This window comes from Rhodanobacter sp. MP1X3, assembly GCF_014207165.1.
Classification (GTDB): Bacteria; Pseudomonadota; Gammaproteobacteria; order Xanthomonadales; family Rhodanobacteraceae; genus Rhodanobacter.
In genome coordinates, this window is the sequence record NZ_JACHCO010000004.1 from 115,343 (window position 1) to 173,013 (window position 57,671).

Annotated in this window: 47 protein-coding genes (1 of these 47 cut by a window edge); 16 read left to right on the forward strand and 31 right to left on the reverse strand. The window is 60.1% G+C overall.

The window, feature by feature from the left end; all coding sequences use genetic code 11:
* Window positions 1–68, reverse strand: the beginning of a protein-coding gene (folD, locus tag HDE79_RS12010; RefSeq protein ID WP_184602222.1) for a bifunctional methylenetetrahydrofolate dehydrogenase/methenyltetrahydrofolate cyclohydrolase FolD. Its footprint begins 790 nt before the window's first position; the window shows 68 of its 858 coding nt (coding positions 1–68); it begins with the start codon at window positions 66–68; its stop codon lies off the left edge, out of view.
* A 70-nt stretch (window positions 69–138) separates the two neighbouring features.
* Between folD and HDE79_RS12015 the strand changes: the two genes are divergently transcribed.
* Window positions 139–741 carry a GNAT family protein gene (locus tag HDE79_RS12015; RefSeq protein WP_184602223.1) on the forward strand — a complete coding sequence of 201 codons (603 nt, stop codon included), beginning with the start codon at window positions 139–141 and terminating at the stop codon, window positions 739–741.
* Here HDE79_RS12015 and moeB read toward each other — a convergent pair.
* The 8 genes from moeB to ndk form a co-directional block, all read right to left on the reverse strand.
* Window positions 702–1,871, reverse strand: a complete 1,170-nt coding sequence (gene moeB, locus HDE79_RS12020; RefSeq protein WP_184602224.1) for a molybdopterin-synthase adenylyltransferase MoeB — start codon at window positions 1,869–1,871, stop codon at window positions 702–704. The genes HDE79_RS12015 and moeB overlap by 40 nt on opposite strands.
* A 314-nt stretch (window positions 1,872–2,185) precedes the next feature.
* Window positions 2,186–3,589, reverse strand: coding sequence for a ribosome biogenesis GTPase Der (gene der / locus HDE79_RS12025; protein WP_184602225.1), 1,404 nt, complete (start codon window positions 3,587–3,589; stop codon window positions 2,186–2,188).
* Between the two features lie 22 nt (window positions 3,590–3,611).
* On the reverse strand, window positions 3,612–4,826 hold the full coding sequence (bamB, locus tag HDE79_RS12030; protein ID WP_255488395.1) for an outer membrane protein assembly factor BamB: 1,215 nt from the start codon (window positions 4,824–4,826) through the stop codon (window positions 3,612–3,614).
* Window positions 4,823–5,473, reverse strand: a complete 651-nt coding sequence (locus tag HDE79_RS12035; RefSeq protein ID WP_184602226.1) for a tetratricopeptide repeat protein — start codon at window positions 5,471–5,473, stop codon at window positions 4,823–4,825. Before HDE79_RS12035 ends, bamB begins: the two co-directional genes overlap by 4 nt.
* Window positions 5,474–5,624: 151 nt before the next feature.
* A complete protein-coding gene (locus HDE79_RS12040; RefSeq protein ID WP_343205956.1) occupies window positions 5,625–6,632 on the reverse strand; it encodes a RodZ domain-containing protein in 1,008 nt (335 codons plus the stop codon).
* A 5-nt stretch (window positions 6,633–6,637) separates the two neighbouring features.
* On the reverse strand, window positions 6,638–7,426 hold the full coding sequence (pilW, locus tag HDE79_RS12045) for a type IV pilus biogenesis/stability protein PilW (protein ID WP_184602228.1): 789 nt from the start codon (window positions 7,424–7,426) through the stop codon (window positions 6,638–6,640).
* On the reverse strand, window positions 7,416–8,534 hold the full coding sequence (rlmN, locus tag HDE79_RS12050; RefSeq protein WP_343205957.1) for a 23S rRNA (adenine(2503)-C(2))-methyltransferase RlmN: 1,119 nt from the start codon (window positions 8,532–8,534) through the stop codon (window positions 7,416–7,418). The genes pilW and rlmN overlap by 11 nt, the downstream gene beginning before the upstream one ends.
* A 35-nt stretch (window positions 8,535–8,569) precedes the next feature.
* Complete coding sequence (ndk, locus tag HDE79_RS12055) at window positions 8,570–8,995, reverse strand: nucleoside-diphosphate kinase (protein ID WP_184602537.1); 426 nt, start codon at window positions 8,993–8,995, stop codon at window positions 8,570–8,572.
* 223 nt (window positions 8,996–9,218) lie between these two features.
* On the opposite strand from ndk, the gene HDE79_RS12060 reads away from it, so the two are divergent.
* The 3 genes from HDE79_RS12060 to HDE79_RS12070 all read left to right on the forward strand — a co-directional run bounded on the left by HDE79_RS12060 (window position 9,219) and on the right by HDE79_RS12070 (window position 13,611).
* Window positions 9,219–9,845, forward strand: coding sequence for a TetR/AcrR family transcriptional regulator (locus HDE79_RS12060; protein WP_184602230.1), 627 nt, complete (start codon window positions 9,219–9,221; stop codon window positions 9,843–9,845).
* A gap of 106 nt (window positions 9,846–9,951) precedes the next feature.
* Window positions 9,952–12,339, forward strand: a complete 2,388-nt coding sequence (locus tag HDE79_RS12065; RefSeq protein ID WP_184602231.1) for a 3-hydroxyacyl-CoA dehydrogenase/enoyl-CoA hydratase family protein — start codon at window positions 9,952–9,954, stop codon at window positions 12,337–12,339.
* A gap of 63 nt (window positions 12,340–12,402) precedes the next feature.
* Window positions 12,403–13,611, forward strand: a complete 1,209-nt coding sequence (locus tag HDE79_RS12070) for an acetyl-CoA C-acyltransferase (protein ID WP_184602232.1) — start codon at window positions 12,403–12,405, stop codon at window positions 13,609–13,611.
* Window positions 13,612–13,707: 96 nt separating this feature from the next.
* On the opposite strand, the gene panE is transcribed toward HDE79_RS12070, so the two are convergent.
* From panE to HDE79_RS12095, 5 genes are all read right to left on the reverse strand, one after another.
* Window positions 13,708–14,637, reverse strand: coding sequence for a 2-dehydropantoate 2-reductase (panE, locus tag HDE79_RS12075; protein WP_184602233.1), 930 nt, complete (start codon window positions 14,635–14,637; stop codon window positions 13,708–13,710).
* A 17-nt stretch (window positions 14,638–14,654) separates the two neighbouring features.
* Window positions 14,655–15,323 carry an HAD-IA family hydrolase gene (locus HDE79_RS12080; RefSeq protein WP_184602234.1) on the reverse strand — a complete coding sequence of 223 codons (669 nt, stop codon included), beginning with the start codon at window positions 15,321–15,323 and terminating at the stop codon, window positions 14,655–14,657.
* Window positions 15,324–15,698: 375 nt separating this feature from the next.
* On the reverse strand, window positions 15,699–17,117 hold the full coding sequence (locus HDE79_RS12085; protein ID WP_255488396.1) for a cytochrome c: 1,419 nt from the start codon (window positions 17,115–17,117) through the stop codon (window positions 15,699–15,701).
* Between the two features lie 2 nt (window positions 17,118–17,119).
* The gene (locus HDE79_RS12090) at window positions 17,120–18,757 is read right to left on the reverse strand and encodes a GMC family oxidoreductase (protein WP_184602235.1); all 1,638 of its coding nucleotides are present in this window, start codon (window positions 18,755–18,757) and stop codon (window positions 17,120–17,122) included.
* Between the two features lie 30 nt (window positions 18,758–18,787).
* Window positions 18,788–19,336, reverse strand: a complete 549-nt coding sequence (locus tag HDE79_RS12095; RefSeq protein WP_184602236.1) for a sugar dehydrogenase complex small subunit — start codon at window positions 19,334–19,336, stop codon at window positions 18,788–18,790.
* Between the two features lie 463 nt (window positions 19,337–19,799).
* Between HDE79_RS12095 and HDE79_RS12100 the strand changes: the two genes are divergently transcribed.
* Together HDE79_RS12100 and HDE79_RS12105 are read left to right on the forward strand one after the other, a co-directional pair.
* The gene (locus tag HDE79_RS12100; RefSeq protein ID WP_343205965.1) at window positions 19,800–21,230 is read left to right on the forward strand and encodes a DHA2 family efflux MFS transporter permease subunit; all 1,431 of its coding nucleotides are present in this window, start codon (window positions 19,800–19,802) and stop codon (window positions 21,228–21,230) included.
* Window positions 21,231–21,332: 102 nt separating this feature from the next.
* Complete coding sequence (locus HDE79_RS12105; RefSeq protein ID WP_343205958.1) at window positions 21,333–22,208, forward strand: formate/nitrite transporter family protein; 876 nt, start codon at window positions 21,333–21,335, stop codon at window positions 22,206–22,208.
* Between the two features lie 9 nt (window positions 22,209–22,217).
* Here HDE79_RS12105 and HDE79_RS12110 read toward each other — a convergent pair whose 3' ends face one another.
* On the reverse strand, window positions 22,218–23,477 hold the full coding sequence (locus tag HDE79_RS12110; protein ID WP_184602239.1) for an NAD(P)/FAD-dependent oxidoreductase: 1,260 nt from the start codon (window positions 23,475–23,477) through the stop codon (window positions 22,218–22,220).
* Between the two features lie 143 nt (window positions 23,478–23,620).
* Here HDE79_RS12110 and HDE79_RS12115 point away from each other — a divergent pair, with 143 nt between their 5' ends.
* Entirely contained in the window at window positions 23,621–25,333 is a 1,713-nt protein-coding gene (locus HDE79_RS12115; RefSeq protein WP_184602240.1) for an SDR family oxidoreductase, read from the forward strand.
* A gap of 41 nt (window positions 25,334–25,374) precedes the next feature.
* Here HDE79_RS12115 and HDE79_RS12120 read toward each other — a convergent pair whose 3' ends face one another.
* Window positions 25,375–26,205 (reverse strand): ATP-binding cassette domain-containing protein, encoded by an 831-nt coding sequence (locus HDE79_RS12120; protein ID WP_184602241.1) that lies wholly within the window; start codon window positions 26,203–26,205, stop codon window positions 25,375–25,377.
* 80 nt (window positions 26,206–26,285) lie between these two features.
* Window positions 26,286–26,609: a hypothetical protein gene (locus HDE79_RS12125; protein ID WP_184602242.1), complete on the reverse strand. Its 324-nt coding sequence runs from the start codon at window positions 26,607–26,609 to the stop codon at window positions 26,286–26,288.
* A 177-nt stretch (window positions 26,610–26,786) separates the two neighbouring features.
* Here HDE79_RS12125 and HDE79_RS12130 point away from each other — a divergent pair, with 177 nt between their 5' ends.
* From HDE79_RS12130 to HDE79_RS12160, 7 genes are all read left to right on the forward strand, one after another.
* Entirely contained in the window at window positions 26,787–28,154 is a 1,368-nt protein-coding gene (locus tag HDE79_RS12130; RefSeq protein ID WP_184602243.1) for a sorbosone dehydrogenase family protein, read from the forward strand.
* A gap of 183 nt (window positions 28,155–28,337) precedes the next feature.
* Window positions 28,338–29,210, forward strand: a complete 873-nt coding sequence (locus tag HDE79_RS12135; RefSeq protein ID WP_184602244.1) for an aldo/keto reductase — start codon at window positions 28,338–28,340, stop codon at window positions 29,208–29,210.
* 94 nt (window positions 29,211–29,304) lie between these two features.
* Window positions 29,305–30,330 carry an NAD(P)H-quinone oxidoreductase gene (locus HDE79_RS12140; RefSeq protein WP_255488397.1) on the forward strand — a complete coding sequence of 342 codons (1,026 nt, stop codon included), beginning with the start codon at window positions 29,305–29,307 and terminating at the stop codon, window positions 30,328–30,330.
* 136 nt (window positions 30,331–30,466) lie between these two features.
* Window positions 30,467–30,847, forward strand: a complete 381-nt coding sequence (locus HDE79_RS12145) for a DUF2946 domain-containing protein (protein ID WP_184602245.1) — start codon at window positions 30,467–30,469, stop codon at window positions 30,845–30,847.
* 67 nt (window positions 30,848–30,914) lie between these two features.
* On the forward strand, window positions 30,915–32,102 hold the full coding sequence (locus tag HDE79_RS12150) for a transporter (RefSeq protein WP_255488398.1): 1,188 nt from the start codon (window positions 30,915–30,917) through the stop codon (window positions 32,100–32,102).
* Between the two features lie 50 nt (window positions 32,103–32,152).
* A complete protein-coding gene (locus tag HDE79_RS12155; protein ID WP_184602246.1) occupies window positions 32,153–32,728 on the forward strand; it encodes a TlpA disulfide reductase family protein in 576 nt (191 codons plus the stop codon).
* 165 nt (window positions 32,729–32,893) lie between these two features.
* Complete coding sequence (locus HDE79_RS12160; RefSeq protein WP_184602247.1) at window positions 32,894–33,595, forward strand: pirin family protein; 702 nt, start codon at window positions 32,894–32,896, stop codon at window positions 33,593–33,595.
* A gap of 30 nt (window positions 33,596–33,625) precedes the next feature.
* Here HDE79_RS12160 and HDE79_RS12165 read toward each other — a convergent pair whose 3' ends face one another.
* Together HDE79_RS12165 and HDE79_RS12170 are read right to left on the reverse strand one after the other, a co-directional pair.
* Complete coding sequence (locus HDE79_RS12165; RefSeq protein ID WP_184602248.1) at window positions 33,626–36,013, reverse strand: EAL domain-containing protein; 2,388 nt, start codon at window positions 36,011–36,013, stop codon at window positions 33,626–33,628.
* Window positions 36,014–36,053: 40 nt separating this feature from the next.
* Window positions 36,054–36,353, reverse strand: coding sequence for a hypothetical protein (locus HDE79_RS12170; RefSeq protein WP_184602249.1), 300 nt, complete (start codon window positions 36,351–36,353; stop codon window positions 36,054–36,056).
* A gap of 136 nt (window positions 36,354–36,489) precedes the next feature.
* Between HDE79_RS12170 and HDE79_RS12175 the strand changes: the two genes are divergently transcribed.
* A complete protein-coding gene (locus HDE79_RS12175; RefSeq protein ID WP_184602250.1) occupies window positions 36,490–37,428 on the forward strand; it encodes an MBL fold metallo-hydrolase in 939 nt (312 codons plus the stop codon).
* A gap of 16 nt (window positions 37,429–37,444) precedes the next feature.
* On the opposite strand, the gene HDE79_RS12180 is transcribed toward HDE79_RS12175, so the two are convergent.
* Window positions 37,445–38,071, reverse strand: a complete 627-nt coding sequence (locus tag HDE79_RS12180) for a TetR/AcrR family transcriptional regulator (protein ID WP_184602251.1) — start codon at window positions 38,069–38,071, stop codon at window positions 37,445–37,447.
* A gap of 70 nt (window positions 38,072–38,141) precedes the next feature.
* On the opposite strand from HDE79_RS12180, the gene HDE79_RS12185 reads away from it, so the two are divergent.
* Complete coding sequence (locus tag HDE79_RS12185; RefSeq protein WP_184602252.1) at window positions 38,142–39,422, forward strand: MFS transporter; 1,281 nt, start codon at window positions 38,142–38,144, stop codon at window positions 39,420–39,422.
* 1 nt (window position 39,423) lies between these two features.
* On the opposite strand, the gene HDE79_RS12190 is transcribed toward HDE79_RS12185, so the two are convergent.
* From HDE79_RS12190 to rpsA, 11 genes are all read right to left on the reverse strand, one after another.
* On the reverse strand, window positions 39,424–39,780 hold the full coding sequence (locus tag HDE79_RS12190; protein ID WP_343205959.1) for a tRNA-binding protein: 357 nt from the start codon (window positions 39,778–39,780) through the stop codon (window positions 39,424–39,426).
* A gap of 10 nt (window positions 39,781–39,790) precedes the next feature.
* Entirely contained in the window at window positions 39,791–41,077 is a 1,287-nt protein-coding gene (locus HDE79_RS12195) for an FAD-binding oxidoreductase (RefSeq protein WP_184602253.1), read from the reverse strand.
* A gap of 64 nt (window positions 41,078–41,141) precedes the next feature.
* Complete coding sequence (gene pbpC / locus HDE79_RS12200) at window positions 41,142–43,541, reverse strand: penicillin-binding protein 1C (RefSeq protein ID WP_184602254.1); 2,400 nt, start codon at window positions 43,539–43,541, stop codon at window positions 41,142–41,144.
* A gap of 85 nt (window positions 43,542–43,626) precedes the next feature.
* Window positions 43,627–49,743 carry an MG2 domain-containing protein gene (locus tag HDE79_RS12205; RefSeq protein ID WP_184602255.1) on the reverse strand — a complete coding sequence of 2,039 codons (6,117 nt, stop codon included), beginning with the start codon at window positions 49,741–49,743 and terminating at the stop codon, window positions 43,627–43,629.
* A gap of 299 nt (window positions 49,744–50,042) precedes the next feature.
* On the reverse strand, window positions 50,043–50,927 hold the full coding sequence (galU, locus tag HDE79_RS12210; protein ID WP_184602256.1) for a UTP--glucose-1-phosphate uridylyltransferase GalU: 885 nt from the start codon (window positions 50,925–50,927) through the stop codon (window positions 50,043–50,045).
* Entirely contained in the window at window positions 50,924–52,822 is a 1,899-nt protein-coding gene (locus tag HDE79_RS12215) for a nucleoside-diphosphate sugar epimerase/dehydratase (protein ID WP_184602257.1), read from the reverse strand. Before HDE79_RS12215 ends, galU begins: the two co-directional genes overlap by 4 nt.
* Window positions 52,809–53,834: a glycosyltransferase family 4 protein gene (locus HDE79_RS12220; RefSeq protein ID WP_184602542.1), complete on the reverse strand. Its 1,026-nt coding sequence runs from the start codon at window positions 53,832–53,834 to the stop codon at window positions 52,809–52,811. The genes HDE79_RS12215 and HDE79_RS12220 overlap by 14 nt, the downstream gene beginning before the upstream one ends.
* Window positions 53,835–53,841: 7 nt before the next feature.
* Complete coding sequence (lapB, locus tag HDE79_RS12225; RefSeq protein WP_184602258.1) at window positions 53,842–55,014, reverse strand: lipopolysaccharide assembly protein LapB; 1,173 nt, start codon at window positions 55,012–55,014, stop codon at window positions 53,842–53,844.
* The gene (locus HDE79_RS12230) at window positions 55,011–55,271 is read right to left on the reverse strand and encodes a lipopolysaccharide assembly protein LapA domain-containing protein (protein ID WP_184602259.1); all 261 of its coding nucleotides are present in this window, start codon (window positions 55,269–55,271) and stop codon (window positions 55,011–55,013) included. Before HDE79_RS12230 ends, lapB begins: the two co-directional genes overlap by 4 nt.
* A gap of 166 nt (window positions 55,272–55,437) precedes the next feature.
* Window positions 55,438–55,737, reverse strand: coding sequence for an integration host factor subunit beta (locus tag HDE79_RS12235; RefSeq protein ID WP_184602260.1), 300 nt, complete (start codon window positions 55,735–55,737; stop codon window positions 55,438–55,440).
* A 75-nt stretch (window positions 55,738–55,812) separates the two neighbouring features.
* Window positions 55,813–57,489, reverse strand: a complete 1,677-nt coding sequence (gene rpsA, locus HDE79_RS12240; protein ID WP_184602261.1) for a 30S ribosomal protein S1 — start codon at window positions 57,487–57,489, stop codon at window positions 55,813–55,815.
* Window positions 57,490–57,671 lie beyond the last annotated feature (182 nt).

Consider the following 57,671-nt stretch of genomic DNA (forward strand, 5'->3'; position numbering starts at 1 on the left):
ACGCGCCGACCCACACGCTCCAGCAGTTCCTGCGCGATGCGTTTGCCGTCGAGGATGCGTGCGCTCATGATTTTGCCTACCTACAAAGAAAGGCATTATCCCGGCTGACAGACACGCATACAAACAGAGGATGCCACGATGCCCACCGAACCAGCGTTGCCAGCACCGGAACTTGTCGAAGAATCTTTGCGATTGCGCCCATGGCAGACGCAGGATGCTGCAGACCTGTTCGACGCCGTGCGCTCGTCCGTGGTCAGCGTCGGGCGATGGCTGCCCTGGTGCCATGCCGATTACAGCCTGGACGATGCAAACGCATGGATAAGCCATTGCCGGGACGGTTGGTCGCAAGGAGAACACTTTGCGTTCTCGATTGTCGACCGGACGACCGGTGAGCTTCTCGGCGGGGCCGGACTCAATCAGCGCAACCGTCTGCATTGCAGTGCCAATCTCGGCTATTGGGTGCGCCAGTCGCGTCATGGTGAAGGCATTGCTGCTCGCGCTGCGGCGTTGGCGGCACGTTTTGGCTTTGAACAACTGGGACTCATCCGCATCGAGATCATTGTCCTGCCTGACAACCATCCGAGCCGACGTGTTGCCGAAAAAACGGGCGCGCAATTCGAAGCTATCGCACGCCAGCGGTTGTGGGCAAATGGACGCGCCAATGACGCAGCGGTATACGGCCTGATTCCGACTGATCTGTCTCAACCTGCTACGGCACAGAACCGGACAATATCCTCGTAGCCATTGAATACGGATGCCGCCCCGCATCCAGGGCAATTCGGATCGCGTGCCAACCGGATCTCGCGAAAGCGCATGTCCAAGGCGTCAAAATTCAGCAAGCGGCCTACCAGTGGTTCGCCTATCCCGAGCAGCAACTTCAGCACCTCGGTAGCCTGCAACAACCCTACGACGCCAGGCAGCACACCCAGCACGCCAGCCTCACTGCAATTGGGTGCATCGGCCGCCAGCGGTGGTTCGGGAAACAGACAGCGATAGCAGGGAGAATCCTCGCGGCGAGGATCGAACACACTTACCTGTCCGCTGAAACGTTCAACAGCTCCATAAACCATCGGCAGCTTCAGCTGCAGGGAGGCAGCGGCAAGCAGATAACGGGCTGAGAAATTGTCCGCACCGTCAATCAGCACATCATGACCAGCCAGCAGTCGCTCGACGTTATCCGCCTGCAGACGTTCGTTGTGGATCACGATGCGCACGCGTGGATTGAGCGCCTGCAGCGCGATACGTGCCGACTCGGTTTTCGCCATGCCGACACGCGCATCGGCGTGAATGATCTGGCGGTGCAGATTGGAACGCTCCACTACATCGTCATCGATCAGGGTCAGCTGACCCACACCAGCCGCTGCCAGATACAGTGCCGCTGGCGAACCCAGGCCACCGGCACCGAGAAGCACCACTTTTGCACTGCCCAGCGTCGCCTGGCCCGCTTCGCCGATCTGCGCAAGTCTCAGTTGGCGGGCGTAACGCTGGATGGCGTCGACATCCAGTCTTGGCTGAGAAATCGGCAGCCCCTCGGTTTTCCAGCGACCGAAGCCGCCAGCCACTGAGCTCACCTGGCGGTAACCCATCCGGACCAGCGATTCAGCCGCAAGCAGAGAACGCTGACCACTGCCACACAACAAGGCGATCGGTCGATCGCGATCGGTTTCTGCTTGCTCAATGCGCAATTCGAGAAATCCGCGCGAAAGGCCCAGCGCGTTGGCAGGCGTGCCGGAGGCACGCTCGGCATCCTCGCGCACGTCGATCAGCAGGCCGCCTTGGGCTTGCGCGGCTAGCGCCTGAGCCGGCGTAACTTCCGGGATGCGTTCGCGCAGCGCGCCAAGCCAGGAGACTCGATTAAGTGGTTCGCTCATGCCATCAGTCTACGAGAAGCCGACCGGCATGTGCTGACAGCTAGGAGCCTGTTTACGGTCTCCACGTAGCCCGCGTTGTGCCGTGGCGGCTGTCCGGTGGTGGTGCGTGACGCAGCCGCCTAACTGGCGGTCTCAGATCAAGCCGCGCACTTGCCGCCGGGCGGCCGCCACGACTCAACCCTTCGGGCCGGGTCGGTTTGCCCCCATGCGGGCGTCATCACTCGGTCGTGTACTGACGTACACTCCCTCCTTCTTCCTTGGCCTGCGCGCAAACCGCTCCCGGCGCGGGCCACGCGGAGATCGTAAACAGGCTCTTAGCGCGTGCGCTTGATCAGATCGCTGACGCGGCGGCGCGCTTTCTGCTGCTGCTCTTTGGTCAGCACTTTCTTGCGACCCGCATACGGGTTTTCGCCTTCACGGAAGGCAATGCGCACAGGCGTGCCTTCCAGTTTGAAGCGCTTGCGGAAGAAGTTCTCGAGATAGCGCTGATACGCCGGCGCGATATGTTTGGTGCGAGTACCGTGGATCACGATGGTCGGCGGATTGGTGCCACCCGGATGGGCAAAGCGCAGCTTTGGCGCGTGACCGTTAACCAGTGGCGGTTGGTAGCTCTCGTAGGCTTTTTCCAGCGTCTTGGTGAGCTCGGAAGAACCCAGTTCCTTGGTCGCCGAAAAATGTGCCCGCACGACGGCGCGCATCAACTCGCGCAGACCCGAACCGTGCAGTGCCGAGATATGCACCTGCTTGGCCCAGTCCACGAATACCAGCCGACGATCGAGTGCACGCATGCATTCGTCGCGCTGGTACTTGTCCATGTCATCCCATTTGTTCACGGCGATCACGATGGCCCTGCCCTCGTCCATCGCATAACCAATCAGGGTGAGATCCTGATCGGCGAGATTTTCGCGGGCGTCGATCATCACCACCACGACCTGGGCAGCGGCGATCGACTGCAGCGTCTTGATGACGCTGAATTTCTCCAGCGCTTCCTCGACCCGCGCCTTGCGGCGGATACCGGCGGTATCGATCAGCGTGTAGCGCTTGCCGTCACGCTCGAGCGGCACGCGGATCGGATCGCGCGTGGTGCCGGCAACGTCGGAAACGATCAAACGATCCTCGCCCAACAGCCGGTTGATCAGCGTGGATTTTCCGGCATTGGGACGTCCAACGATGGCGACGCGAATGCTGCCGCTCTCGCCATCGCCCTCGACCGAGCTTTCCTCGTCGACTGGCAGCAGCGGCAGCACCAGCTCGATCAGATCATCGGTGCCGCGATTGTGCGCGGCAGACAACGGCACGGTGTATGTGATGCCGAAACCGGCGAACTCGGCCAGCGCATTCTGTTCGTCCAGACCATCGGTCTTGTTGACTGCGGCAATGATCTTCTTGCCGGTGCGGCGCAGTTCGTTGAGGATCACGTGATCCTGCGGCAGCAGACCGTCACGTGCGTCGACCACGAATACGAGCACGTTGGCTTCTTCGATCGCCAGGCGCACCTGCTTGGCGGTCAATACATCCATCGCCTCATCGACGCCGGACAGGCCTCCGGTATCGACCACGACAAACGGGCGTTCGCCACTGCGGCAGACGCCATAGTGGCGATCACGGGTGACGCCTGGCATATCAGCCACCAAGGCATCACGGCTGCGCGTCAATACATTGAAGAGGGTCGATTTACCGACATTGGGACGACCAACTAGTGCGACGACGGGCAGCATGGCGAGTACATGGTCTCCGCGATCAGTGCGCGGACAGACGATAAGCGCCGATATGGCCCTTCACATCTTCAACGTAAACGATGTCGCCAACCACCAGCGGCTGTGCACGGATGGCCTTTTTCTTGGACAGACGCTCGCGGGCGGCCAGGGCACCATCACTGCTCTGTAGCCAGTGGATATAGCCTTCCATATCGCCAACGACAACGTAGTCACCCTGAACGGCGGGGCCGGTCAGCCAGCGGTACTTTAGCGCGTCGTTCTTCCAGATATCGGTGCCACCCGTCTTGTCGAAGGCCCAGACCTGCGAATCCTCGTTGACGCCGTAGAGCGAATTGCCGCCAAGCGCCAACGAGACGAAGGTCGAGAACGGATGGGTCCAGGTCGGACGACCGCTGGGGCCATCCACCGCCACCAGATTGCCGTGATAGGCCGCAGCATAAAGGACCGAGCCATCGAGCAGGATTGAACCATCCGCATCATTGAGACGATCGATTTCGGTGCGGCCTTCACCGCTAGCGAGCTTCTGCTCCCACAGCTTCGAACCATTGTCCAGACGTAGTGCCGCCAGGCGCCCATCGTCGCTACCATAGAAAATCACGCCATTGGCGGCGAGCATGGAGCCGTTACCGCGCAGGCTAAGCAGAGGGACCGTATCCTGGTCGAAGACCCAGCGGCGCTTACCGGTAGCCGTTTCCAAGCCGTAGATACGGCCATCCTCGGTGCGCACTACGACGAGATCGCCGACGATCACCGGCGAAGCCAGCACTTCGGAGGACAGCTCGGCTTCCCAGCGTGGGTTGCCATCTTTGGCATTGACGGCATAGACGTGGCCGTCCAGCGTACCGACGACAAGCAGATCACCATCGACGGCTGGGCCACCGGCATACAGCGCATCTTTACGCTTCTTGTCGCCCCAGCCGAACCAGCCCTTGGTCCGCGTACTTTTTGTCCACAGGGTCTTGCCACTGGCTGCATCGATCGCCGCGAGCTTGCCGTCGGTACTGTCGGCATAGAGCACGCCATCGACGACCGACGGACGCAGAAGCGCACCACTCTGATTAGCACCGTTACCTACGCGGGTTTCCCACACGCGGGTCACCTGCACGGTCGGTTTGAAATCCTTGGCCAACGGTGTCGGCGGCTGGACGTTTTCCTTCTTGAACGAGTGGCAGCCGGCGAGGCCCACCAACGAGGTCAACGAGATCAGCAAGACGCGTTTCATCATTTCAGCTTTCATGCACCCTGCTTCCCGGCCACGGCCAAATCATCGAGTTTCATCTGCAGCGCACCACGTTGTGGTGCCTGCTCTTTCAGCGCCGACAGCGCGGCCTGATAAGCCTTTCGTGCATCGTCTGCACGCCCAAGCTTGACCAGCACATCGCCGCGGAGTTCCTGAGCCAGGCCCTGATAGGTATTGGCCGGAATCGCATCGAGTGTCGCTAGCGCCGCTGTACCGTTGTCGCGGGCCAGTTCAACCTGCGCCTTGCGCAGTTGCGTGAGCGATTTCAGCGCCGGGTCGGTCGCGTGGGTTGCAGCCCAGTCCAGCGACGCTTCGGCCTTGTCCAGCTGCTTGGCCTGTACCTGCTGCTTGGCCCGATCGGTGGCCGCAAAGACAGCGTACGGCGACTTTTCGTAGTCTTTCATCAGCTGATCGGTGATCACACTCGCAGCCTCCGGCTTGTTGGCAGCCAGCGAGACCTGGGCGAGCTTGTACAACTGGGCAGCATTGCTCTCGTTGCGTGCCTGGTGGTTGCGCCACTGCTGCCAGCCAAAGATGCCAACGAGACCAATGGCGATGCCGACGACAATCGAAAGGCCATTCTCGCGCAGCCACTTTTGAACGAGTTCGCTTTGTTCGTATTTGTCGTATTCGTCAAATGCCATGAATCATCCTTCAAAAATCACTCGTTCGCAGGCCTTTACCACGCCGCCACGCGAGAGATGAAAGCAAAAGCCACCCGTGTCCGCCATGCAGCGAACAATCAGTGCACAAGCATAACCGAAAAGGGCCGCTCAGAGCGGCCTGGAGCGTTGATCAGAGGCTGGCCGCGGAGGCCTTGCCGTCCTGAACCTGCACGCGGAAGTGCGCCACATTGGCATGACGGAAATCGTCCAGACCAACGGGCTGACCATCGATGCTGATCTGTGCACCGCTGGAATTGCCGATGCGGACATCCAGCGGCTGATCGCTGTGATAGGTCTTGCTGCTGCCCGCAGGAAGCAGGCCGTACTCGAGCCGCTTGCCATCCTTGTCAATCACTTCGACCCAGCTGGCAGCGTCGACGGTGACGCTCAGGCTGTGACTACCCGTTCCGGTATCCACCGCTACCGGCGCAACAGGCTTTGCCGTCTGAAGATTGCCGCCGTCCATGCTCGGAAACGGCGCCATCGATGCCATCAACGGCTGATCCTGCGGTGCCGAGGTCGTTACTACCGGCGGCGGCGCTGGAATCTGCGCCACGACGGTGCTCTTAGTCGAGCCATTGGCCGAAGCCACAGCGCTGGTCGCCGTGGCCGGAGCATCCTGTTGTGCCACTGGCGCTGCATCGAGCGGCGCCAGATGCGTCACGCTGCGATCCATCGTCCCGCGTACACCCAGCCAGATCATCGGAACCACGATTACCGCCGTCAACACCACGTAAGTGGCTGCGGTGGCATAACGGTCCAACAGAAAGCGCGAATGCGAAATACCGCCCGTGGCCACCAATGGCGGCTCGATCTGCTTGATGCGATCGAGTTCAACCTGAGTCGAGGCGTCGTTGATGCCGAGGAACTGGCTGTACTTGCTGATGTAGCTGCCAAGGTAGATCTTCGAATCGATCCCCTCGTGCATGTCGTGCTCAAGCTCGCGCAACACGCGCACCGGAAGCCGCAGCGTGCTCGCACAAATCTCGATAGTCAGCCCACGCGCCTCGCGTGCAGCCTTCAATCGAGCGCCAAAACTGATGGCCTGCGTCTTCGCTGAAGTCGCGTCCATATCAAGCAAATTGATCCCGAAAAGATCGGGCGTGCTCTTGCCGGGTTCGGTCGGATCAGGCTGCATGGAAGTCATTGGCTGACAGTTGTATTGAGGGCGCGTGCCTGTTCCGAATCCGGGAACTGGTTTTGCAGCCGAGTGCTATAGGTAAGGGCACCATCCCGGTTCCCCAGACGAGATTCGATATCGTAGCCAAGCTTTAATGCCGCCGCAGTCGGCGCCCCTAGTGCATCGAAGCGCTGAATGAAAGCCCGCGCACGGAATGCATCGTTATTCAGATAGAGCGCTTTGGCAAGCTGAAATAATGCATCCGCGTTATTCGCGTTACGCGCGAGGGCGTCACGAAAGCTGGCTTCAGCGGGAACAACCTGATGATCTCGCAGCTGGCAGATCCCTTCATTTGTCAGTGCGATATCGGGCGTCTGATAGAACGGATCGGCCACAGCCTTCTGAAAATAGCCATTGGCTTCTGCGTAGCGGCCAGTCGAGCAGAGGAACAATCCGAGATTGTTGTTCGGATCACCCTTGGTGGGTTCCAGCGCAACCGCCTTGCGATAGTGCACTTCGGCTTCGGGCAAGTTATTTATGCGCTCATAAACCACCGCAATGACGGTATGCGCCGGCGCGTAGTTGGGATCGAACTGCAGCGCGGTCGTCAATTTGGCCAGTGCCGTCTGCACATCACCGTTGGCCAGGTAGCGCTGGCCAAGCTCGGTATGGACACGCGCCGCTTCCACTGCCTGGTCGGCCTTGCTGGTCTGCGGGAGGTTCTTGCCGATGGGATTGCTGTCGGTATGCGTGGTGACACAACTGGCCAGCGGCAGCAACAGGCCTAATATCAGTACGCGATCAATGCGCATGTAAGGCTTCCTCGTCCTGCTTCTTGCGGATATCGGCGCTGCGTCGTGTGCGATCGGTGACCTGCCCCGCCAATTGGCCGCAGGCGGCATCAATATCGTCGCCGCGGGTACGGCGCAGCATGGTCAGCACGCCAGCGTTGAGCAACAGCGTCTGGAAATCCCGAATATCGTTCGCACTGGAGCGCTCGAAACGGGTGCCCGGGAAAGGATTGAACGGAATCAGGTTGACCTTGCATGTCGGCAGCTTGCGCATCAGCTTGATCAGCTGACGGGCGTGTTCGGGCTGGTCGTTGACGCCCTTCATCAAGGTGTATTCAAACGTGATCGACGTACGCGGCTTGCGCGCCACCCAGCGTTGGCAGGCAGCTATCAGATCGGCAATCGGGTAACGCTTGTTGAGCGGCACCAGCTCGGTGCGCAGTTCATCATTGGCAGCGTGCAGCGAGACGGCCAGCGAGACGTCGATCGCATCGGACAGCTGATCGATCTGCGGGACCATCCCGGCGGTGGAAAGCGTCACGCGCTTGGCCGCCAGACCAAAACCGAGATCGTCACGCATCAGGCTCATCGCCTTGACCACCGCGTCAAAATTGGCCAGCGGCTCGCCCATGCCCATCATCACCACGTTGGTGATACGACGATTCTGATGGGTGATATTGCCAAGATACTTGGCCGCCACCCACACCTGACCGATGATTTCGGCGGTGGACAGATTGCGGTTGAACCCCTGCGCGCCGGTCGAGCAGAACTGGCAGTTCAACGCACAGCCGATCTGCGAGGATACGCATAGCGTGCCGCGTGTTGGCTCGGGGATATAGACCGTCTCCACCGCATTGCCGCTGTCCATACCCAGCAGCCACTTGTGCGTACCGTCGTTGGCAGCCTTGTCCAGCATGGTCCTGGGCGGACCGATGTAGCAGGCCTCGGTGAGCTTGGTGCGCAGCGCCTTGCCCACGTCGGTCATGTTTTCAAAGCTGTCTTCCAGGTCGTGGTAGATCCACTTCATCACCTGCTCGGCGCGATAAGGCTTCTCGCCGATCTGCGTGAAAAAGTCACGCAAACCCTGCCGATCGAAGTCGAGCAGATTGACTTTGGCAGATGGGTTCACGACAACCTGGTTCACAACTTAGTACCTCGGATATCTCAGCGCGAGAGAACGTCCGTCGCGGCGAAGAAATAAGCGATCTCGACCTTCGCCGTATCCGCAGCATCAGAACCGTGCACCGCATTGGCGTCGATAGAGTCGGCGAAATCGGCACGGATCGTCCCTGCGGCGGCTTCCTTCGGATTGGTCGCACCCATCAAGTCGCGATGCTTGAGCACGGCGTTCTCACCTTCCAACGCCTGGATCATCACCGGGCCGGAGATCATGAAGTCAACCAAGGCCTTGAAGAACGGGCGCGCGCTATGCACGGCATAGAAGCCTTCGGCCTCCTGACGCGACAGCTGTTTCATCTTGGCAGCAACCACCTTGAGGCCAGCCTTCTCGAAACGGGCATAGATTTCGCCGATGACGTTCTTGGCGACGGCGTCGGGCTTGATAATGGAAAGGGTGCGCTCAAGCGCCATGCGAATCTGCTCCGGAATGGATTTCAAAAAAGACTGTCATGGCCAACAGGGGCCGACAAAAGGGCTAAACCTGACTTGTATTACGGGTTTAGTACCGGAAAGTTTGACAGATTCTACTCCATACGCAAATCACCTGTCCTTAACAAAATTCAGATGTTTGACGGCTACAAAGCGCTCCGCGTATCCTCAAACGATCGTTTGAACCGATGAGCGTAGCGACGCAATGATTGTCCCAGTGAACAGCTCCAACTCCACCAAGGAACGCATATTGGGCGCTGCTGAATCGCTGTTTGCCCAACGCGGGTTCGATGGCGCCTCGCTGCGGCAGCTCACTTCAGCCGCCGGCGTCAATTTAGCCGCCGTCAATTACCATTTCGGGTCGAAGGAGAAGTTGGTCGAGCAGATCTTTCGCCGGCGGCTTGACGCGCTCAATAACAGCCGCCTGGAAGCCCTGGCTCTGGTCGCTGGCAACGAGAACACGACGATCGAAGACGTGTTGGCCGCCTTCATCCGCCCGGCGCTGGATCTATCGCACGACGAAAGCGGCAGCCTTTTCATGCGTGTTCTGGCGCGGGCGTTTGCCGAGCACGACGACACCTTGCGGCAGTTCCTGTCCGAAAACTACGGCCACGTGATGCGCCAGTTCACCGCCGAATTCGCCCGTCTACTGCCACAACTGAGCAAGCAGGAGCTCTATTGGCGCATCGATCTGGTCAGCGGCGCGCTGACCCACGCCATGTCCGGCTTCGGCATGATCCAGCGCAAAAGCGACGTCAGCGAAACCGTGCACCGCGAGCAGACCGCACAGCACCTTATCCGTTTCGCCGTGGCCGGGATGAGTCATCCCTGAGTCACGACTTGAGCCCACGCTAAATCAGCATTTATTCCGCACCCACAGCCGGCAACGGCTGCGACTTCCACCCCAAAGCTTTGTGTTCGTTCTACTGGAGAAGCTAATGACTGCTGCATCCTTGTCAAAACCACCACTACGCATCCGCAAGGCCGCTGTGCTGGGCGCCGGCGTTATGGGCGCGCAGATCGCCGCGCACCTGACCAATGCCGGCGTCGAAACCGTGCTGTTCGACTTGCCTGCGAAGGACGGCCCGAAGAGCGGTATCGCGCTCAAGGCCATCGCCAACCTGGCCAAGCTGTCACCTGCCCCGCTGGCCGACAAGAATCTGGCCGCCGCGATCATTCCGGCCAACTACGACGAGCATCTGGATCACCTGAAAGATGTCGACCTGGTAATCGAGGCCATCGCCGAGCGGATGGACTGGAAGCTCGACCTCTACAAGAAGATCGCGCCACACGTTTCCGCTACGGCCGTGCTGGCCAGCAATACCTCCGGCCTGTCGATCAACGGCCTGGCCGAAGCGCTGCCGGAAGAGCTGCGCCATCGCTTCACCGGCGTGCATTTCTTCAATCCGCCGCGTTACATGCATCTGGTCGAAGTGATTCCGACCCGCCTGACCGATCCGGCCGTGGTCGACGGTCTCGAAGCCTTTCTTACCACCACGCTGGGCAAGGGCGTGGTGATCGCCAAGGACACGCCGAACTTCATCGGCAACCGCATCGGCGTGTTCTCGATGCTGGCCGCGATGTACCACACCGAGCAGTTCAAACTGGGCTTCGATACCGTCGACGCACTGACCGGCCCCGCGTTGGGCCGTCCGAAAAGTGCGACCTATCGCACTGCTGACGTTGTTGGTCTGGACACCATGGCGCACGTCATCAAGACCATGGCCGATACCCTGCCCGACGATCCGTGGCTGAAATACTTCAAGGCGCCGGCTGTATTGCAGGGCCTGATCGACAAGGGCGCACTGGGCTCGAAGACGGGCGCTGGCTTCTACAAGAAAGCAGGCAAGGACATCGTGGTGATCGATGCCGCCAAGCAGGACTACCGCCCGTCCGAACAAAAACCGTCCGATGAGGTCGCCGCGATCCTCGCGATCAAGGATCCATCGGAGAAGTTCGGCAAACTGCGCGCCTCCAGCGATCCACAGGCACAATTCCTGTGGGCCAGCTTCCGCGACCTGTTCCATTACTCCGCTTTCCACCTGGCCGACATCGCCGACACCGCGCGCGACGTCGACTTCGCCATTCGCTGGGGCTACGGCTGGAAACTCGGCCCGTTCGAGACCTGGCAGGCTGCCGGCTGGCAGCAGGTGGCCGAGTGGATCAACGAGGACATCAAGGCCGGCAAGGCCATGAGCAATGCGCCGCTACCGGCATGGGTAACGGATGGCCGTAAAGGCGTCCATTCGAAAGAAGGCTCGTGGTCGGCCGGCGAGAGCAGCTACAAGCCGCGCTCGCAGCATCCGGTCTACGCGCGCCAGTTGTTCCCCGATCCGATCCTCGGCGAGAAATTCGATCAGGGCGTCACCGTCTGGGAAAACGATGGCGTACGTCTGTGGACGCTCGGCGACGACCAGGTCGGCATCATCTCGTTCAAGACCAAGATGAACACGGTCAACGACCACGTGCTCAATGGTGTGCAGCACGCGATCAAGCTGGCCGAAGAAAAGCTCAAGGCCGTGGTGATCTGGCAGACCGGCGAACCGTTCTCCGCCGGCGCCGATCTCAAGGGCGCGCTCGGCCTGCTGAAGGAAGGCAAGTTCGACGACTTCGACACCATGGTCGCCAACTTCCAGCGCACCAGCATGTCGATCAAGGAATCGCTGGTACCGGTCGTCTCCGCGGTGCGCGGCATGGCATTTGGTGGCGGCTGCGAGTTCCAGATGCATTCGGCCCGCACGGTCGCAGCGCTGGAAAGTTATATCGGTCTGGTCGAAGCCGGCGTCGGTCTGCTGCCGGCTGGCGGCGGCCTGCACGAGCTGGCCGTCCGCGCGGCCAAGGCCAACCCGGACGATCCGTTTGAGTCGCTGAAGAAAGTCTTCGAGACCATCGCCATGGCCAAAGTCTCGGCCAGCGCGCTCGAAGCCAAGCAGCTTGGCCTGCTGCGCGACAGCGACATTGTCGTCTTCAACCCCTACGAGTTGCTTTACGTTGCCAAGAAGGTCGCGCTGTCGCTGGCCGAGAGTGGCTATCGTCCGCCAATGCCGGGCCGTGCGATTCCTGTCGCCGGCGATACCGGCACGGCGACCTTCCAGGCCTCGCTGGCCAATCTGAAGGAAGGCTACTTTGCCTCGCCGCACGATATCGACATCGCTACGCGTATTGCCGACACCCTGTGCGGCGGCAAGATCGAGCGTGGCTCGTTGGTCGACGAGGAGTGGCTGCTGGCGCTGGAGCGCAAGCATTTCGTCGAACTGGCCAAGACCGAAAAGACCCAGGCGCGCATCGCGCACACCATGACCACCGGCAAACCGCTGCGGAATTGACGGAAAGCGAATGGCCAACCTCCAACTCTCTTTCCTTTCCGACATTCCACGAGGATTAGTCTCATGACCAAGCAAGTGCAAGACGCCTACATCGTCGCCGCCACCCGCACTCCGGTGGGCAAGGCGCCGCGCGGCGTATTCCGTAACACCCGTCCCGACGATCTGCTCGCGCACGTCATCCGCGCTGTGATCGCCCAAACTCCGGGCATCGATCCGCACCGTATCGCCGACACCATCATCGGCTGCGCCATGCCCGAAGCCGAGCAAGGCATGAACGTAGCACGCATCGGCGTGCTGCTGGCTGGCCTGCCCGACACCGTGCCCGGCGTCACCGTCAACCGCTTCTGCGCCTCCGGCCTGCAGGCCGTGGCCCAGGCCGCCGACCGCATTCGTCTTGGCGAAGCCGATCTGATGATCGGCGGCGGTACCGAAAGCATGACGATGATTCCGATGATGGGCCACAAGATCGCGATGAATCCGGCCATCTTCGCCAACAGCGAGGATTACGCCATCGCTTTCGGCATGGGCATCACCGCCGAGAAGGTCGCCGAAAAGTGGAAGGTCACCCGTGAGCAGCAAGATGCTTTCGGCGTCGAGAGCCATCGCCGTGCACTCGCTGCGCAGGCCGCCGGCGAATTCAAGGATGAGATCGCACCGTTCCAACTCGATGACCACTACCCCGATCTCATCACCCGCGACATCAAGACGGATAGCCGCCTCATCGACGCCGATGAAGGTCCGCGCGCTGGCACCACCATGGAAGTGCTGAGCAAGCTGCGCACCGTGTTCCGCAATGCCCAGTACGGTGGCACCGTCACCGCCGGCACGTCCTCGCAGATGTCCGATGGTGCCGGCGCTGTCATGCTGGCCAGCGAACAGGCCGTCAAGGACTACAACCTGAAGCCGTTGGCTCGCTTCGTCGGTTTCTCCGTCGCCGGCGTGCCGCCGGAAATCATGGGTATCGGCCCGAAGGAAGCAATTCCCAAGGTGCTCAAGCAGACCGGCCTCACGCTCGACCAAATGGACTGGATCGAGCTCAACGAAGCCTTCGCCGCACAGGCGCTGGCCGTGATCGGCGACCTCGGCCTCGACCCGAGCAAAGTCAATCCGCTCGGTGGTGCCATCGCCCTTGGTCACCCGCTGGGTGCCACCGGTGCGATCCGTATCGCCACGCTCGTGCATGGCTTGCGCCGTCGCAAGCAGAAGTACGGCATGGTCACCATGTGCATCGGTACTGGCATGGGCGCGGCAGGTATTTTCGAAGCGCTCTGATTCGTTGCATCACAGCTGAAATGAAAACGGCGCCGTAGCAATACGGCGCCGTTTTTCTTGTTTCCGCCTGTCTGCACCACCGTTGGCGCATGACGCTTATACCTTGCGCTGCTTCTGATAAGACTGCAGATGACACCAGGCCACCGTCAGCAATGGCGCATCGATAGCGGCCGCCCGTGCACGTTGCAGCATGTCGCCGACGATTTGTTCGCCTTCAATCTGCTGGCCCGATTCCAGATCGCGCAGCATGGAGGCAGTAACGGGTGAGCCATCCTGTGTCAGGTTTTTTAATGCCAGCTCCCGAGCGCTGGCAGGTATCGGCGAACCGGCCGTTGCAGCTACCGCAACGCACTCGGCATATAGCTGCTCCATGAAATCGCGGCCACCGTCAGTCGCCACGATCACGCCGACACTGGCTCGCATCAAGCAGGTGGCGGCCGCCAATGCGGTGAGAAAGCTGTACTTGATCCACAGATCCTGCTCGATGGTAAGCGAATGCTTGTGCTCCACCTTCGCCTGGGCAAAGGCAGCGGCAATCGCCGCACAGCGCTGGCTGCGCGGTTCGCCCGTGCGCTCACCAAAGGTCACCGAGGCGGGCTTGCCGAGATGCAACACCTCGCCGGTGTCCGGCTTGGTGACGCTGATGAAGCAGAGACCACCAAGCACGCGCGCCGCGCCAAAGCGCTGATCCAGCGCCTCATAGTGATGCAGGCCGTTGAGAATCGGCAGCAGCGTGGTGTGCTCGCCCATCGCGGGCGCAATCGCCTCGATCGAACTATCCAGGTCGTAAGCCTTGCAGCTCAGCAGGATCAGATCGAACGGCTCTGCCCTCGGTAGCTGATCAGTCGTAAGGTGCCGGACCACCAGCTGCGCATCGCCCAGCGGACTGCGGATAACCAACCCATGGGCGTCCAGTTGCGCTGCGCGAGCCGGGCGCACCAGGAAGGTTACATCCAGGCCCGCCTGCGCCAACCGGCCGCCGAAATAGCCGCCCGTACCACCCGCGCCAAGAATCAAGATACGCATAGGAGTTCGCCTTTCGCTCAAGCAACAACGCGCAGGCGCACACCATCAGCACCCACGTCGACAAAACGCAGCGCCGACATATCGGGAATCCATTCGACCCCTTCCGGGATTTCGCCCGGATGGCCGGTCGCCAAAGCAATCACCCGCGCACCTGCAGCCTGACCCGCACGGATGCCCGCAACAGCATCCTCGAACACCAGTGTCTGTGCGGGTGCACAGCCCATGCGCCGCGCACCTTCAAGATAACCTGCCGGATGCGGCTTGCCCTCTTTGACGTCGTCGCCACCAACCATCTTCGGCGGCGGCACGATCCCCGTCACCGCCAGCCGCGCTCGCGCCAGTTCCTGATCGGCCGAGGTAATGATGGTCCAGCGATCCTCAGGCAGACTGGCAAGCAATTCGAGCGCCCCCTTGATCGGTACGATGCCATCGGTGCTGTGCAGCTCGATGTCGTACATCGTGCGGATCTCCTGCTCCACGTCGTAACCCGGTGGCGTAAAGCGGCGCACCGAATCAGCCAGTCGCACGCCATGCAGCTGCGGCAACACCCAGTCGAAATCAACGTCGTGCGCATCGCACCAGTCTTTCCACAACGTCTCGACCATCAGGCGCGAATCAATCAGGGTGCCATCCATATCAAACAACAAAGCCTGAGCCAACAGTTCCGTACCAACAGCCAAACGCATGGGGTTTCCTTGAAAACGAAGCAGTCTTGGCCAAGCAGGCACGCTGCATCATAAAAATCTTGGTGAGTCTGCAATCGCGGCTTAGGCGCGTTGACGACATGAGTTCAAAAGTGTCACCTCGCCAAACGACGAGCGCAAGCCCTATCGTGCAGGTATGGTGGCGATGGATTACGGAGGCGGCGCATATTGCACTGCTAATGGCTGTCTGTATCCCAACGGCCTCGCACTTCATGATGGCCATCGGGATGGATTGCCACGGCATGACCGGCATGCAAAGCATGCCGATGAGCTTGTCTGATGCCTGTGGAAGAACCAGCGAGCACAAATTCAACACAGTCGGTAGTTCGTCCACCCTGCCTTCCTAGCTATATATGCTCAGAAGATTTTGAACCGACTCTTGCGCCGGATCAGCAGGATGATGATCAGCATCAGAACAATCGCGCCGCCGATCATGCCCGCGCGAGCCAAGGCGACCAGGTTCGAGGTCGGTCCGCCCTGACGTATCACTTCGACTTGGGTGGGCCTCACCTCCGTACCGGGCTGACCGTAGGTGGAAAGCACGTAGTTCGCCAGCGATGCGATCTGCTCGTTGGACAGCGAATTGAGGTCATCCGGTTTTCCACCAAAGCCCGGCATATATGCCTGTCCCTCAGCCGTTGTCCGGTTCACACCGTTGAGAATCGTGGCAATCAGGTTGTTGGGATTGGAGCTACCAATGACCGAGTTATGGAACAGACTGGGGTAGTAACCATCCTTGCTGCCCTGCGCCTCAGGCGAGTGACAGCTTGCGCAATTCCCCTGGAATAGTTGGGCACCGCTGGCGTTGCCTGCGTTCGTATCGTCGAACTTCATGCCGCGGAAATTTGCTATGTCCGAGCCGGCGTTACCTTGATCGAAGCGCGATGCCTTGTCGCCGCTATCCCGTACCGCCGGAATGCCCTTGATGTAGATCGCAATCGCGTTCAAGTCTGCATCCGAGAGGTACTGGAAGCTGTGCTCCACTGCTTCGCCCATGCTGCCTGCGGCCTGGGCCTTGCCGCGCAGATGGCCCGAGTGCAGATAGTTGGGCAGATCAGTCTGGCTCCAACTGCCGATGCCGCTGATCGGATCGGAGGTGATGTTGGGTGCGTACCAGGCACCGACCAGGCCACCACTGAATTCTTTGTTCTTTTCCTCCTGCATCAGGAAGCCACGAGGGGTATGACAGGTGCTGCAGTGCGCCGGTCCTTCGACCAAGTAACGACCGCGATTCCATTCCACGGATTTCGACGGGTCATTGACCATGGTCTTGCCCGAGAGAAACAGCATGTTCCAGCCCTTCATCGAAAGGCGGATGTTCATCGGGAACGGCAGGTTGGTGGCGGGTGTAGCCTCGTCCACCGGGGCGACACCATGCAAGAAGTAGGCATACAGCGCGTGGATGTCCTGATCGGTCAGCACCGCATACGAGGTATACGGCATGGCCGGATACAGGTTTGCTCCATCACGACGGATCCCCTTGCGAACGGCGTCGGCAAACTGGGCTTCAGTGTAGTTGCCGATACCGTAGCGCGTGGATGGCGAAATATTGCTCGCATAGATGGTTCCGACTGGCGAAACGATGCCGAGCCCGCCCGCAAACGGCTTGCCGCTTTTCATCGTATGACAGGCCGCACAATCCGAGGCGATGGCGATGTATTTGCCTTGGGCGACCAGACTGGCCTGGTTGGTGTCGTCAGCCGCATGACTGGCTACGCTGCCTGCCATGCTCGCGACCATGGCGATACCGAACAGAAAACGATTGATGTAACGCATGGTCAGGCTTGCTTCAATTGACTGACAATCGCATCTGCTGCCTTGAAGGCAAGAGCCGCCATGGTCAGTGTGCTATTGCCACAGCCGCCGGTAGTCATGGCACCGCCGCCAGGCAGGAACAGGTTGCTATGGTCATGGGCACGGCAATCGACATCCACCACGGACTTGCCGGTGTCGCGCCCCATGATCGTCCCTCCCATGATGTGATCGCTTTGAGTGAATCCGGTCGAGACCTGAATATCGGTCGCACCCATCGCCGCACCCAGCCTCTTGCCAATCGGCACCGAATAGGTCTGTGCGGAGCGCCGTACGTAATCGCCCACGTCGTAGTAAATGTTCGGCTTCGGCAGACCCAGCCAATCTCTCTTGTCGGACAGGGTGAGCCGGTTATTGGGATCGGGCAGCAGTTCGTGTTCGATCGCAATTTCAGCGGTGCAAGCGGACAGACGGCGGATCTCCTGATCGAGCGCTTTGCCAACCAAGCCTTTTTCCAGCGCAGCGATACCGCCAAGTCGGCTTCGCGCCATGTTGTTGAAGCGGAAAAGCGCACCACCGTGCCGGTTGCGGAAATCGCCTTGCGATGTTTCGATGATGCTACTGCCTTGCACTGGGCCGACGCCGGTCCATGCCGGCTCAGCAAGCGCAAGCTCAACCACTAGCTTGGGCTGATCCATCATGTTGCGCCCGACCTGGTCGGAACTGTTTGCAACGCCCTTGGGATTGCGCGCGTCCATCGACATCAGCAGTAGTTTTGGCGTTTCAATACCGTTGCAGGCAAGCACAAACACCTTGCCAGAGACGCGATGCGAGACTTTGTTGGAATCGTAGTAATGCACCGCCTGAATTTCGTTCTTGTTTCCAGTTTCCAGCTTGTAAACCACGGCGTTCACGAGAATCTTGCCGCCCTTGGCCTCGATCTTCGGTAGTGCCGTCGCGGCGTCGTACTTCGCCGCGATCGGGCACACCGGGATGCAGTTGTTGTTGCCGCAGCACGGCGGACGCCCGTCATAGGCCGTGCCACTGTTGCGTGCCTGCGCTGCGGGGTGATTGCGCAGACCAATCGAAGCTGCTGCATCGGTGAAACGTTGCTCGCCGGGACCAAACGGCAGTCGACCCATTGGGTAGGGCTTGGAGCGGATTGGTGGCCACTGCAGTTCTGGCTCAGAGGGGCCGCAGACACCCAGCGCGTATTCAGCACGCGTGTAATACGGCTCTAGCGTGTTGTAGTCAAAATCCCAGTCACGGCCAACGCCATAGAGGCTTTTGAGACGCATGTCATCGGGGGTCAAACGCCAGCAGATGCCAGCCCAGTGCCAGGTGGCACCGCCTGCATAGCGGACATAGCCTTGCTGGTAGGCCCGTGCATCAGGGCCTTCAAGCTGCAGGTATTCCTGAGCCTCCGCCGGGGTGGCGGATTCAACATGAGGCGCCCAAGGCTTTGGGGGATAGGCCGCGTTGAAATGGAGTCGCTCTGTGGGCGGCAAGTTGCGATAGTTCTCGACAATTTGCCAGCGTTCAACGCGCGGCCCCGCTTCAAGCATGAGCACGGATAAGCCAGCGTCCAGAGCCTGCTCGGCAACGAGGCAACCAACCACGCCCGTCCCCACGACGATGACGTCAGCTGGAATTATGTCGGTCATAACATGAGTCTCACTTTATGCTTGGATCATTCAGAAATTGGGCATATCGCTGAGCGGCGGTGCGTCGGGGCCCCAGGCATTGGGACCGGAAATCGCATACGTCGGAATCGTCATGACATCAATCGAGGGTTGATACATCAGGGCCTGTTCGTAGGCAAAAACTTCAGCGCCTGGAGCATCCACCAATACGCCCTTGTACCAGGCAGAGATAATCGCCAAGGCGACTTCTTTCAGCGGCCCCGCGGGAATATCCGGAAAGAAGTCCTCAACGACCTTGGCATTCTTCTGGTGCGCGATGGCAATCAGCTCATCGGTGAGCGTGGGCAAGTCCGGATTGGCTTTTTTCATCGCAGCAGCGAGACGCACACCAATTTCGTTATTGAGTTTGTGGTCGATCAGCAAGCCCGACAAGGTCATAAAGCGCTCACCAAAGGGACTTTGCTCCGCCGGAATCGCCAAAAGGGGGGGGGCGGAAAGACCAAGCGCCAGCCCACTTAGCAGGAATCCGCCACCGATGAGAAGTTGCCGGCGAGAAAGAAGGAAACGAGACGGTGCGTCGTCGCGCGAAGAGTGTTCCATACCGTTCAACCCATGTAGTTACCACAGTCATCAGATCATATAATCGGATCGCGTCCAACGTCATGCTCGAATTAGGTATGACCGCCAGTTAGAACGGCTTGCCGGCACTGACGCAGGGCGGGAATGTCAGATTGCCGTGAGCGCTTGCGCTATTTTCCGCTGCAGGCATCCGCGCTCAATTGAACCCCTGGTAGAACCCGCCTGACTTGCGCTTTTCGCAGCATCAAATTCTGCTTGTGACCAGACGAAGCCATCATTGCGCGAACGGGCGCTCGCAGTTTTGCGGTAAGCCATGCTTGTCGTCCCTCCCCAACCGGCGAATAATCCGACGTTGCGATGCACGATCTGGGTGTCGCTTTCTTGAGTGGTCTTGCTGGTTCCCCCTCGGTGCATGCCGTGCCTGCCGGATCGCTCGTTCAAAGGATATGTAGTGGCGAGCCTTCCCCTTGAGGAAACCACCAACGTGCCGAGCCCCCCGGCACCGGTGTTTCCCGATTACCGCGTCACCTCGCTGATCGTCGCCTGCGCCATCTTCATGGAGCAGTTGGATGCCACCGTGCTGGCGACGGCGCTGCCGACAATGGCGCACGACTTTGCCGTGACGGCGCCGGCGATGAGCATCGCGATTACCTCCTACCTGCTGATGCTGGCGATCTTCATCCCAGCCAGCGGCGCGATGGCGGACCGCTTTGGCGCGCGACGCGTTTTCAGCGTGGCGATTGGCGTGTTCGTGGCCGGTTCGATCGTCTGCTCATTGACAACCAGCCTGCCCGCGATGGTCGCGGCGCGCCTGCTGCAGGGTGCGGGTGGCGCGATGATGGCGCCGATCGGACGACTGATCCTGCTGCGCACAGTCGAGCGACGCAACCTGGTGTCGGCGATGTCTTGGACGCTGGTACCGGCGTTTCTCGGACCACTGATCGGGCCGCCGCTGGGTGGCTTCATCGTCAGCTACCTCAGCTGGCGCTGGATTTTTTATATCAACGTGCCAATCGGCCTGCTGGGCTTCTGGCTGGTGCGTCAGTTTGTGCCGGAGATTCCCAGCGAATCCAAGCCGGCGCGCTTTGATTTTCTCGGCTTCGCCCTATGTGGGGTCGGGCTGGGCTGCCTGTTGTTCGGTTTCGAGACGATCGGGCAAAATGCCGATCTTATGCGCGCACTGCTCCTGCTCGTGATCGGCAGCGCCGCATGCGCAGCCTATATATGGCACGCGAAGCGGCGACCCGATCCGCTGATGGATCTGTCGCTGCTGAAGATCGACTCGTTCCGCCTATCGGTAATCTCCGGTTCGTTGATGCGTGTCACGCAGGGCGCGCAGCCTTTCCTGCTGCCATTGATGTTCCAGATCGGCTTCGGCCTGTCGGCGGTGCGCAGCGGCAAGCTGATTCTGGCAACGTCGCTCGGCGCTATCGTGATGCGCAGCGTTACGCCACGCGTGCTGCGGATGGTGGGTTTTCGGCGCGGCATGATGGCCAACGGCATACTCTCCAGCATGGGCTATGCGGTGTGCGCGTTTTTCCGGCCGGGCTGGCCGGACTGGCTGATGTTCGGCCTGTTGTTCTGCTGCGGTGCCTTCATGTCATTCCAGTTTGCGGCCTACAACACGGTGGCCTACGAAGCCGTGCCGACGTCGCGCACCAGCGCAGCCAGCAGCCTGTACACCACCCTGCAGCAGCTGATGCTTTCCGTCGGCGTCTGTAGCGGTGCGCTGATTCTCAAGCTGACCATGGCTGCCGGTGATCACGCCGAACCGCATCTGATGGATTTCTCCATCGCTTTTGTGATCGTCACGCTGATCTCGCTCAGCTCCATGCGCTGGCATGTGGGCTTTGCGCACGACGCCGGCGACGAGTTGAGCGGGTATCGGTCGAAACAGCGACCGTCACTGGGATAAAAGCGCAGCGGTTCCTGGCGCATGGACGCTGCGGACACATCACGCCATCCATCATCACCACTCTGTGGCTCAGTGGACGACGCCAATCAACGGAGTCCTCGCGTGAACGATCAACCTTCCCCCAAACATGACGACAGCAAATCCGATAGCGACCAGCCTGGCTCAAGTGACGGCTTTGTGCTTTCAGGCAATGAGCAGGGCGATGTCGAAGAAAAGCGACCACCGCGTGCCGCAGTGCTGCACGAGATCATCCGGCGCGAGGGCGAGCAGGAGCTGAAACGTGGCGTGGCCGCACTCGGCTGGTCGTCGCTCGCAGCCGGTATGTCGATGGGATTTTCGTTGCTGGCGCGCGGCCTGCTGCACACGCATCTGGGTGATTTTCCCGGTCGGTTTCTGCTGGAGAACTTTGGCTACTGCTTCGGCTACCTGGTGGTAATTCTCGCCCGCCAGCAGCTGTTTACCGAAAACACGATGACCGCCGTGTTGCCGTTGATGACCGAGCCGAGCCTGCGCAAGTTCGGCTCGTTGCTGCGCATGTGGAGCATCGTGCTGGTTGGCAACCTGATTGGCGCGGCGCTGTTCGCCTACGGCATTTTGCATCTGCAACAGTTCGACAGCGAAACGCAGGCCGCCTTCACTGCTATCGGCCAGGAGTTGATGCAGAACTCGCCGCTGCAAATGTTCACCAAGGGCATCCTGGCCGGCTGGCTGATCGCTACGCTGGTGTGGCTACTACCGTCAGTCGAGAAAACCAAGATCGCGATCATCGTGATCGTGACCTATCTCATCGCCATCGGTGGCTTTACCCACATCATCGTGGGCACGATCGAGTCACTTTATCTGGTGTTTGCCGGTGATCTCAGCTTTGCCGACTACGCGCTGCGCTTTGCGCTACCCACGCTGGCAGGCAATATTGTCGGCGGCAGTTTCATCTTTGCGCTGATCAGCCACGCTCAAGTGCGCAGCGGGGGCGATTGACGGAGCGCGTTACTTGCCCAATTCACCACCGACGATGATGCGTGCATTGCGCTGCCAGGTCAGGTACGACCAGGCCCAGCCTATCGTGATCAGTAGCCGGTTGCCGAAGCCGATCAGAAAGAAAATATGTACCACCAGCCATAGCCACCACGCGACGACACCGGACAGATGGATGCCGCGCAAATCGGCTACCGCCTTGCCGCGGCCGATGGTGGCGAAGCTGCCGTAGTCTTTGTAGCGGAAAGCACGCGTGGTGCGGCCGGCCATTCGTTCGCGGATCATTGTCGCCGCGTGGGCCCCCATTTGCTTGGCCGCCGGTGACAGTGCCGGCACAGGCTTTCCATCTTGCTGTAGATGGGCCAGATCACCAATCACGAAAACTTCGGCATGCTGCGGCAACGACAGGTCGGGCGCGACTTGCACGCGACCCGCGCGATCGCACGCCGTATCCAGCTGTCTGCCCAGTGACGATGCGGCCACGCCTGCAGCCCATACCAGCGTGCGCGCCTCGATGCGCTGCTCGCCCATCTGCACATGGTCGTCGCTGACGCTGGTGACGGCCGAATTCAGATGAACGCGCACCTGCATGCGCTCAAGCTGCTGCTGCGCTTTCGCCGAGAGATCCGCCGGCATCGAGCCCAGCACGCGACCGCCCGCCTCCACCAGATGAATCTGCGCCTGGTGTGGATCGGCTACGCGAAATTCGTTGGCTAGCGTGTGATGGGCGATCTCGGCGAGCGTGCCGGCCAGCTCCACGCCGGTCGGGCCGGCGCCGATCACCACAAAGCTGAGCCACGCTGCGCGCTTTATCGGGTCAGGCTCACGCTCGGCGGCTTCGAAGGCGTTGAGGATGTGCCGGCGGATGGCCAGCGCATCGTTCATCGTCTTCATGCCGGGTGCATCGGTGGCCCAGTCGTCGTGACCAAAGTAAGCGTGGCTCGATCCGGTCGCCACAATCAGGTAGTTGTATTCCAGCGCATCGTCCCCCATCGACACGCGCTTTTGCGCCACGTCGATCGCCGTGACCGTTTCCATGCGTACGGTGACATTGGCTTGCTTGCGCAGGATATGGCGCAGCGGCGCGGCAATATCCGGTCCCGACAGCCCCGCCGTCGCCACTTCATAGAGCAGCGGCTGGAACAGGTGATGATTGGTACGATCCACCAGCGTGATCTGCACCGGCGCCGATCGCAGCGCGCGCGCCGCGCTCAATCCCCCGAATCCACCACCGATGATGACCACATGGGGCAAAGGGTGCGTACTGCTCATGGCTACCTCGCGTTGATATGCCTCGACATTAGAACGCGTGAGACATTAATTGTCTGATCAAAGATCGTTCGAATAAAGCATATCGCGTGCAGCCCGCTCACTTGTGCCGATGCCGATGCCGATGGTGTAAATCGGGATAGTGCATGGCCATAAATCCATGCACAGGCAGCGCGGCATCAATACAGGCAAAATACACGGCTGGCGCGGCCAAATCACCTGCCGCCGCCTTCCATTTTCGCTTTACCGATACGGACAACACCTTGACCAACTCCACACCTACCCCGCCCGTACCGGACGATACAGACCCTGCCCTGCTGAAGCGGCTGCACGAAGCGACAGCACTGCTGGAATCGCTGGCGGCCGATCCGCTGCTGCTGGCGCAGTTGCCTGCGCAGGAACGCAGCCGACTGCATCAGGCGGTGGCGAGCGTGTATCACCCCGATCCGGCGACGCGTCGGGTGAAGTTGAAGGCTAAACAGAAAGCGCACTATGCGTCGAAGATTCGTGCCGACGACACCGTACTCAACCAGACCGGCATCCGCGCGCTGCGTCGCAAACCGGTGTTCAGCACGCCAAGCGTGTTTGCGCCGGAAGGTTTCGAGGCGCACGACGTAAACCCCAATGCGGACGCCACCCAGCCACGCGAATCCATCGAACCGCAGCACTGTTACGTGTGCAAGCAGAAGTACTCGACCATCCATTTCTTCTACGACCAGCTGTGCCCGGATTGTGCGGCGTTCAACTACGCCAAGCGCACCGAGTTGGTGGATCTGCGTGGGCGCGTGGCGCTGCTGACCGGCGGCCGGGTGAAAATCGGTTACCAGGCAGGTTTGAAACTGCTGCGCGCGGGCGCGGAGCTGATCGTCACCACACGTTTTCCGCGTGATTCCGCCGCGCGCTACGCCGAAGAACCGGACTTTGCGCAGTGGAGCGATCGCCTGCAGATCTACGGACTGGATCTGCGCCACACGCCCAGCGTCGAAGCCTTCTGTCAGGAGTTGATCGCCACGCGGCCACGGCTGGATTTCATTATCAACAACGCTTGCCAGACCGTGCGCCGACCGCCGGATTTCTACGCGCACATGATGGACGGCGAAACGGCCGCGCTGCACGACCTGCCAGCGCACGTGCGCCAGCTGGTCGGAAACTACGAAGGCTTGCGCGGCGCGCACCTGCTGCCCGAGGCGAACACGGGTGCTATCGCGCAATCAGGTAGCGTGCCGAATGTTGCCGGTCTGACGCGCGCAGCCGAGCTGTCGCAGCTGCCACTGCTGCCGGAAGAACTACTGGCGCAGCAGCACCTGTTTCCTCAAGGGAAACTCGATCAGGACTTGCAGCAGATCGATCTGCGCGAGCGCAACTCGTGGCGGCTGCTGATGGCCGAGGTGCCGTCGGTGGAATTGCTGGAGGTGCAGCTGGTCAACGCCATCGCGCCGTTCATCATCAACGCGCGGCTCAAGCCGCTGATGCTGCGCACGCCAGGCAATGACCAACCCAGTCACGACAAGCACATCGTCAACGTGTCGGCGATGGAGGGCCAGTTCTACCGCAGCTTCAAGACCACGCGGCATCCACACACCAACATGGCCAAGGCCGCGCTCAACATGATGACGCGCACCTCTGCTACCGACTATCACAACGATGGTATCCACATGAACAGTGTGGATACCGGTTGGGTCACCGATGAAGACCCGGCCGAACTGGCCGCAAAAAAAGTGATCGAAGAACGCTTCCACCCGCCACTGGACATCATTGACGGCGCAGCGCGCATCGTCGATCCGATCATCAGCGGGATCAACACCGGCGAGCACGTGTGGGGGCAGTTTCTGAAGGACTATCGGCCGACGGACTGGTGAGCGCCGTCTCTATCTGCGGATGATTTCAGTGAACGCCAACCTCAATCCAGCGTCGCCGCGTAATAATCGCCATGCCGGCTCACTCGCACTGGCATGGCAAACGCCTCTGACAGCGTGGCATCGGTAAGCGTGTCGGCCTTGCTGCCCTGCCGGAACACCCGACCATCGCGCAGCAAGACGACCTGCCCGATCTCTGGCAGGATTTCCTCGACGTGATGGGTGACCAGCAATAACGTGGTGCCGCTCCTGGCCAGCTCGCGCAGGCCTTCCAGAAAATGCCGACGGCTGGCCATATCCAGACCTGCGCAGGGTTCATCGAGCAGCAGTGCGCGCGGGCGATGCACCAGCGCCCGCGCGATCAGTACACGACGCGCTTCGCCAGTAGACAGGCTCGCCATGTCGCGCCCGATCAGCGGCGTTGCACCGACCTGCGCCAACGCCTCATGGACACGTCCGCGCATATCATCAGTGACCTGATGATTGAAGCTGATGCCGCGCGCCGCAAAGAATCCCGACACCACTGCATCAAACACTTCCACGGGCGTATCACTGGTGTAATCGAGCTGCACCGCCGGCGACACGATGCCAAGCAGGCTGCGCAGCTCCGCCACGTTCCAGCGATCGCGACCAAAGATGCACACGCGGCCATTGCCATCCCGTTTCGCCAACGGATACAGCTGCCGCGCAATCAGCTTTACCAGCGTCGACTTGCCCGAACCGTTGGGGCCAAGGATCGCCGTGTGCTGGCCATCGGCAATGCACAGACTGAGCCGGTCCAGCACCAGCCGATCGCCCTGCATCACGCTGGCTTGATCGATCGTTAGCAGATCGTCTTCGGAGTTCAATTGATCTTTGGCCGCTGATTCATGCATGGCTTTACCTTGCCTGCAAATAAGCCGAACGGCAACACCGCCGACACCGGACTAATCAATGCTTGCCGCGTGGGAGAGCACTATTCATCGACTACATTCATCTGCTTCAGCTGATCATCTCTGGCTGCATGGGCTGTGGCTTGAAGAAATGCGATGGCGCGGTCCATCGCATCGAGCTGCAGATCGACAACGGATCGATCACCGGCAGGCACCAGGATTGACAGCTTGATTTCTTCGGGAAGGGACGGCTTCTTTTTTTCTTCTTTACCCTCCTGGTTACCGGACTGTTCATCGCCGTTATCCTCGTCCTTCAAGACTCCGCTATAACGCACGTCGACGCGCCAGTGGTTTGATTCGCCGCAAAGACGAAGTTCGGCAAGAAATAGCTTTTCCTGATCAGTCATGGTGTTCTCCAATTTCCACTTCAAAATGAGTCGCTTGTTACGGCGCAGGTCTATTCGAGCCAACCAGCATCATTTCCCCACGCCACACGTGACGCGCATGTCCATATCGTCATGACTTTTCACATCACCTTCCCCATTGGCGGTGTGCAGTAGTGGCCTACCTGCTGGAGCCTCGCCATGCGCTCATCCGTTCGAACAACTCTTTTCGCCATCACCACTTTGTCAGCAGTGTTGATGCTGATCGGCTGCGGCGATACGGCACGCCTACAAGTGAGCGATGGAACGGGCGTCAATCCAGAGCTGCCCGCCCCAAACAAGACGCTGTTCCCCACCATGAAAACAGCCAAAGCCGTGGGCTGGCCAGCCGGCGCGACGCCGATCGCCGCATCGGGCCTGGCCGTGAACGCTTACGCCAGCGGACTGGATCATCCTCGCTGGCTTTACACGCTGCCCAATGGCGACGTGCTGGTCGCCGAAACCAATGCACCACCGAAGCCCGACGACAGCAAGGGCATCCGGGGCTGGATTGCAAAGAAGATCATGGCCGGCGCCGGTGCTGGCGTACCCAGCGCCAACCGCATCACCTTGCTGCGCGATACGAAGGGTGACGGTGTAGCCGATACGCATGACGTATTTTTGAAAGGCCTCAACTCGCCGTTTGGCATGGCCCTGGTCGGCAACACGCTCTACGTTGCCGACAGTGATGCGTTGTTGAGCTTTCCGTATGAAGCCGGGGAAACCAGGATTACGGCAGCACCGACCAAAGTGATGGACCTGCCGGCCGGCACCATCAATCATCACTGGACCAAGAACGTCATCGCCAGTCTGGACGGCGGGAAGCTTTACGTCACGGTCGGCTCCAACAGCAATGTCGGAGAGAACGGACTTGCGGTAGAAAAAGACCGTGCACGAATTCTTGAAGTCGACATTGCCAGCAGCACGTCACGCGTATTCGCCACCGGCCTGCGCAATCCCAATGGCATGGCATGGCAACCGCAAAGCGGCGCGTTGTGGACAGCAGTGAACGAGCGCGATGAAATCGGCAGCGATCTGGTACCCGATTACATGACCTCAGTGAAGGACGGCGCTTTTTACGGCTGGCCTTTCAGCTATTACGGCCAGCATGTCGATGTCCGCGCGCAACCGCAGAACCCCGCGCTGGTAGCCACGGCTATCGCGCCCGACTACGCGCTCGGCCCACATACCGCGTCGCTGGGACTGATTTTTTACACTGCGCATCTTTTACCCGCGCACTATGAGAACGGTGCGTTCATCGGTCAGCATGGCTCCTGGAATCGCAACCCGCGCAGTGGCTACAAGGTGATCTTTGTGCCGTTCACCGACGGCCAGCCATCCGGTCCCGCCGAAGACGTGTTGACAGGTTTCCTCAATGTGAATGGCGAGGCGCAAGGTCGGCCTGTCGGTGTAACGACGGATGGCAAAGGCGCCTTGCTGGTCGCAGATGACGTGGGCAATGTGGTGTGGCGCATTACTTCTGCGAGCCCGGCAGCACAGACCACCGCAAGCGCCGCTGCATCACATTGAATATTGAATAGCGACGAAGGATTACTGTGCCGACTTTGCATACCTCGATCGCTCCCACTTGGCCATTTCGTCGACAGCACGATCAGGTAGCCGAACACGATAGACGGTTGTCGATCGGCAATATGCCCTCAGATAGATCATGTGTGCTTCATCCCCCTGAATCATTCTCCCAAGGAGTCCCTCATGTCGGATATCAATGCGTCACAGTCCGGTTCATTCAAGATCGGCGGCAAACTGGAGGTTCATCGCCTCGGCTATGGCGCCATGCGCATCACCGGCAAAGGCATCTGGGGCGATCCGGCGGATCGTGCTGAGTCCATCCGTACGCTGAAACGCCTGCCCGAACTCGGCATCAACTTCATCGATACAGCAGACTCGTACGGACCGGATGTGTCCGAGCCGTTGATTCGCGAGGCGCTACACCCGTATAAAGGTTTGGTCATTGCCACCAAGGGCGGCCTTACTCGTACCGGACCCGATCAGTGGACGCCAGTCGGTCGACCTGAGTATCTAATCCAGCAGGCACACAAGAGCCTGCGCAACCTCGGCGTGGAGCGCATCGACCTGTGGCAGTTGCATCGCGTCGATCCCAAGGTGCCACGCGACGAGCAATTCGCCGCCATCAAATCGCTGATCGATGACGGTGTCCTTGCTCATGCGGGACTTAGCGAAGTATCGATCGAAGACATCGAAGCCGCCGCCAAACACTTCCAGGTGGCTACCGTACAGAACAAGTACAACCTGGTCGATCGTGCGAGCGAAAAGGTGCTGGACTATTGCGCCAAGCACGGTATCGGTTTTATCCCCTGGTATCCGCTGGCAGCAGGCGACTTGGCCAAGCCGGGCTCGGTGCTTGACGACATTGCCAAGAAGCACAAGGCTGCGCCGAGCCAGATCGCGCTGGCATGGGTGCTCAAGCGCAGTCCGGTGATGCTCCCGATTCCCGGCACGTCGAAGGTGTCGCACTTGGAAGAAAACGTCGCCGCCGTCGGCATCAAGCTTTCCGATGAGGAGTTCAAATCGCTCGACGAAGCCGGCAAGAAAGCCGCCGCTTGAGCCCCGACTGAATGATTGATTGCTTGAGAGTGTCACCGATCGAATCCGCCGATGCCGTTGAAGGACGGGAGTCGGCGCAAACGTTGAACAACCGATGAGTCAAACAATCGCCATGCCTACCATGCAAGCCATCGAAATCACTCGCCCCGGCGAACCCGATGTATTGAAACTCACCTCGCGCGACATACCCAAGCCCGACAAGGGTGAGGTGCTGATCAAGGTAGCGGCAGCTGGCGTCAATCGGCCCGACGTGTTTCAACGCAAGGGAAATTACGCCCCGCCGCCGGGCATCTCCGACATACCCGGCATGGAAGTCGCTGGCGAGTTGGTCGATGGCGATCTGGATGGCGAAAATCCATTCGGCCTCAAACGCGGCGACAGGGTATGCGCGTTGATCGGTGGTGGCGGTTATGCCGAGTACGCCATAGCGCCGCTGCTGCAATGCCTGCCCACGCCCAAAGGCTACTCGATGGTCGAGGCGGCAGCGCTGCCGGAAAATTTTTTCACGGTATGGAGCAACGTGTTCGATCGCGGCCAGCTCGGCCAGGGCAAACGTGGTGCGCGTGAGTCTTTGCTGGTCCAGGGTGGCTCCAGCGGTATCGGCGTCACTGCCATCCAGCTGGCACATGCGTTTGGCTACCGTGTATTCGTCACCGCAGGCAGCGCGGAAAAATGCACTGCTTGCGAACAGCTCGGTGCCATCGCCATCAACTACCGCGAACAGGATTTCGTGGAAGAGGTGAAGCGCCATAGCGACGGTCATGGCGTCGATGTGATTCTGGACATGGTTGCCGGCGACTACCTGCCCCGCGAAATCGAGGTACTCGCCGATGATGGCCGGCTGGTCGTCATCGCCACCCTCGGCGGCGGCAAGGCGACCATCGATGCTGGTGCAATCATGCGCCGCCGACTCACCGTGACGGGCTCCACGCTACGCGTGCGTCCGATTGCCTTCAAAGCCGCCATTGCACAGGCGCTTTACGAGAAAGTCTGGCCATTGCTGGAATCGCGCAGAGTGCAACCGATCATCCATCAGGTCTTCCCTGCCGCCGATGCAACCAAGGCACACGTGCTGATGGAGAGCAGTGCACATATCGGCAAGATCATGCTGACGTGGTAAGAACCGCCTTGACTGGAAAATCCTGGAATCTGTCGCGCAGGACTCTGAGGCGCTATGTCGCGGCCGAGTAGCACCAACCTGTAAAGAAAGCGTGCGATTATCCTGAAGTTGGGTGACCAACACGATAGGATTGGGGATGGCGGCGTTCCGCAACACCAGGCACCGAAAGTTTGTTGCATGGCTGGCTCTGGCCGCCATGTGGCTCACTATTGGCATGCCGGTGCTTTCGCAGTTTCTGCCGAGCCACGCACAAGAATCGATGGACCTCGGTGCGTGGTGCACCGGCCATGGTCTCAGCGATCATCATCCCGGCAGCCCGTCCGCACCTGCCGCCCCGATGGACAAGTGCGGGTATTGCAGCCTTTTCTGTCACAGCCCGCTTGTTCTCGCACATGCCTGCGTCGTTTTGCCGTCCCTGCTGTTGTCGGGACCGCTGTTTTCTGTGCAGGTCGTTCCATCCGGGCCGCGACCGCGCCTGCTGAGTGCTGATGCCAGAGGGCCGCCGTCGCTTACATGACGGCTACCGCCTTGACGCTTGGCATGCCTGACCCGCAAACCTTCGTCGCTGAACTCAATAACGATACTTGAACGCAGCCGCACGGCTCGTTGGCGCATTGGCGCAAACGGGCATTTTGCATGGCCCGCGCCAGATCGATGCCTATATCAATGCGCCGCTTGGCCGCATTTCCCGGGACTTTCTCATGCACTTCTTGTTCAACGCCAGAACCATCAAAACCGCCCCTCTTGCCCTGCTGATGTCGGCTCTGCCGATGGCAGCGCAGGCTTGCGCTACCTGCGGGTGCACACTCATCAGCACTGATGCCGCGACCGGCTACTCCGCCGAATCAGGCTGGCGTCTAAACGTGGACTACACCTCTATCGACCAGAATGAACTCCGCACCGGCAGCAGCAGCGCCAGTCCGGAACAAGTGGTCAATCGGCCATCCGACCCTTCACTCGGCGGTGGCGAGATCGAACATGGCACAACCAACCAATACCTGAATTTCACCGCTGCTTACCGCTTCAACGCCGATTGGGGCATCAGCCTGCTGGTTCCCTATGTGAAGCGCGATCACGACACCTATGGCACCCAGCTTCAACCGTACACGCCCGCAGAAAGTGCACCGGATCAGCTCAGCAACGCCAGCGTATCCAGCCTCGGTGATATCAAGCTGCTGGCGAGCTACCAGGGCTTTCTGCCAACACACAATCTTGGCGTGCAGTTTGGCGTCAAACTGCCTACCGGCAACTACGGCGGGGAAACGGAAGACGGCAATTTTGTCGGCACACCCGTGCTCTTCAAGAGCGGACCAGGTGCTGGCCAGGCGCTCGACTCGAGCTTGCAGGCAGGTACCGGCAGCACTGACCTGATCGTAGGCGCGTACTATTTTCAGCCGATCAGCCAGAATTTTGATGGCTTCGTCAACGGCCAGTTCCAGTCGGCCATTTCGGAAAGGATGAGCGCTGCCGGTGCCAATTATCGACCCGGTAATCTTGCCACCATGAGTCTGGGCGTACGCTATGAAGCCCACGCCAACTGGGTGCCGCAATTGCAGATCAACCTGCTGCACAAGAGTGCCGATCAGGGGGCATTTGCCGACCAGCCCGATACGGAAGGCACTGTGGCTTACCTCAGCCCGGGCATCAGCGCGAGCCTCACCAAGAAGCTGCAGCTGTATGCCTTTGTGCAAGTGCCGGTATATAGCCACCTGGCCGGTTACCAGCTATTCCCAGGCTGGACCGGTACCGTCGGCATCAGTTTGGGGCTATGACTATTCGACTCCCCGTACAGCGCGCTAAACCTGACCGGATGCAACTCGTCATGTTCGGTATACCCGCTTGTAAAGTAGCCCTGCGGCGGTTCAAGCAAGGCTCGAGACTCTTCGCTTCGCGTTTTGCAGCGACCACCGTATTGGCGCTTGCTCTGCTGCACTCGGCAGGTGTGAGTGCCAACAGTCTCGTTATCGGAGATGCCGCGCCACCAATCACGTTGACCACCCTGGACGGCAAGCAGATCGCGACCAGCGATCTGCAAGGCAAGGTAGTGATCGTGACCTTCTGGGCAACCTGGTGTGGGCCCTGTCGGGAGGAGCTGCCGCTGCTTTCTCGCTACGCCCAACAGCACGCGAAAGACGGCCTGGTGGTGCTCGGCTTCAGTCTCGACACGCCTGACAACCTCGACAAGGTACGCGCCGTTTCACGCAGTCTGAGTTTTCCGGTCGGGCTACTTGGCGACCCGCATGTGCCAGGTTATGGTCGCATCTGGCATCTGCCGGTCAGTTTCACTATCAACCGGAATGGGAAGCTGGTGGACAATGGATGGAAGGACAAAAATCCAGTATGGACGTCCGAACGACTGGAACAGGTTGTCACGCCACTTTTGAGTCACTCTCCCTGAATAGTCGCCCGATACAAACCTGGGTTATTCGCAAAGACTCCCAAGTCAAAAACCTTCAGTTCGGCGACAGTCCGTTTCCTCGTAGCGCATTTAAACCTGCAGTGTTTGACCCTACCTTTGCTCCAGGCGCCGATCGTGGCGCGATACAGCTACCGGAGAAACGTCGTGATTGAACGCAGACCTTTTGAAAGCCTTGGCGGTGCGAACCATGGCTGGCTCGATGCCAAACATCACTTTTCGTTTGCCAGCTACAACAATGCCAAACGCATGGGCTGGGGCGCGCTACGCGTGTGGAATGACGACACGATTGCTGCGCAAACCGGCTTCCCACCGCATTCGCATGGCGACATGGAAATCATCACCTACGTGCGCGAGGGTGCGATCACCCATCGCGATAATCTGGGCAATACGGGCCGTACCGAGGCGGGCGATGTGCAGGTAATGAGTGCAGGCACCGGCATTACGCACAGCGAGTACAACCTGGAGTCGGAGACGACTCGCATCTTCCAGATATGGATCATTCCCGACGAACGCGGCCAGCCGCCTTCATGGGGTGCCAAGCCATTCCCGAAGGGTGATCGCTCCGGTCAATTCGTGGCGCTGGCCAGCGGCTTCCGTGAAGATGCCGATGCGCTGCCCTTGCGCACTAATGCGCGCGTGCTCGGCGTGACGCTGAAAGCCGGTGAGTCAGCGGAGTACGCGCTGGCAGAAAATCGCTATGGTTATCTGGTGCCATCGAAAGGTTCGGTCGAGATCAACGGCGTGACGCTGCAAACGCGTGATGGCGCAGCTATTCACCAGGAGCCTTTGCTGCGGCTGAAAGCGCTGGAAGATACCGAACTGGTTCTAGTCGACGCACCAGCTTGATACGGGTCGCGGCCGATCGCGTTGGCGGCGCTATCGATTTGCATTTCTCCCGCCAACGCCGGCACCTTTAGGGGAGCTGTTGGCTTTGACGAAGGTCGCGAAATCGTTCGTCGCCATCGCATGCGCGATGTAATAGCCCTGGGCATGGTCACACCCGATGGAAGTAAGGTAATCGAGCGCCGCCTTGTTCTCCACGCCCTCGGCGGTGACGTGATAGCCCAGCCGGTGGCTGAGATCGACGATGGAGTGCACGATGATCTGGTCCTTGCGCTCGGTGCCAAGATTCTTGATGAACATCTGGTCGATCTTCAGCTCGCTGACCGGCAGATGGCGCAGATACGCAAACGTCGATTGACCCACGCCAAAATCATCGATGGCAATGCCAACACCGTGATCGGACAGGCGCCGTAGAATTCGGATGGCCAGATCGTGCTCGTCGATGATCGCACGTTCGGTGACCTCCACCGTCAGGCAGTGCGGAGGAAGCTCGTGGATCGCCAGCAAGGTAATGATCTTGCCCGGCAGATCGGGGTCATCCAGATCGCGCGTGGAAAGGTTCACTGACAGTTGCAGATGCAGGCCATGCTCGCTCCAGCGCTTGGCCTGCGCCAGCGCCGCGGTCAATGCCCAGCGTGTGACGCGCTGGATATTACCGGTGTCCTCCGCCATGCCAATGAAGGCGTCCGGGGGCACTTCGCCAAGTTTCGGATGATCCCAGCGCACCAGCGCTTCGGCGCCATCAATAGTTTTGGTGGCGAGCGCAAGCTTCGGTTGATAGTGCAGCGACAGCTTGTTGTGATTGAGCGCATTGCGCAGATCACCCATCAGTGACAAGCGTTCAGGGCGATGTGGATCCGTCGCTACATTATAGAAACTCAATGCAGTTGACGAACCACTGGCGGCAAACTGCGCAACCTCGGCATGACGCAGCAGTGTGCCCGCCCGGATCCCATCGGTGGGATAGATGGCGACGCCGATCGCAGGCAATCGATCGATGGCGACATCTTTTTCCTTGTAAGGCGTGTTGAGCGCATCAAGGATTCGCAGCGCCGCCGCGGTGGCATTCGACTTGTCCGTCTGTGGCAGCCATGCCATGAACTGCGTATCGGTCACCCGGGCGATAAACGCGCCATCTGAAACGTCGCGAATACGTTCGCCCGCATCACGCATCAGTCGATCGCACAACGAGTGCCCCATGGTTTTGATGATATCCGGCACGCGGGCGATTCCGATCATCAGCAAGGCGCCACCAACACCATCGTCGGTCGCGATTGAACGATTGATGCTCTCTTCGGCCGCCATGCGGGTGGGCAGATTGGTCACCGGATCATGCATGGCCTGATGGCGGATACGATCCTCGCGCTGACGCACTGCGTCGGTCATGGTACCGAACGCAACGGCCAGCTGGCCTATCTCGTCATGCCGTTGCACGCTCACCGGCGCACGATAGTCGCCAACTTCAATGCGCTTTACGGCGGCGGCCAGCGCTTCGATCGGGCGCGATACGCTGCGCGCGACCAACCAGGCGACCAGCAAACCCATCGCAAGGCCAAGGCACAACAGGATCGTTCCCGCGACCATCGCGGAATGAAAGGGCCTCAGCGCATCGTCGAGTGAATAGCCGAGCAAGGCCACCACCGGCGCAGTGTTTACCGGCTGCTTCAGATGCTGTGCCATCACGATGTACTGCATGCCGCCAACCATCATCAGCGTGGGCTTCCACGGCAGATCACCGTTTACCGGCGCAATGCTGCCGAGAAGATTCGTCTGGCTGCTGCCGCGCGCCACGACCGACCAGTGATTCGGCACAGCCTGGGCCAACAGTTCGATGTCTCTGGGCAATGCAGACAGCTGTTGCATGTGACTGAGCAAAGTGTTGTCCAGCGGCACATTCACCGCCACCAGCCCCACCGGCTGCGGTGCGTAAATCGGCACTACCACCATCCAGTACGCCTTGCCATCCAGCACAACCACCGCGGCGGTTCGCTCACCGTAGGCTTTCTTGATCAGATCGGGAAATGGAAAACGCCGCGGCGTCACGTCGACATTACCGGTAGTCGCATCGTTCGTATCGGCCAGTACGGCGCCATCGAGCCCAATCCACAGCATGCCCGAAGCACCGACCCGACGCCCGTGATTGCGCAGCATGGAAAGCACGGTACCGCGATCACGCTCAGCAATCGCCGAACGCAATGCGTAATCGAGCGAGATCACTTCAACGTTGCCCGCAACGCGTGCCGAGATGTCATCCATCTGCGAAACAAACGCTCCGGCGTTGGCAGTCAACTGGCGTTCCCCTTCGGTCACCAGCGCGCGTCGAGTCACTTCGTAGATCAGGCCTGCGGTCAACAGCTGCACGATCACCAAGGTGGCGACGAACAACAGCCCCAGCCGAAGTCGGAAGCTCAGGTTGCCCATGTGAAAGCGTCAGTTCTGGACATAGTTCACATCCATCGGTTCACGCGGATTGGGCAACAGCAAAAATGGTGAAACCGGTACGTAAAATCAGCGGACCACTGGCAATAACGATTTTCTGAGTCGGCTCAACCTGCCCCGGCTGCAACGGTGGGCGCCAGACATGCGCTGTATAGCTGCCAGCGCTGATGTTGCCAAGTACGGCATTGCTGGTTACGTTGCTGTGATTATCGGAGAAATGCACGACACGTTGTGAGGCTGAAGCCGAACATATACCGCATACCAGCAGTGCAGCAGCATGCATCCAACGCATCGATCCAACCCCCGTCATGTCGATATCCATCGACAGCCTAGCGCACTTTCACGGTGGTTCGTGACATTATCGACGGCTGCCGAATAAGTGCATCCACGGATCGTTGCCAGAGGTCTTGCTACGCTCGACGGATAAGTTCATTGAACCCGACCATCGTGAGAAATACATGACATCCATGCACGGCATCCACACCATCGATACCGGCTTCGTTCGACCACAGTTTGACGCGGCTTACCTCGTCGTCGAAAACGGCCGTGGCGCCTTCATTGATTGCGGCACCAATTACGCCCTGCCGCGCATGCTTGCGGCGCTGGATGAGAGCGGGCTCGCGCCGGCCGATGTTGACTGGCTGATCCTCACCCACGTGCACCTGGACCACGCCGGCGGCGCGGGCGAACTGATCGCACAGCTACCCAACGCGAAACTTGTGGTGCACCCGCGCGGCGCGCGGCACATGATCGATCCGTCCAAGCTGTGGGCCGGCGCCACTGCGGTGTATGGCGAAGCGGTGATGAAGGAAACGTATGGCCATCTGCGGCCGATACCGGCAGAGCGCGTGATTGAAGCCACCGACGAGTACATCATCGATCTCGCGGGGCGTCCGCTGCGTTGCCTCGACACGCCGGGCCATGCCAAGCATCACAACAGCATCTTCGATGCGCGCGCCAATGTCTGTTTCACCGGCGATGTTTTCGGATTGTCGTACCGGGAGTTCGATCACGATGGACGTCCATTCATTGTGCCGACGACGTCACCGGTGCAGTTCGATCAAACGGAGTTGCACGCATCCATTGATCGACTCGTCGCACTCAAACCCGACGCGATGTATCTCACCCACTACGGCCGCGTCGAGGATATCGCACGGCTGGCCGCCGACCTGCACGTGCAGATCGACTCGATGGTTGAACAGGCGCGCGCTGCAAATGACAAGCCCGATCGGCACATGGCGCTGAAAGAATTGCTGACCGATCTCTACCTTGAGCGCGCACATACCCACGGCTGGACCAAAGGTCGCGACGCGCTGCGCGACGTGATCGGCATGGACATCGAACTGAACGCGCAAGGTCTGGAAGTTTGGCTGGACGGCCAAAAGAAAGCTGCCTGACCGTTTTGATCAGTACCTAACGCAGCGACGCAGTGATCAATTGTTCGGCCACCTTGACCAGCGAGCGCGCAGGGCCATGGCGGCCGAACATCTGACCGCTGGCGTAAGCGCCCTCGATCAGCAACAGCAGACCGTCGGCCAGTACGTCTGGTGACTTGGCACCCATGGCTTCGGCCATATCATGCAGGCGAGTGCGCAGCTTGCGCTTCTCTGCCACGGCGGTCTTGCGGGTTGGATGCTGTGACTGTGCCCCCTGTGCGTGCGGATACTCCAGCGCAGCATTGCTCATCCCGCAGCCGCGGTAACCCGACTGCGTGGCCCGTTCTGACAAACCCTTCAGATACTCAAGCAGCTGAGCGCGCGGATCGTTCGGATGTGTTCGCCCCGGAGCATCGAAGCGAGTCCAGAACTCGGCGGCATAATCATTGATGTACAGCGTCGCCAACGCATCCTTGGAACCAAAGCTCCGATACAGGCTCGGCTTGGTCACTCCGGCGCGATTCACGATCTCGTCCACGCCGATCGCGCGAATGCCCTCCCGATAAAAAAGTTCGCGTGCTGTGCTACGGATGCGTTCGGCGGCCCGTGGCACAGCGGCAACCGTGCTGTTCTTGATACTGGCAGTGGAGCGTTTGAGTGTCATGAGTTCACCACTATTGACGATGTTACCGCTCGGTACGTATGATCCTACCACACACGTACCGAGCGGTAACATGAATAGCATACAGCATCGCCCTTTCGGCCAGAACTACGTCTTCGTTGCAGCTGGCGTGGTTTTCCTCGCGTTACTTGCTGCCGCCGGGGTGCGCGCCGCTCCCGGTGTGCTGATCCTGCCACTGGGTAACGCCTTTGGCTGGACGCGCGACAGCATCTCACTGGCCGCCGCGGTGGGCATCTTCTTTTATGGCATGGTCGGTCCGTTCGCGGCAGCGTTGATGCAGGCCATCGGCATCCGCCGCACGCTTATCGGTGCGCTCGCCTTGATGGCGTTGTCCATCGCGGCCAGTGCGTGGATGAGCAAGCCCTGGCATCTATTGTTGAGCTGGGGCGTTTTTTCCGGCATCGGTTCGGGCTGCGTGGCGATGGTGCTGGGCGCAACAGTGGTCAATCGCTGGTTCGTCAAGCATCGCGGCCTGATGATGGGTCTGCTGACCGCCAGCACGGCGACCGGGACACTGGCGTTTCTTCCCGTGCTGGCTTCGATCGCTCAGCACGGCGGCTGGCGACCAGTTATCTGGACTGTCTCGGCGGCCTGCGCATTGCTGATACCACTGGCATGGTGGCTGCTGCCCGAGCGACCGGAAGATATCGGCCTGCGCCCTTACGGCGCCAGTGCCGATGATGTGATCGCCGAGCCGGAGAAACGCAAGCTGCTGGCCATCGCCTTCGGTGCGCTGGCGCGGGCCTCCAAGCACCGTACCTTCTGGTTCCTGTTCGCCACCTTCTTTATTTGCGGCTTCACCACCAATGGGCTTATTGGTACTCACTTTATTGCGCTATGCGGTGATCACGGCATTCCCGAAGTGCGCGCGGCCAGCGTGATGGCGATGATGGGTGCATTTGACCTGATCGGGACGACCCTATCGGGCTGGCTTACCGATCGCTACGACCCGCGCAAGCTGCTGTTTGTCTACTACGCACTGCGTGGCCTGTCACTGATCTGGTTGCCCTACTCGGATTTCTCGCTGACCAGCCTGTCGCTGTTCGGCATGTTCTACGGACTGGACTGGATCGCCACCGTGCCGCCGACCCTGCGTCTCGCGTCAGAGGCATTTGGCGACCGCGATGCACCGGTGGTATTCGGGTGGATCGCTGCGGGACATCAGATCGGCGCCGCCAGCGCTGCATTGTTTGCCGGCTTTATGCGCACACAGGGCGGCAGTTACCTGCAGCCGTTCGTGATCGCTGGCGTGACCGGCCTGGTCGCTGCGGGTATTGCGTTGACTATCCGTCGCCGGCCGCATTCAGCCATGCCGCTCGCTGCCGCAGGCTGATTCAGGCCAACCGCGTCCCATTCGGTACTGCCCGCTCGATGGCGGTGAGTACAACGCCTTCTTCGGTATGAAAGCCGGTGAGCAGAAACTGCGAACGAAACGGTCCGATCTGCTTTTCAGGGAAATTGATCACGCCGACGATCTGGCGGCCGACTAAATCGTCGGCCTTGTACAAGGCCACAATCTGCGCGCTGGTTTTCTTCTCGCCGTAGGGTCCGAAATCCACCCACACTTTCCACGCCGGCTTGCGCGCTTCGGGAAACGACTCAACACGTATCACTGTGCCGGCGACAATTCGTACCTTCTCGAAATCGGTCCAGCTGATTTCATCCAACATCCCGTCTTTTTCTTCACTCATTGTTCGCACCTTATTTCTCTCGCCGCGTCTGCAACCAGTCGCGGCCCTGTTGCCACCAGTAACTCGCCTGTGCACCAAGATAACCGAACGGTCGATACGTGCTGCGCAAGCCGTAATCGGCAAACTGCATCCAGCGATCGTCTCCTTCGGCAATCGCGCTTGCCAGCAGTTCACCGGCAGCACAGGTCGGTGCCAGCCCGTGACCGCCAAACGCTTGCGCCCACCATAAACCGTTGTCGTTGCCGCCGATCTGTGGCATCTGATGGCGTGCATAGCTCATCAGTCCCGACCAGGCGTAATCGACTTGCACTCCTTTCAGCTGGGGAAACACGCGCAACAGATCCTGCATCAGCAGTCGTTTCACAGCCTGCGGTGAACGGTTGCGTATCGAGATGCGACCGCCCCACAGCAATCGCGTATCGGGCAGCGCGCGGTAGTAGTCGAAAGCAAAACGCGTGTCATAGACAGCGGCGCGAGTGTGCAGGCATTCACCCATCCGTGCACCCAGCGGCTCGGTGACCATCACATAGGTCGCGATCGGCAAAATCGCGCGATCGATCGCCGGCTGCAGACCCGCGAGATAGCCGCCACAGGCCAGCACCACCTGATCGGCCATGACCACGCCCTGCGCAGCACGCAAGCACCACTGCGCTCCCTCGCGAACAAGACTCATGACGCCACTGTTTTCATGGATACGCACGCCCTGCCCGGTCGCCGCGACAGCCAGACCAATCGCGTAGTTGAGCGGATGCAGGTGCAACGCATCGCGCTCGTACAACCCATCGTGATAACGCTCGCTGCACACGCTTTCCCGCAGCTGTCCCTGCGGGAGCCATTGCCATGATGAATCGTAGTGCTCTGCCAACAACTGCTGGCGCCGGTGCAGCACGGCGGGATCGCGAAACCAATTGGCCCAGATCACGCCTTGATCCACGCAATCGCAGGCAATCGCGTAATCGGCAATCCGCCGACGAATCAGCTGAACAGCCTCCGTGGTGAGCTTGAACAACGCCCGCGCGCGCGACTCTCCCAGTTGATCGAGCAGCGATTGCTCACCCAGCGAATAGCCGCCAAAGACGAAACCGCCGTTGCGACCGGACGCGCCGAAGCCGATCTGTTCGTGTTCCAGCAAGACGACATCGCGCATGCCACGCTCGGCCAGCCCCAATGCGGTATTCAAGCCCGCATAGCCGCCACCGATGATGGCGACACTCGCCCGCTTCGTGCCCTTTAACGCCGCATACGGTTCGTACGGTGTGGCCGTAGCTCGGTAATAAGAAGCGGCTGCTTGCGTCATGGGACAGTTGATCGGGATGGGGCACGCTGGCTAAGCATCGAGCATAACGCAGCAGCTACTTTTGCTATTCCACCAGACTCACGCCCAGAGGCCGCTGATCGCTGCGGCCATGATCGTCCACCACGCGTACGTTGTAACTACCCGCTGTCTGCGGTTGCCACAGCAGCGACTCGCCAGGCACGCTGCGCCCGATATAAGCATCGTTGACGAACCAGTACAACGCGTGGACGTCCGCGTCGGTTGTGGCGATAAAGGCGATGCGCTCCTCACCCAGCTGCTTCAAACGCATCGCGTAGGTACTGCCGAGCAGCGGCGAGGTGATCTGCGGCGGATCGCCGTCGGGCTCGCCTGCGTTCTTGCAGTCAGGGTTTTGTGGCGGCTTGCGACGCGGGATGCCGGCCTGCGCAAACACCTGCTGCAGATCAGACGGCCAGAATTCATAGACCTCCACATGCGTGCGTTTGCCTGCATACGGCGGACACGCCGGCTGACCCGTCGCGTCATCGATCACGACCGGCCGGTGCACGTTGCTGACACGGATCGGCGACTTGCCGGGGACAAACCAGGTCATGCCTTTTTGCGGGCACCACTGGTTGGGCAACTCACCGCTGGCCAGGCAAATCGGCACGCGCTTGAGGTTGGCCGGCATATGCCGGATCGGCTCTGCCAGCTGCTGACGCTCGGCTCGCAGTGCATCGATAATCTGGAAAAACAGCGGCGCGGCCGCATCCGCACCTACAAAGGCGGGATTGCCCGTGCTATCGAAATTGCCGATCCACACCACCAACACGTACGGCCCAAAACTGCCCACCGTCCACGCATCACGGAACGCCCACGATGTACCGGTTTTCCAATACACCGGCAGGTGCGACGGCTGCGCGCCGGTGGTTTCATCCGGACGCGGATTCTGCCGCAGCATGTCCATCACCATGAAGCTCGCCTCATCGCTGAGCAGGCGCGTGCCGGCGACTTGCGGATCGCTGCTGTTCAAGCGCAGCGGCCTGAGCTCACCACGGTTGGCCAACATGGCATACAGGCCGCCAAGCTCCTGCATGGTCACCTCGCCGCCACCCAATACCAAAGCAAGGCCGTAATGCTTTTCACTGGCCATGCGACTGATGCCGGCATTGTGCAGGAACTCATACAAGTCGGGCTGCTTGAGCTGCGATGCGACCCACACCGCCGGAATATTGCGACTGCGGATCAGCGCGTCAGTGGCTGTGATCGGCCCCAAGAAGTGACCATCGAAATTTTCCGGCGTGTAAGGGCCGAAGGAACTCGGCACGTCGCGCAATACGGTCTGCGGATGCAGCACGCCCTGATCGAAACCCAGCGCATAAATGAAGGGCTTCAGCGTCGACCCTGGCGAGCGCTTGGCTAGCGTACCGTTGACCTGGCCCTGGATGGAACGATCAAAATAATTCGCCGAGCCCACCATGGCCTTGACGCCCATATCGCGCGTGTCGATCAACATTGCCGCCGCATTGCGGATGCCGCGCGAGTTGTTGCGCGCCACGTAAAGGGTGATCTGCCGTTCGAGGCTGTGCTGGATATTCAGATCGATGGTGGTGCCAACGCGAGAATCGCTGCTGCCGCCGGCGATCTGCCGCACGGCAAGCACCTGCTCAACCGCTTGCGGTGCCTCGAACGGCAGCTGCGATAGTGGCCGCAGGTTCAGCGGCAACGCGAACAATGGTTTCAGCGAGACATCATCAGGATGGCTATGCAACCAGCGCGCGTAGAGCCGATTGCGTGAAGCGGCGAGTTGCGGATTGATGATGTCGCCATCGGCATCGGCGTTATGCGATGCACTCTGCAACCGGCGCGTCGGATCTTGCGGAATCACCGCCAGCGTCAGCGCCTCGGGCAAGCTCAGCTCGCCAGCCGATTTATTGAAATAGGCAAGACTGGCCGCGCCCACGCCCTCGACGTTGCGGCCGTAAGGTGCGTCGTTGAGATAAGCCTCGAGAATCTGCTGCTTGGAATAAAACAGCTCCAACTGCACCGCCCGCGTCACCTGCTGCAACTTGCCCCATGGCGAACGCGTATTGAGCTTCCACAACAGCCGAGCCAACTGCATGGTGATGGTGGAACCGCCTTGCGGATTGCCATGGCGCACATAGGTAACCCACGCGCCGCGCGCCAGACCGTAGGGATTGAAGCCCGGATGCCAGCGATACCAGCGATCTTCGTGCAGCAGCACCGCATCCTTCAGTTGAGGCGAGATGTCATGCAATGGCACCCACAGGCGATAGCGATCGTCGCTGGCCAGGGTCAACCGCATCAGCCGGCCATGATCGTCGTAGACCGCCGAGGAGGACGGCAACCAGTCGCGCAGGCGCGGATGCGGCCATAGGCGACAGCCGATCAGCAGCATGGCGATCAGCGCAAAACCGACCAGCCAGTTCTGCCAACGATGCAACCAAGTGAAGCATGCGCGCCAAGTAGAAAGTAAAAGAGACATCGTCGTCGACCGGACCATGCCATGAAGCTCAGGCCCGCCCCCTTTCCCGAATGAAAAGGGGGCGGCCATGATCATGGTCTGCTGATCATGGCTTGCTCACCACCGTCAGTACGCTGCCGCCGGGCGAGCGCGCCTGCACGCTGCGGTCGTACATCGACTCGCCGTACACCGGAGGCACGATGAACTTGCCGGCGTTGCTGGCCTTGATGCGATAGACGAACTCGCGCACGTCCGGCGTGGCCGTGCCGTAGATCACCACCCGGTCCTCGCGGATATCCGCATAGTCAGGCTGCCAGGTCGAAGTAGACAGACCGACCGGCGAGCGGAAGGCCTGCGGCTTCACCTCACTGTCGCCACCCTGATCCGCCTGGCTGTCTGTATCGGCTTGCTGCTGATCGGTGACCGGTGGCGGTGGCTCGATCACCGGCTCGAAGCCGCCTGGCAACAGGTCGACGATCGCGACATTGCCGACCCCATCGCTGCCCGTGGCGCGGATCTTGATATGTACATCGATCTCCTCGCCAACACTGATCTGATCAAGCGACTTGCCCTTGGTGTCGGTGTAGTCACGCACGATTTCTATGCCGTCCTTGATCGCTTTGGCAGACGCGTCGCTGTCGTAACCGCCCTGGCTGGCCACGTGCCATGCAGGCAGGCTGCTACCGTTGGAGAATCGCAGCTTCGCCGTGGCGGCGCTCCAGCTTCCGGCCTGCAGCAGGTTGCCCTGGATGGCGGCAATCGACTTGACCGTACCGTCGCCATGCACCTCGTCGATAGCCAGCTTGTCCAGCTCGCCGGCCGTCTGTGCCGCATAGGCATCCAGAGCCAGAATGGTCATGGACGCTGACAGGGTATTGAAGCGATTCTGCGCCAGCGGCCAGGTGATGTTCTCCATCACCTGCGGTGACAGTGCCTTGGCCCGATCGGGGAAATACTTCGACAGCAGATAGAGCACGCTGGCATCGCGAGTCAGCGGATCGTAGTAGTACTGATACACGTAGGCATCGTTGGACAGTTTGCGTTCCAGCGCCTTCTGCGGTCCGGCAATCAGCTGGTTGGCCTCCTTGTCCTGTTTGAGCATTTCATAGGACGCCGCCAGCCATGCCGCAGCCAGATCACTCTTCCAGTCGTTGGGGAATGCTTCCTGCAGCCGTTTCTGCACGGCGGCCAGATCGTTGGTGGTGACATTGCCCTGGCGCGTCAGCAGGTATACGGCGTATGCGCGCTGGCGCAAGGCATCGAGCGAATCGAGGCTCTCGTCCGCCGCCAGCTGATGCAGATACTTGTTGCCCGCATCGAGCATGTCACCCGGCACGGCAACGCCGCGATCTCGCGCTTCCAGCAAAAAGTGCATCGCATAGGCCGACACGAACGGTTCGGAATCCGGGGTGGCAGACCACACGCCGAAACCACCCTGCCCGTTCTGGCGCGAATGCAGCACGTCGAGGAAATGCGCCAGTGCCTCGTCATTGCTGATTTTCTTTTCACTGAAAGCCGGCTGCAGGGCATGAGTGAACACGGGAACCACCGGCCACTTTGCCAGCACCAGCTGCGGCATGGCCGCACTCACCAGCTGCTCGCTGCAGTAGTTCTGGTAGTTCACCAGATAGCTGGTCAGGCCCTCGGCCAGCACCACAGGCAAAGTGGATATCGCGGCATCGCGTGAAGCGTAGGCGTCATACAACTTGCGCAGATCCGGCACCTCGACCTTGCTGTGAGCATCGACGCGGCCGACGTCTACCCGGGTGCGATAAGCCGACGCTGGCCGCACCGAAAGATCGACACTTTGCCTGGCCGACTTGTCGCCATAGCCGGCGGTAAAGGCCAGATTGCCCGAGCCCAGCGCGCTGGTTGCCTTGACGTGGAAGATCACCACACCTTCGCGCATCTCACCCAGTGCCAGGCTCTGCGTGGTGTTGCCGATGACCTGCAGTTGCGGGCCAGTCTTCAACGTGACGACCACGGGAACCTGCTTGCCGTTGAGGCCAGTCAGGTTGTTCGCCACGCCGACACTGACCTCGGCCTCATCGCCGGGTGCCAGCGTAGTGGGCACGTTCGGCGACAGCACGAAGTCGTCGCGCACGGTGGTCGACCCCTCGAAGGTGCCGATGCGGTCCGGCGAGACGGATACCGCCATCACACGCAGCTTGCCGTTGAAGTAATCCGGCACGGTGTAGCTGAAATCCTTTTCGCCATCAACATCGACGATGCCGGACCAGTACACCACCGGCTTGTCGCGCTTGCGCTTGAACGGGTTCAGCTGGCGGCCGATCGCGCCGTCGGCATCGCCACCCGGTGCCGCCATTGCCATCAGCTTCTCGAAGTCCGGCAGGATCAAGTCGAGGATCTGCGAGGTGCCGACTTCCAGCATGCGTTTGCGGAAGAAGAATTTCAGCGGATCACCGAGCTTGTAGCGCGCGACCTGCAGGATGCCCTCGTCCACCGCAAACACCACCGCCTTCGTCGGCTGAGTCGAATGCAGTTTCAGGGTCAGCGTCTGGCCGGGTTTGATCAGCGCGGGAGAATCGACCGTGATCGGATTACGCCGTGCATCAAGGTTGACCGAGAACGGCACCACACCGTAGCTCAGCGGACTCATGAACACCTCGTCCGAGGACGGATCGCGGATGTATTGCACGTTGATGTAGCCGTTGCCCTCGAAATCCGCGGGCACGGTGATGTGCTGCACCGAGCTGGTGGTGTCGGCATGGAACCACGCGTGTGCGTAAACCTTGTCGCGCTCGATGGTGATCAGACCACTGCCGGCATACGGCGCACGAATGGCGATTTCGACCGGCTCGCCCTGAGCGTAGTCCTGCTTGCTGAGGTTCAACTGCAGCTCGGCGTTGCGATCCAGCGAGCGCGAAATATTGGCATCGCCGGCTACCGAATATTCGACGCGATTCACTTCGGTGCGATCGGACGAGCGACGGATGACCAGCGCGTAATTACCGGGCTTGTCGGTCGGCAACGCGTAATCGAGACCGGATGCTGGAATCGCCAGCGGCTGCTCACTGATCGCGATCTCTTTGAGCTTGGAGTCGTATTTATAGACGCCCGAATCCTGCTTGGTCAGTACGGAGACAAAACGCCGTTCGATCAGCTGTGCTTTTAGATCGCTGAGCGCAAAGGCTTTCGCCTGCGGATTGATCGCAACCAGATGCACGACTCGCGGGCTGTCACGTTTGACGTAATCGAGGTTATCGACCGCCTTGTAGCCGACCAGCCAGTCGTTGCGGGACACCAGCGTCTGCGCCGCGGCTGCCACGCTACGACCACCCTCGGCTTCGTACGCCTTGCTGAGGAAATACAGCTGGTAGGTGGCGTCGGCGTATTTCTTCAGATCGAGATCAAATTCGGCATGACCCTTGTCGTCGGTCTTGCCGTCCTGCAGGGCTTCTTCGTAGCCCTCCTTGGCCCGGCGCACGTCGTAGAAATGGTAGTCGGGCCAGCTGTGGAACGCGGGCCACGCGGGACGCAAGGTCAGCGACGCTTCGACGCGACGATCGGCCGCCGGCGTACCGAACAGGTTCTGCACATCGACAATGCCCTTGAGCTGATCGGGCTTCACCCAGCCTTCGGGTACCTGCTCGGAAAGCTTGGCGCTGACCTTCATGCGATCGGGCAGGAACTCCTTCACTTGCACCGTCGTCGTGCCGATCTGCGCGTCGGCCTTGCCATCCTTCACGATGTACAGGTTCACCGTCCAGGTGCCGGTCGGCGCGGTTTCGGCCGGCGTGTAATCGAGCTCGCCAAAGCCGGAAGCATCCATGGTCAGCGGGATTTGCTTGACCGTGACGCCGCGTGGATCGACGACTTCCGCCTGCAGCGGAATACCGGCCACGCTACGCGTCCAGCTGGCCGCACGCACGATCAGGCCGATATGGAAGAGGTCGCCCGGACGATAGATGCCGCGATCGGAAAACAGGTAACCCGACAGCTGGCCCTGATTCAACGCGTTGCGCTCACCGCCGATATCGAAGCGCGAGTAGTCGAGCTGGCGATCCGCGCCGCCAATCGGCAGAAAGGACAGATCGTCGCCCTTCTTCACCACATACATCACCGGCTTCTTTTCGCGGTCCAGGCCCTTGAAGGTCGGAAAATGCACCACGCCATCGGCGCTGCTGGCCTGGGTATAAAGCGTCTGACCATTGACGGCGAGCACGGACACCGTCGCCTCGCCCACCGGTTGACCCGTATGGATCGACTGCACGAAAACGTCCTGGCTGCCATCAAGCGAGCGCTTCACCAGCATGCCAAGATCGGTCACCACGATCAGACGCGTATCGGTCGGCATTGGCGCGTCGTCGGCACTGCCGTCATCAGCTTGGTCGCCATCAGCCTGATCGTCAGCGCCTTGATCGCTACTATCGGCCCCGCTGTTATCGGCCTCGTCTGCACTATCGTCAGTGGCCGAGCTGTCATCGCTCGCCGGCTGGTCACCCGGCGCCTGTGCAGTCCCTTGCAACGCACGCGCTTTTGCCTTGGCGGCAGCATCTGCCTTCTTTTTTTCGGCGACCGGATCGTAGCCAGACAGGTGCAGCAGGAATACGCCGCGCTTGCCGTCTTTCAGATACTGACCAAGGTCGACACCCTCGTAATGCGCCTTACCCGGGTCGGTCTTCGGAAACGCCTGCTTTTGCTCGAAGCGCTCGACGATATGGTCTTCGCTGAAACCGTACATGAGCTCGGGATGGCTATAGGTGCCCTGATTGAGGCTGACCAGATGCTGCAGCTGATCGGGTAGTACGCGGCCGATTTCCAGCTGCATGCCGGGCAGATTGCGCGACACCACCGACAGGCGTTTGCTGCCGCTCAGCGAGAGCAGCGAGCCATCGGCCATGAAGCGCAGCAGCTTGGGATAATCCGGCACGGTAAACGTTTGTGCCGTCGGTTTGCCCAACACATAGCCACCGAAAGATTTCAACCCTGTACCGACATGCACGTAGATCCGCTGACCGGGTTCCGCGTGGTACTTGAAGCTCTGGAGTGTCGCGAAATCGTCTTCGGTCGGTACCAACTCGATCGGCAGCGGCTGTGATTTCCGCAGGACAGCCTCACTCACTTCCGACACGTCCCAGCCATAAGGCGCATCGTCGTCTGCCTGGTCCATACCATCCTTTTTGCGCGGCAGGACCCAGGCTTTGGTCAAACCGGAAAGATCGCTGCCGCGTACCTTGCCACTGGCATTGATCACCAGCACCTGTTCGGGTTCGTACTTGTCGTTGTCGACCAGGGTCGGACTGATGTCCTGCAGCGACAAGCTATACAGGCCCGGCACGCGAATGCGCGATTGCAGCGAGTCTGGCGTGCCGTCACCGCCGCGCGAGCTGCGCACGCCGCTGTCCAGTTTCAGCAGTACTGCACCATCGTCGCGTGGCAGATCCAGCGGCTGCGAATGCACCCACGCATTGAGCTTGAAAGCATCATAGGTGACCGTGAATTTAAGCGGCGTACCCGGCTTGCCGTCTTTGTCGGCCAACGCGATGGCAATGCGCTTTTCAAACTGCGCGGTGTCCACCGGGTAGTTGAAATTGACCGGAACGATGGTGGTCTTCGCCGTCGGATCCTGCGGGTCCTGATAGAACTCACCATTACCAAATTTTGCCGTGAACGCCGGCAGATCAACAGCGAGATGGTCGTCCGCCATCAGCACATGCGGCGCGAATGCATCCGCCGTGTCGAAACGCACCTCGATATGCGCGCCAACCGGCCAGTCCTCAGCGGGAACAAAACGCAACGTGTGGTCGTCGGTCCAGCTCCATGCGCCTTTGAGCGCCGGATGCATGGTAATGCCCTTGCTGACCGGTTTGCCCACCAGCTCGATCGGTGCGGCCGAGGCTGAGAAAGCGACGTCGAGGGGATGAATGGTGATCTTGGGTGTGCCGTCTGGCTGCGTTACATAGTCCGTTAGCACCGGCACTTTCGCCTGGAAAGTAATGCGCTCCGGCTCAATCGGCTTGGGGCGATGCTGGTACCACTGCCAGCCGAACCAGGCAGCGATGATCAACAGCACGGTAGCGAGAAATCCGCCGGCAAATTGCCTTGGCTTGCGCTTGATCGCCGCGCCCGTAGCCGGCGCCCAGGTCGGTGCCGACCATGACACATTGCCGAGAACCGGCCGCAGAATCCAGCCCAGCCCGCGGAACAACCCGCGCACAAGGCGCACCGGCAACATAAGCAGAAACCGCAGCAGATCCATGACGTCCCCTTTCCTTCATCCGTTGATAGCAACGACGATATCTTCCAACCGCCATCACCGCAGCCTTGAGCAAGGCACAATGACGGCGATTCTTCCTAATGTCCCCATGCACTCTGCGCGTTGAAAATGGCAGGATGCGGCGCTGATTCTGACATGCGGCGGACGGCTGTAACAGCCAGCGCGGGTCTCGTCCCACTTACTCAAAAGCAACGGGCCGAGATTCTGAGAATGTCGGCCCGTTGTTTATTTTGGCAGCGGATGCAGCGCTATCTATCCATTTGCACGGATCGCAGGTGAAGTTAAAGCTTACCAACGAACTCGCGCACCACGGAAGCCAACGTCGGATCCTGCATCGCCATATGCATGGTGGCGCGCACCAGGCCGGCCTTGTTGCCGCAATCGAATCGTATGCCTTCGAAGCGATAGGCCAGAACCTTGCCCTGCTCTTTCAGCAACGCTTCGATCGCGTCGGTAAGCTGGATCTCGCCACCGGCGCCCGGCGTTGTCTGTTCCAGCAACTCGAAGATGCGACCCGGCAGTACATAGCGTCCCACAACCGCCAGATTGGACGGCGCGTCGGCCGGCTTCGGCTTCTCCACCATATGACGGATTTGCGCGCTGCGATCGTCGATCGCCGTGGCATCAACGATGCCGTACTTGTCGGTGTCGTTGTGCGGCACCTCTTCGACGGCGATCACGCCGGCGTCCTGCGCATTGGCCAATTCGGCCATCTGCCGCAGGGCGCCCTTGCCGGTACCTATCTTGCCGTTCCAGATCAGATCGTCGGGCAGCACGACACCAAATGGCTCATTGCCGACAACGGGCTTGGCGCAAAGCACCGCGTGGCCGAGACCAAATGCTTCGGGCTGGGTAACAAAGATAGCCCGCACGTGCGGGGGCAGCGTGCCCTGTACCAGCGCCAACAACTCGTCCTTACCCTTTTCTTCGAGCTTCGCTTCAAGCTCGTAGGCTTTGTCGAAATAGTCAGCGATAGCGTGCTTGTAGCGGTTCGTGACAAAGATCAACGTATCGGCGCCAGCATCGACGGCCTCGTCGACCGCATACTGAATCAGCGGTTTGTCCAGCACTGGCAGCATTTCCTTGGCCACGACCTTGGTGGCTGGAAGAAAACGCGTACCGAGTCCGGCTACGGGAAAGACGACCTTGCGCAGAGGTTTGCTCACTCACTTTTCTCCGGATTGATGCGGCGTATCGAAACCACGTTGTCGGGCTGCGCGACCTCGGTCCAGCGGAACGAGGGCAATAAACTCGACACGCAGCGCCGAAGTTCTTCTTCATCGAAAATATCGGCGGCTTCGGTCGCCTTGTTCAGCAACGCCTGCAGCAGATCCCACGATACTTCGCGATGCTGCGCGAGGAAGATTTTTGCATGCTCCGTCGCGCTGTAGTTTTCCAGCGGGTGGAACAATTCCTCGAACAGCTTCTCACCGGCGCGAAGACCCGTATAGACGATCGGAATCTCGGTACCCGGCTTCTTGCCGGCAAGACGAATCATCTGCTCGGCCAGATCGCGGATCTTTACCGGCTCACCCATATCGAGCGCAAAAATCTCTCCGCCCTTGCCAATGCTGGCCGCCTGCAAAATCAGTTGACAGGCTTCGGGAATCGTCATGAAGTAGCGCGATATTTCCGGGTGGGTCACCGTGATCGGACCGCCGTCCAGAATCTGCTGCCGGAATAGCGGAACGACGGAACCGGCCGAATCCAGCACATTGCCAAAACGAACCGTCATGAAACGCGTATCGGCATGCGCGTTGAGGTTCTGGCAATAGATTTCGGCGACACGTTTGCAGGCGCCCATGACGCTGGTCGGGTTCACCGCCTTGTCGGTGGAGATCAGCACAAAGCACTCAACGCCAGTCTCACGGGCCAGGTCGGCCACGGTGCGCGTGCCCAACACGTTGTTACGGAATGCCGAGCGCAACTGCGCCTGCAACATCGGTACATGCTTGTAGGCGGCGGCATGGAAAATCACCTGCGGCTTGGTTTCCGCAAAGGCCTTCTGCATGGCCGCATAATCGCCGCAGTTGGCCAGAATGCCTTCGAAGATCAACTCGGGAAAATTCGCGCGCAACTCCTGGGATATACGATAAAGGTTGTATTCGCTCTGCTCGACGACAATCAGCGACTGCGCACCGAGCCGGGCGATCTGTCGGCACAACTCCGAGCCGATCGATCCGCCGCCGCCGGTCACCAGCACGCGGCGCGCGGTGAGCGTTTCGCGAATAGCCGTCCAATCCAGTTCTACCGCGTCACGGCCGAGCAGATCCTCGATCGCCACTTCCTTGATCTGATTGAACTGCGCGCGCCCGGCGACAACGTCTTCGAGCCGCGGAATCGTCCGATACGGCAGACCGGTGTCATCGCAGAGCGCCACGATCCGACGCATTTCGTTGGTCGACGCTCCAGGGAGCGCGATCAACAGCATCTGCACTGCGGCCTCGCGCGCCACTTCCGGCAGTTCGTCAAAACGACCCAGCACGGGATGACCATTGATGCTGGCGCCACGCAGGCTGGGCTTGTCGTCGACAAAGCCGACCACGGCATAACGGCTGTCGCGACGAAGATCGCGCGAAAGTACCTCGCCTGCGCGGTCCGCGCCCACAATCATGACTCGCTTCACTTCGTGATTTTGCAGCAGTTCGCGACGGCTGTCTTTCCAGAAACGATAGGCCAGTCGTGGCAAGCCAAGCAGGGCACCCAACACCAGCGGGTACAGCAGGAACGTGGTACGAGGCACACCTTCAAGACGGTCATACAGGAATAACGACAGGCCGATCCCCAATACTCCGATCACCACGGCGCGCGCAATGTTCCACAAGTCCGGGAGACTCGCGAAACGCCACACGCTTTTGTAAAGACCGGTCCAGCGCAGGATCAGGCCCTGCACCAGCAGCACGATCGGAAACTCAAGCAGCTGGAAGCTGATGATCTCGGCCGGATTGAAGGCGTAACGCAGCATCTTGGCAATCCACCACGCCAGCGCCGTCATCGCCAGGTCGTGAGCCACGACCGCGACACGCGGATGGATGAAGCCAACGAGTTTACGCAGCGACATGGCGTTCCTTTGGAAGATTGCGCCGCAAGTAGCGACGTTTGAGCGTCAGCCACAAAGCCGCCGCACATAGATAGAACGCAATGGTAATCGGCAAAGCAATATTCAGATGACTGAACGCCAACCAGGTGAACGGTCCAGCCAGCAACAGATTCCAGCCCAGGTAGCGAGCATCTGTCTGGCCATGCGTGCCGCCCCCATGCCGGGTCATCCACTGGTACAGATGTTCTCGATGCGGGCTATACCAGCGCCTGCCCCTGAACATTCGCATCACTAATGTCAACGTGGCATCAAGCAAAAACGCGGACGAGAGTATCAAGAGCGGCCACAGCATGGCGTGATCCAGCCTCCATAACATCGCACTGAAGGCAAAAATAAGCAGGCCGATGCTGCCGCTGCCAACATCACCCATGAAGATTCGTGCCGGCGGCCGGTTGTACAACCAGAACCCAAAAGCAGATGCGGCCAACGCGGCAGTGGCGCATGCCAGCGCCGGCTGCGCCAAAGACCAACTCATCCAAGCCAACCCGGCAGCAACGAAGATGGTCTGCTGCGCCAGCAGCCCATCGATGCCATCCATGAAGTTGTGCAGATTGATGCTCCAGGCACCAGCCCCGAGTAACAGCGGCAACCACCACCACGACAGCCCCGTGGCCAACAACACCCCGGAAAACATCAGAACCGCCAGCAGCTGCGCACCAAACCGGGGCAGCACCGGCAGCGGGCGGTGATCGTCCCACCAACCGACAAATGCCACCAGGGCAAAGGCCATGGCGAGACTGATCACGACACTGGCAGGCCATGCCACCGAAAGGCTGAGCAAGGCACCGGGAATGCAGATCAGCACTGCGATAACCACGCCAATACCACCACCACGAGGCGTGGGAACACGGTGCGAGCGACGCTGTCCGGGCTGATCGAGCATGCCGCGTCGATGCGCGTAAACGATAGCGCCGCGCACTAGAAGCAACGTGATGACGAAAGCGGCAAGTAGCCATCCGATGGCGAGCGGGATCCTCATGTCACTCGCTGGCAACGCCGTGGATCGGACGGATCGTGCCCCAACTCTTGCAGCTCGGGCACTGCCAGTGATGCGCCTTGGCCCCGAAGCCGCAGCGGCTGCAGCGATACATCGCCTGGCCTTCCAACAGCTTTTTGGTGAGATCGCGCAGGATCAGGAAATTTTCACGCGCCTCGCCTTCAATCTTGTCCATCGTCGCGTCGATCAGCGCCATCAGACCGCGTACCGAGGGGCGCTGACGCAACTGCGAGGTCAGAAAATCGATCGCTGCGCGCTCACCGTCGCGCTGACGATAAATATGTGCCAAGGCCAGCACGGGGGAAATACCGTGATAACGGCTCAGCATCTCGCGCAGAAAAGATTCGGCGCGATCCATCTGCTGCGAACGGGCGTAGCTATTGAGCAGCGGCGGCAGAATTTCCGGTGTAAACGCTATATCCGCGTTGACCGCAGCCTCGTAGGCAGCCACTGCATCGGCGTGACGGTCGTCCTCCGACTGCAGGCGGCCAGTCAGCATAAAGGCGCGGACGCAGTCGGGCTGACACTCAAAAGCCTGGCGCAAATAGTCACGCGCCTCGCCACGGGCACCATGCTGTCGGGCACGATCAGCCAGCTCACAAAAGAACTGAGCCTTCATCGACGCTTCGTCCTCGCCCGTCATCACCTCCAGACGGCGCGTGTGCTCAATGGCCTTGTGCCAGTCCCGTTCGTGTTGGTAGATCGCAATTAAATGCCGCAATGCCGATGGCGCATGCGCGTCCATCGCCACCAGATCGGAGAACAGTGCTTCGGCGCGATCAAGCAGGCCGGCGCGCATGTAATCCTCGCCCAGTTCCAGCAACGCGACCGTTTTCATGGCATCGGACAGACCCGGACGCGACACCAGATGCTGATGCAGGCGAATCGCCCGATCCACTTCACCGCGACGGCGAAAAAGATTGCCCAGCGCCAGGTGGGTTTCCACCGTGTCGCGGTTGTATTCGGCTAACTTGAGGAAAACCTCGATCGCCTTGTCCTGCTCTTCATTGAGCAGGTAGTTCAAACCGCGGAAGTAATCCGACGAGAGCTCGCTGACTTCCGCACCTGATCGCTTTGCGCCCATCCGACGGGAGGCCAACCAGCCGAGAATGAAAGCTACCGGCACCAGCAGAACCAGCACGTACGGATAGTTCATGCAGTGGCCGGCGACTTCTTTTCGCTGTCGCGCAATTGCTGTCGACGCTCACGGCGCTGGCGAGAACTCACGCCAAGCCACGCCGTCAGTCCGCCGAGCAGCCAACCGATAACCAGCACGCAGAGCAATGCGGCGCCTTTGGGGAGCTGGACCCTGGCAAATGCAAGGTCGTAACTGACCAAATCGGCATTGAGCGCGCCGACCACGATGCCCGCAGCCACGAAGATGACAAGAATAAACAGGACGAGTAAACGCATGACCGGACTTTACCCGATTGACCGCGACAGGCACAGGTATTGCCTTCACCTACAGTGGTGATGATTCAGACCTTCAACAGGCTCGAATCCCGTGAATCAAGGCTTCACGCATAAAAAAGGCAGGACCGACCCAAGTCGCCTGCCCTGATAAACCTGGATGAATCCTTTAGGTGCCGGTCTGCTCGAGATGTAGATTCACGCGCTCGCGCAGCTCTTTGCCCGGCTTGAAATGTGGCACGTGCTTGCCCGGCAATGCCACAGCATCGCCTGACTTGGGATTGCGCCCCATGCGCGGCGGCCGATAGTGCAGCGCGAAGCTTCCAAAGCCACGCACTTCAATACGTTCGCCGTGAGCCAATGCATGGCTCATCTGTTCGATTACGCTTTTGACGGCCAATTCGACGTCAGCAAACGCAAGATGGGTCTGACGCCTTGCCAGCGCCTCGATCAATTCGGATTTGGTCATGGGACCCCAATGTCCGTGACGTTAAACAACGGGGCGGCGAAGTGCCGCCCCGCATCATGCTATCGCAAGAGACGATCAATCGGCCTTGTCGAACTGTTCCTTCAACAGAGCGCCGAGCTTGGTCGTACCAGTGGAGGCAGAGGCATAGTCAGCCACCGGCGCCTCGGGTACATCTTCCTCGTCCTTCGCGCGGATCGAGAGCGCCAGCTGGCGACCCTTGCGATCCATGCCGGTGAACTTGGCTTCGACCTTGTCGCCTACCTTCAAATGCTCGGTGGCATCCTCGATGCGCTCCTTGGCGATATCGTTGGCGCGCAGGTAACCCTCGACGCCCTCGCCCAGATCGATCAATGCACCCTTGGCATCAACTTCCTTGACGATACCGTTGACGATCGCGCCACGCGGATTCGCTGCCATGAACTGGCCAAACGGATCCTGCTCCATCTGCTTGATGCCAAGCGAGATGCGCTCACGCTCCGGATCAACAGCCAGCACCACGGCCTCGATCTCGTCGCCCTTCTTGAAGTTGCGCACCAGCTCTTCGCCGGTCACCTGCCAGGAGATATCGGACAGATGCACCAGACCGTCGATGCCGCCATCCAGGCCGATGAATACGCCAAAGTCGGTGATCGACTTGATCTGGCCGGACACCTTGTCGCCCTTCTTGTGCATGGCGGCGAAGGCTTCCCACGGGTTCGAGCGGGTCTGCTTGATACCCAGCGAGATGCGGCGACGCTCCTCGTCCACGTCCAGCACGGTGACTTCGGTTTCGTCACCGACCTGAACCACCTTGGCCGGGTTGACGTTCTTGTTGGTCCAATCCATCTCGGAAACGTGCACCAGACCTTCCACGCCTGGCTCGATCTCGACGAAGCAGCCGTAATCGGTGACGTTGGAAACCTTGCCGAACAGGCGGCTGCCGACCGGGTAACGACGGGCAATGGCAACCCACGGATCGTCGCCCAGCTGCTTCAGGCCCAGCGAAACGCGGTTGCGCTCCTTGTCGTACTTCAGCACGCGCACGTCCAGCTCGTCGCCGACGTTGACCACTTCAGACGGATGACGAACGCGCTTCCACGCCATGTCGGTGATATGCAGCAGGCCGTCGATACCGCCCAGATCCACGAACGCGCCGTAGTCGGTGAGGTTCTTGACGGTGCCCTTGACCACGGCGCCTTCGGTCAGGCGCTCAAGCAGCTGCTCGCGCTCGGCGGAGAACTCGGTCTCGACGACGGCACGACGGCTGACCACCACGTTGTTGCGCTTGCGGTCGAGCTTGATGATCTTGAACTCGAGTTCCTTGCCCTCGAGGAAAACCGGGTCACGGACCGGGCGCACATCGACCAGCGAGCCCGGCAGGAATGCGCGGACGTCCTTGATGTCGACCGTGAAGCCGCCCTTGACCTTGCCGGAGATGAGACCAACGATGGTCTCTTCCTTGTCGAACGCATGCTCGAGATCGTCCCACACCATCGAGCGCTTGGCTTTCTCGCGCGATAGCTTGGTTTCGCCGAAACCGTCTTCCAAAGCTTCGAGGGCAACCTTCACCTCGTCGCCTACCTGCACCTCAAGGACGCCCTGCTCATCGCGGAACTGCTCGATGGGGACAATGCCTTCGCTCTTCAGGCCGGCGTTGATCACGACGACGTCATTGCGGATTTCCACAACGATACCGGTGACGATGGCGCCAGGCTTCAGCTTGGAGATGGCCTGCTGGCTCTGTTCAAACAGTTCGGCAAAACTTTCAGTCATGTTGATTCCATAGTGGGAAAAGACCGCGGCTCGCTGCGCTTTACTTAAGGTTGCACACGTACCGGCCGGTCCACCGGTTGAGGGCAAGTTCGGGTGGTTCCCGCAGGAACAACAACCCTTGTCACCGTTGGCCAAAATCCCTGCCTAACTTCTCTCAAGCGAGAAGCTTTGCCAGGGACGAG

Coding starts and splice junctions, on each gene's coding strand:
- HDE79_RS12015 (WP_184602223.1), top strand. CDS start 139: ATGCCCACCGAACCAGCGTTGCCAGCACCGGAACTTGTCGAAGAATCT.
- moeB (WP_184602224.1), bottom strand. CDS start 1,871: ATGAGCGAACCACTTAATCGAGTCTCCTGGCTTGGCGCGCTGCGCGAA.
- der (WP_184602225.1), bottom strand. CDS start 3,589: ATGCTGCCCGTCGTCGCACTAGTTGGTCGTCCCAATGTCGGTAAATCG.
- bamB (WP_255488395.1), bottom strand. CDS start 4,826: ATGAAAGCTGAAATGATGAAACGCGTCTTGCTGATCTCGTTGACCTCG.
- HDE79_RS12035 (WP_184602226.1), bottom strand. CDS start 5,473: ATGGCATTTGACGAATACGACAAATACGAACAAAGCGAACTCGTTCAA.
- HDE79_RS12040 (WP_343205956.1), bottom strand. CDS start 6,632: ATGCAGCCTGATCCGACCGAACCCGGCAAGAGCACGCCCGATCTTTTC.
- pilW (WP_184602228.1), bottom strand. CDS start 7,426: ATGCGCATTGATCGCGTACTGATATTAGGCCTGTTGCTGCCGCTGGCC.
- ndk (WP_184602537.1), bottom strand. CDS start 8,995: ATGGCGCTTGAGCGCACCCTTTCCATTATCAAGCCCGACGCCGTCGCC.
- HDE79_RS12060 (WP_184602230.1), top strand. CDS start 9,219: ATGATTGTCCCAGTGAACAGCTCCAACTCCACCAAGGAACGCATATTG.
- HDE79_RS12065 (WP_184602231.1), top strand. CDS start 9,952: ATGACTGCTGCATCCTTGTCAAAACCACCACTACGCATCCGCAAGGCC.
- HDE79_RS12070 (WP_184602232.1), top strand. CDS start 12,403: ATGACCAAGCAAGTGCAAGACGCCTACATCGTCGCCGCCACCCGCACT.
- panE (WP_184602233.1), bottom strand. CDS start 14,637: ATGCGTATCTTGATTCTTGGCGCGGGTGGTACGGGCGGCTATTTCGGC.
- HDE79_RS12080 (WP_184602234.1), bottom strand. CDS start 15,323: ATGCGTTTGGCTGTTGGTACGGAACTGTTGGCTCAGGCTTTGTTGTTT.
- HDE79_RS12085 (WP_255488396.1), bottom strand. CDS start 17,117: ATGCGTTACATCAATCGTTTTCTGTTCGGTATCGCCATGGTCGCGAGC.
- HDE79_RS12090 (WP_184602235.1), bottom strand. CDS start 18,757: ATGACCGACATAATTCCAGCTGACGTCATCGTCGTGGGGACGGGCGTG.
- HDE79_RS12095 (WP_184602236.1), bottom strand. CDS start 19,336: ATGGAACACTCTTCGCGCGACGACGCACCGTCTCGTTTCCTTCTTTCT.
- HDE79_RS12110 (WP_184602239.1), bottom strand. CDS start 23,477: ATGAGCAGTACGCACCCTTTGCCCCATGTGGTCATCATCGGTGGTGGA.
- HDE79_RS12115 (WP_184602240.1), top strand. CDS start 23,621: ATGGCCATAAATCCATGCACAGGCAGCGCGGCATCAATACAGGCAAAA.
- HDE79_RS12120 (WP_184602241.1), bottom strand. CDS start 26,205: ATGCATGAATCAGCGGCCAAAGATCAATTGAACTCCGAAGACGATCTG.
- HDE79_RS12125 (WP_184602242.1), bottom strand. CDS start 26,609: ATGACTGATCAGGAAAAGCTATTTCTTGCCGAACTTCGTCTTTGCGGC.
- HDE79_RS12130 (WP_184602243.1), top strand. CDS start 26,787: ATGCGCTCATCCGTTCGAACAACTCTTTTCGCCATCACCACTTTGTCA.
- HDE79_RS12135 (WP_184602244.1), top strand. CDS start 28,338: ATGTCGGATATCAATGCGTCACAGTCCGGTTCATTCAAGATCGGCGGC.
- HDE79_RS12140 (WP_255488397.1), top strand. CDS start 29,305: ATGAGTCAAACAATCGCCATGCCTACCATGCAAGCCATCGAAATCACT.
- HDE79_RS12145 (WP_184602245.1), top strand. CDS start 30,467: ATGGCGGCGTTCCGCAACACCAGGCACCGAAAGTTTGTTGCATGGCTG.
- HDE79_RS12155 (WP_184602246.1), top strand. CDS start 32,153: ATGTTCGGTATACCCGCTTGTAAAGTAGCCCTGCGGCGGTTCAAGCAA.
- HDE79_RS12165 (WP_184602248.1), bottom strand. CDS start 36,013: ATGGGCAACCTGAGCTTCCGACTTCGGCTGGGGCTGTTGTTCGTCGCC.
- HDE79_RS12170 (WP_184602249.1), bottom strand. CDS start 36,353: ATGGATATCGACATGACGGGGGTTGGATCGATGCGTTGGATGCATGCT.
- HDE79_RS12175 (WP_184602250.1), top strand. CDS start 36,490: ATGACATCCATGCACGGCATCCACACCATCGATACCGGCTTCGTTCGA.
- HDE79_RS12180 (WP_184602251.1), bottom strand. CDS start 38,071: ATGACACTCAAACGCTCCACTGCCAGTATCAAGAACAGCACGGTTGCC.
- HDE79_RS12185 (WP_184602252.1), top strand. CDS start 38,142: ATGAATAGCATACAGCATCGCCCTTTCGGCCAGAACTACGTCTTCGTT.
- HDE79_RS12190 (WP_343205959.1), bottom strand. CDS start 39,780: ATGAGTGAAGAAAAAGACGGGATGTTGGATGAAATCAGCTGGACCGAT.
- HDE79_RS12195 (WP_184602253.1), bottom strand. CDS start 41,077: ATGACGCAAGCAGCCGCTTCTTATTACCGAGCTACGGCCACACCGTAC.
- pbpC (WP_184602254.1), bottom strand. CDS start 43,541: ATGTCTCTTTTACTTTCTACTTGGCGCGCATGCTTCACTTGGTTGCAT.
- HDE79_RS12205 (WP_184602255.1), bottom strand. CDS start 49,743: ATGGATCTGCTGCGGTTTCTGCTTATGTTGCCGGTGCGCCTTGTGCGC.
- HDE79_RS12215 (WP_184602257.1), bottom strand. CDS start 52,822: ATGTCGCTGCGTAAACTCGTTGGCTTCATCCATCCGCGTGTCGCGGTC.
- lapB (WP_184602258.1), bottom strand. CDS start 55,014: ATGAACTATCCGTACGTGCTGGTTCTGCTGGTGCCGGTAGCTTTCATT.
- HDE79_RS12230 (WP_184602259.1), bottom strand. CDS start 55,271: ATGCGTTTACTCGTCCTGTTTATTCTTGTCATCTTCGTGGCTGCGGGC.
- HDE79_RS12235 (WP_184602260.1), bottom strand. CDS start 55,737: ATGACCAAATCCGAATTGATCGAGGCGCTGGCAAGGCGTCAGACCCAT.
- rpsA (WP_184602261.1), bottom strand. CDS start 57,489: ATGACTGAAAGTTTTGCCGAACTGTTTGAACAGAGCCAGCAGGCCATC.